General features: G+C 69.0%; 54 protein-coding genes, 2 pseudogenes and 1 riboswitch (1 of these 57 cut by a window edge). Of the genes and pseudogenes, 31 read left to right on the plus strand and 25 right to left on the minus strand.

The genetic code is table 11. The features are described from left to right. Positions 1-54: 54 nt before the first annotated feature. Genes QC385_RS41125 through QC385_RS41135 form a run of 3 tightly spaced genes read left to right on the plus strand, consistent with a single transcriptional unit; the run spans position 55 to position 2,662 of the window. Entirely contained in the window at positions 55-1,338 is a 1,284-nt protein-coding gene (locus QC385_RS41125) for a hypothetical protein (RefSeq protein ID WP_279546527.1), read from the plus strand. Then, on the plus strand, positions 1,338-1,934 hold the full coding sequence (locus QC385_RS41130) for a hypothetical protein (protein WP_279546572.1): 597 nt from the start codon (positions 1,338-1,340) through the stop codon (positions 1,932-1,934). The genes QC385_RS41125 and QC385_RS41130 overlap by 1 nt, the downstream gene beginning before the upstream one ends. Then, positions 1,931-2,662 (plus strand): ATP-binding cassette domain-containing protein, encoded by a 732-nt coding sequence (locus QC385_RS41135; RefSeq protein ID WP_279546528.1) that lies wholly within the window; start codon positions 1,931-1,933, stop codon positions 2,660-2,662. Before QC385_RS41130 ends, QC385_RS41135 begins: the two co-directional genes overlap by 4 nt. Positions 2,663-2,681: 19 nt before the next feature. On the opposite strand, the gene bcp is transcribed toward QC385_RS41135, so the two are convergent. Next, positions 2,682-3,158, minus strand: coding sequence for a thioredoxin-dependent thiol peroxidase (gene bcp / locus QC385_RS41140; RefSeq protein ID WP_279546529.1), 477 nt, complete (start codon positions 3,156-3,158; stop codon positions 2,682-2,684). A 95-nt stretch (positions 3,159-3,253) separates the two neighbouring features. Between bcp and QC385_RS41145 the strand changes: the two genes are divergently transcribed. The 3 genes from QC385_RS41145 (at position 3,254) to QC385_RS41155 (ending at position 4,459) form a co-directional block, all read left to right on the plus strand. Beyond that, a complete protein-coding gene (locus tag QC385_RS41145; RefSeq protein WP_279546530.1) occupies positions 3,254-3,583 on the plus strand; it encodes a DUF3618 domain-containing protein in 330 nt (109 codons plus the stop codon). Positions 3,584-3,627: 44 nt separating this feature from the next. Beyond that, complete coding sequence (locus QC385_RS41150; protein WP_010040015.1) at positions 3,628-3,984, plus strand: GroES family chaperonin; 357 nt, start codon at positions 3,628-3,630, stop codon at positions 3,982-3,984. A gap of 54 nt (positions 3,985-4,038) precedes the next feature. Next, a riboswitch (guanidine-III (ykkC-III) riboswitch) is annotated at positions 4,039-4,106 on the plus strand. A 32-nt stretch (positions 4,107-4,138) separates the two neighbouring features. Continuing rightward, positions 4,139-4,459 (plus strand): DMT family transporter, encoded by a 321-nt coding sequence (locus tag QC385_RS41155; RefSeq protein ID WP_279546531.1) that lies wholly within the window; start codon positions 4,139-4,141, stop codon positions 4,457-4,459. A gap of 6 nt (positions 4,460-4,465) precedes the next feature. Here QC385_RS41155 and QC385_RS41160 read toward each other — a convergent pair whose 3' ends face one another. Then, positions 4,466-6,877 carry a transglycosylase domain-containing protein gene (locus tag QC385_RS41160; RefSeq protein ID WP_279546532.1) on the minus strand — a complete coding sequence of 804 codons (2,412 nt, stop codon included), beginning with the start codon at positions 6,875-6,877 and terminating at the stop codon, positions 4,466-4,468. Positions 6,878-7,376: 499 nt separating this feature from the next. Here QC385_RS41160 and QC385_RS41165 point away from each other — a divergent pair, with 499 nt between their 5' ends. The 4 genes and pseudogenes from QC385_RS41165 to QC385_RS41180 form a co-directional block, all read left to right on the plus strand. Continuing rightward, entirely contained in the window at positions 7,377-8,177 is an 801-nt protein-coding gene (locus tag QC385_RS41165; protein WP_279546573.1) for an ABC transporter permease, read from the plus strand. Continuing rightward, the gene (locus QC385_RS41170; RefSeq protein ID WP_279546533.1) at positions 8,170-8,991 is read left to right on the plus strand and encodes an ABC transporter permease; all 822 of its coding nucleotides are present in this window, start codon (positions 8,170-8,172) and stop codon (positions 8,989-8,991) included. The genes QC385_RS41165 and QC385_RS41170 overlap by 8 nt, the downstream gene beginning before the upstream one ends. Before the next feature lie 10 nt (positions 8,992-9,001). Next, positions 9,002-10,012: an ABC transporter ATP-binding protein gene (locus tag QC385_RS41175; RefSeq protein WP_279546574.1), complete on the plus strand. Its 1,011-nt coding sequence runs from the start codon at positions 9,002-9,004 to the stop codon at positions 10,010-10,012. A gap of 33 nt (positions 10,013-10,045) precedes the next feature. Beyond that, positions 10,046-10,732 (plus strand): annotated as a pseudogene (locus tag QC385_RS41180) (DUF1707 SHOCT-like domain-containing protein); the annotation flags it as partial. Positions 10,733-10,878: 146 nt separating this feature from the next. On the opposite strand, the gene QC385_RS41185 reads toward QC385_RS41180, so the two are convergent. Further along, positions 10,879-12,213: an SGNH/GDSL hydrolase family protein gene (locus QC385_RS41185; RefSeq protein WP_279546535.1), complete on the minus strand. Its 1,335-nt coding sequence runs from the start codon at positions 12,211-12,213 to the stop codon at positions 10,879-10,881. 196 nt (positions 12,214-12,409) lie between these two features. Here QC385_RS41185 and QC385_RS41190 point away from each other — a divergent pair, with 196 nt between their 5' ends. Both QC385_RS41190 and QC385_RS41195 read left to right on the plus strand, forming a co-directional pair. Continuing rightward, the gene (locus tag QC385_RS41190; protein WP_443033112.1) at positions 12,410-13,750 is read left to right on the plus strand and encodes a DUF445 domain-containing protein; all 1,341 of its coding nucleotides are present in this window, start codon (positions 12,410-12,412) and stop codon (positions 13,748-13,750) included. Between the two features lie 97 nt (positions 13,751-13,847). Next, positions 13,848-15,365: an MFS transporter gene (locus QC385_RS41195; protein ID WP_279546537.1), complete on the plus strand. Its 1,518-nt coding sequence runs from the start codon at positions 13,848-13,850 to the stop codon at positions 15,363-15,365. A 169-nt stretch (positions 15,366-15,534) separates the two neighbouring features. On the opposite strand, the gene QC385_RS41200 is transcribed toward QC385_RS41195, so the two are convergent. Both QC385_RS41200 and QC385_RS41205 read right to left on the minus strand, forming a co-directional pair. Further along, positions 15,535-16,983: an alginate lyase family protein gene (locus QC385_RS41200; protein ID WP_279546575.1), complete on the minus strand. Its 1,449-nt coding sequence runs from the start codon at positions 16,981-16,983 to the stop codon at positions 15,535-15,537. Positions 16,984-17,328: 345 nt separating this feature from the next. Beyond that, positions 17,329-17,631: a hypothetical protein gene (locus QC385_RS41205; protein ID WP_279546538.1), complete on the minus strand. Its 303-nt coding sequence runs from the start codon at positions 17,629-17,631 to the stop codon at positions 17,329-17,331. 207 nt (positions 17,632-17,838) lie between these two features. On the opposite strand from QC385_RS41205, the gene QC385_RS41210 reads away from it, so the two are divergent. The 5 genes from QC385_RS41210 (at position 17,839) to QC385_RS41230 (ending at position 20,850) form a co-directional block, all read left to right on the plus strand. Then, positions 17,839-18,261 carry an Hsp20/alpha crystallin family protein gene (locus QC385_RS41210; RefSeq protein ID WP_279546539.1) on the plus strand — a complete coding sequence of 141 codons (423 nt, stop codon included), beginning with the start codon at positions 17,839-17,841 and terminating at the stop codon, positions 18,259-18,261. Positions 18,262-18,424: 163 nt separating this feature from the next. Continuing rightward, complete coding sequence (locus QC385_RS41215) at positions 18,425-18,922, plus strand: DUF2267 domain-containing protein (RefSeq protein ID WP_279546540.1); 498 nt, start codon at positions 18,425-18,427, stop codon at positions 18,920-18,922. Between the two features lie 103 nt (positions 18,923-19,025). Next, the gene (locus QC385_RS41220; RefSeq protein ID WP_279546541.1) at positions 19,026-19,823 is read left to right on the plus strand and encodes an alpha/beta fold hydrolase; all 798 of its coding nucleotides are present in this window, start codon (positions 19,026-19,028) and stop codon (positions 19,821-19,823) included. A 67-nt stretch (positions 19,824-19,890) separates the two neighbouring features. Then, positions 19,891-20,376 (plus strand): MarR family transcriptional regulator, encoded by a 486-nt coding sequence (locus QC385_RS41225; RefSeq protein WP_279546542.1) that lies wholly within the window; start codon positions 19,891-19,893, stop codon positions 20,374-20,376. A gap of 75 nt (positions 20,377-20,451) precedes the next feature. Next, entirely contained in the window at positions 20,452-20,850 is a 399-nt protein-coding gene (locus QC385_RS41230) for a VOC family protein (protein WP_279546543.1), read from the plus strand. A 48-nt stretch (positions 20,851-20,898) separates the two neighbouring features. Here the strand turns inward: QC385_RS41230 and QC385_RS41235 are convergent, their stop codons facing one another. Continuing rightward, positions 20,899-21,432 (minus strand): GNAT family N-acetyltransferase, encoded by a 534-nt coding sequence (locus QC385_RS41235; RefSeq protein WP_336621353.1) that lies wholly within the window; start codon positions 21,430-21,432, stop codon positions 20,899-20,901. A gap of 177 nt (positions 21,433-21,609) precedes the next feature. Here QC385_RS41235 and QC385_RS41240 point away from each other — a divergent pair, with 177 nt between their 5' ends. Next, entirely contained in the window at positions 21,610-22,116 is a 507-nt protein-coding gene (locus QC385_RS41240; RefSeq protein ID WP_279546544.1) for a DUF6624 domain-containing protein, read from the plus strand. A 305-nt stretch (positions 22,117-22,421) separates the two neighbouring features. Next, a complete protein-coding gene (locus QC385_RS41245; protein ID WP_279546577.1) occupies positions 22,422-23,507 on the plus strand; it encodes a hypothetical protein in 1,086 nt (361 codons plus the stop codon). 57 nt (positions 23,508-23,564) lie between these two features. Here the strand turns inward: QC385_RS41245 and QC385_RS41250 are convergent. From QC385_RS41250 to QC385_RS41265, 4 genes and pseudogenes are all read right to left on the minus strand, one after another. Then, a pseudogene (locus tag QC385_RS41250) lies at positions 23,565-23,665 on the minus strand (IS5/IS1182 family transposase); the annotation flags it as partial. Positions 23,666-23,814: 149 nt separating this feature from the next. Continuing rightward, positions 23,815-24,258, minus strand: coding sequence for a hypothetical protein (locus QC385_RS41255; RefSeq protein WP_279546545.1), 444 nt, complete (start codon positions 24,256-24,258; stop codon positions 23,815-23,817). A gap of 199 nt (positions 24,259-24,457) precedes the next feature. After that, the gene (locus QC385_RS41260) at positions 24,458-24,724 is read right to left on the minus strand and encodes a DUF397 domain-containing protein (protein WP_336621354.1); all 267 of its coding nucleotides are present in this window, start codon (positions 24,722-24,724) and stop codon (positions 24,458-24,460) included. Beyond that, on the minus strand, positions 24,725-25,570 hold the full coding sequence (locus QC385_RS41265) for a helix-turn-helix domain-containing protein (protein ID WP_279546546.1): 846 nt from the start codon (positions 25,568-25,570) through the stop codon (positions 24,725-24,727). Between the two features lie 219 nt (positions 25,571-25,789). Between QC385_RS41265 and QC385_RS41270 the strand changes: the two genes are divergently transcribed. Further along, a complete protein-coding gene (locus QC385_RS41270; protein ID WP_279546547.1) occupies positions 25,790-26,422 on the plus strand; it encodes an ATP-binding protein in 633 nt (210 codons plus the stop codon). Here QC385_RS41270 and QC385_RS41275 read toward each other — a convergent pair. Next, complete coding sequence (locus QC385_RS41275) at positions 26,419-27,168, minus strand: HNH endonuclease (RefSeq protein WP_279546548.1); 750 nt, start codon at positions 27,166-27,168, stop codon at positions 26,419-26,421. The genes QC385_RS41270 and QC385_RS41275 overlap by 4 nt on opposite strands. Positions 27,169-27,329: 161 nt before the next feature. Between QC385_RS41275 and QC385_RS41280 the strand changes: the two genes are divergently transcribed. Then, positions 27,330-28,556: a DNA cytosine methyltransferase gene (locus QC385_RS41280; RefSeq protein WP_279546549.1), complete on the plus strand. Its 1,227-nt coding sequence runs from the start codon at positions 27,330-27,332 to the stop codon at positions 28,554-28,556. 7 nt (positions 28,557-28,563) lie between these two features. Here the strand turns inward: QC385_RS41280 and QC385_RS41285 are convergent, their stop codons facing one another. From QC385_RS41285 to QC385_RS41315, 7 genes are all read right to left on the minus strand, one after another. Next, positions 28,564-29,058 (minus strand): very short patch repair endonuclease, encoded by a 495-nt coding sequence (locus QC385_RS41285; RefSeq protein WP_279546550.1) that lies wholly within the window; start codon positions 29,056-29,058, stop codon positions 28,564-28,566. A gap of 11 nt (positions 29,059-29,069) precedes the next feature. Continuing rightward, positions 29,070-29,828 (minus strand): NgoMIV family type II restriction endonuclease, encoded by a 759-nt coding sequence (locus tag QC385_RS41290; protein WP_279546551.1) that lies wholly within the window; start codon positions 29,826-29,828, stop codon positions 29,070-29,072. 12 nt (positions 29,829-29,840) lie between these two features. Beyond that, positions 29,841-30,803 (minus strand): NaeI family type II restriction endonuclease, encoded by a 963-nt coding sequence (locus tag QC385_RS41295; protein WP_279546552.1) that lies wholly within the window; start codon positions 30,801-30,803, stop codon positions 29,841-29,843. Positions 30,804-30,814: 11 nt separating this feature from the next. Beyond that, positions 30,815-33,811 (minus strand): Z1 domain-containing protein, encoded by a 2,997-nt coding sequence (locus QC385_RS41300; RefSeq protein WP_279546553.1) that lies wholly within the window; start codon positions 33,809-33,811, stop codon positions 30,815-30,817. A gap of 54 nt (positions 33,812-33,865) precedes the next feature. Continuing rightward, positions 33,866-35,419 (minus strand): ATP-binding protein, encoded by a 1,554-nt coding sequence (locus QC385_RS41305; RefSeq protein ID WP_279546554.1) that lies wholly within the window; start codon positions 35,417-35,419, stop codon positions 33,866-33,868. Between the two features lie 605 nt (positions 35,420-36,024). After that, entirely contained in the window at positions 36,025-37,041 is a 1,017-nt protein-coding gene (locus QC385_RS41310; protein ID WP_279546555.1) for an SEC-C domain-containing protein, read from the minus strand. A 141-nt stretch (positions 37,042-37,182) separates the two neighbouring features. Next, positions 37,183-38,658 (minus strand): beta-1,6-galactanase, encoded by a 1,476-nt coding sequence (locus tag QC385_RS41315; RefSeq protein ID WP_279546556.1) that lies wholly within the window; start codon positions 38,656-38,658, stop codon positions 37,183-37,185. A 240-nt stretch (positions 38,659-38,898) separates the two neighbouring features. Here QC385_RS41315 and QC385_RS41320 point away from each other — a divergent pair, with 240 nt between their 5' ends. The 3 genes from QC385_RS41320 (at position 38,899) to QC385_RS41330 (ending at position 41,014) form a co-directional block, all read left to right on the plus strand. Further along, positions 38,899-39,210, plus strand: coding sequence for a DUF6412 domain-containing protein (locus QC385_RS41320; protein WP_279546557.1), 312 nt, complete (start codon positions 38,899-38,901; stop codon positions 39,208-39,210). 94 nt (positions 39,211-39,304) lie between these two features. Beyond that, on the plus strand, positions 39,305-40,012 hold the full coding sequence (locus QC385_RS41325) for a YidC/Oxa1 family membrane protein insertase (RefSeq protein ID WP_279546558.1): 708 nt from the start codon (positions 39,305-39,307) through the stop codon (positions 40,010-40,012). Positions 40,013-40,156: 144 nt separating this feature from the next. After that, complete coding sequence (locus QC385_RS41330) at positions 40,157-41,014, plus strand: fumarylacetoacetate hydrolase family protein (RefSeq protein WP_279546559.1); 858 nt, start codon at positions 40,157-40,159, stop codon at positions 41,012-41,014. Positions 41,015-41,091: 77 nt separating this feature from the next. On the opposite strand, the gene QC385_RS41335 is transcribed toward QC385_RS41330, so the two are convergent. From QC385_RS41335 to QC385_RS41345, 3 genes are all read right to left on the minus strand, one after another. After that, positions 41,092-41,961, minus strand: a complete 870-nt coding sequence (locus QC385_RS41335; RefSeq protein ID WP_279546560.1) for an LLM class F420-dependent oxidoreductase — start codon at positions 41,959-41,961, stop codon at positions 41,092-41,094. A gap of 137 nt (positions 41,962-42,098) precedes the next feature. Continuing rightward, the gene (locus tag QC385_RS41340; RefSeq protein WP_086854455.1) at positions 42,099-42,626 is read right to left on the minus strand and encodes a heme-degrading domain-containing protein; all 528 of its coding nucleotides are present in this window, start codon (positions 42,624-42,626) and stop codon (positions 42,099-42,101) included. After that, the gene (locus tag QC385_RS41345; RefSeq protein ID WP_279546561.1) at positions 42,623-43,720 is read right to left on the minus strand and encodes a Gfo/Idh/MocA family protein; all 1,098 of its coding nucleotides are present in this window, start codon (positions 43,718-43,720) and stop codon (positions 42,623-42,625) included. The genes QC385_RS41340 and QC385_RS41345 overlap by 4 nt, the downstream gene beginning before the upstream one ends. Before the next feature lie 113 nt (positions 43,721-43,833). On the opposite strand from QC385_RS41345, the gene QC385_RS41350 reads away from it, so the two are divergent. Next, a complete protein-coding gene (locus QC385_RS41350; protein WP_279546562.1) occupies positions 43,834-45,150 on the plus strand; it encodes an ROK family transcriptional regulator in 1,317 nt (438 codons plus the stop codon). Here QC385_RS41350 and QC385_RS41355 read toward each other — a convergent pair. Further along, the gene (locus QC385_RS41355) at positions 45,108-45,977 is read right to left on the minus strand and encodes a TetR/AcrR family transcriptional regulator (protein ID WP_279546563.1); all 870 of its coding nucleotides are present in this window, start codon (positions 45,975-45,977) and stop codon (positions 45,108-45,110) included. The two genes, QC385_RS41350 and QC385_RS41355, sit on opposite strands and share 43 nt — an antisense overlap. 131 nt (positions 45,978-46,108) lie before the next feature. Between QC385_RS41355 and QC385_RS41360 the strand changes: the two genes are divergently transcribed. The 6 genes from QC385_RS41360 (at position 46,109) to QC385_RS41385 (ending at position 51,134) form a co-directional block, all read left to right on the plus strand. Continuing rightward, on the plus strand, positions 46,109-46,327 hold the full coding sequence (locus QC385_RS41360; RefSeq protein WP_279546564.1) for a hypothetical protein: 219 nt from the start codon (positions 46,109-46,111) through the stop codon (positions 46,325-46,327). 116 nt (positions 46,328-46,443) lie between these two features. Continuing rightward, on the plus strand, positions 46,444-47,247 hold the full coding sequence (locus QC385_RS41365; RefSeq protein WP_279546565.1) for an LPXTG cell wall anchor domain-containing protein: 804 nt from the start codon (positions 46,444-46,446) through the stop codon (positions 47,245-47,247). A gap of 128 nt (positions 47,248-47,375) precedes the next feature. Next, positions 47,376-48,155, plus strand: a complete 780-nt coding sequence (locus QC385_RS41370) for an HAD-IIA family hydrolase (protein WP_193505829.1) — start codon at positions 47,376-47,378, stop codon at positions 48,153-48,155. 126 nt (positions 48,156-48,281) lie between these two features. After that, the gene (locus QC385_RS41375) at positions 48,282-49,088 is read left to right on the plus strand and encodes a hypothetical protein (protein ID WP_279546566.1); all 807 of its coding nucleotides are present in this window, start codon (positions 48,282-48,284) and stop codon (positions 49,086-49,088) included. A gap of 2 nt (positions 49,089-49,090) precedes the next feature. Then, complete coding sequence (locus tag QC385_RS41380) at positions 49,091-49,768, plus strand: class F sortase (protein ID WP_279546567.1); 678 nt, start codon at positions 49,091-49,093, stop codon at positions 49,766-49,768. A 373-nt stretch (positions 49,769-50,141) separates the two neighbouring features. After that, positions 50,142-51,134 (plus strand): glycoside hydrolase family 6 protein, encoded by a 993-nt coding sequence (locus QC385_RS41385; RefSeq protein ID WP_279546568.1) that lies wholly within the window; start codon positions 50,142-50,144, stop codon positions 51,132-51,134. Positions 51,135-51,248: 114 nt separating this feature from the next. On the opposite strand, the gene QC385_RS41390 is transcribed toward QC385_RS41385, so the two are convergent. The 3 genes from QC385_RS41390 to QC385_RS41400 all read right to left on the minus strand — a co-directional run. Continuing rightward, complete coding sequence (locus tag QC385_RS41390; RefSeq protein ID WP_279546569.1) at positions 51,249-53,189, minus strand: kelch motif-containing protein; 1,941 nt, start codon at positions 53,187-53,189, stop codon at positions 51,249-51,251. Then, a complete protein-coding gene (locus QC385_RS41395; protein WP_279546570.1) occupies positions 53,186-55,189 on the minus strand; it encodes a glycosyltransferase family 2 protein in 2,004 nt (667 codons plus the stop codon). Before QC385_RS41395 ends, QC385_RS41390 begins: the two co-directional genes overlap by 4 nt. A 324-nt stretch (positions 55,190-55,513) precedes the next feature. Continuing rightward, positions 55,514-56,044, minus strand: the 3' portion of a protein-coding gene (locus tag QC385_RS41400) for a FadR/GntR family transcriptional regulator (protein WP_279546571.1). The gene runs 183 nt beyond the window's last position; the window shows 531 of its 714 coding nt (coding positions 184-714); the start codon falls outside the window, past its right edge; the stop codon is at positions 55,514-55,516.

Consider the following 56,044-nt stretch of genomic DNA (forward strand, 5'->3'; position numbering starts at 1 on the left):
CGCTGACGGCGAGGCACCACGCCCCCTTTTCGGACCGCTCCAGGAAGCCAAGAAGTGAAACCCCTCACACTCATCAGGTCCAGCAGCGCGCTGCGGGTCGCGCCTGTCGCCCTGCTTCTCGTGTTCGCCTACTACGCCACCGATCTCGGTGACGACCTCCGTATCGATCCGCTGGGCTACTCCGCCACCGTGGTCGACGCGGTGCTGCGCAACCTGCTGCCCGTGGCCTTCGCGGTCGCCTCGGGTCTCGCCGCCTGGGAGGCGCGCAAGCTGGGAGCCTCCGGAATCTGGGGGCTGGGCGCGGTGCGATCCCGCTACACCGTCGCCGCACAGCACCTGGCTCCCGTCGTCGTACTGGCCTGGCTGCTCCTCGTCCTCCCCACGCTGTGCGCCCTTGCTCAGGAGCAGGTCGCACCCGACCTGCCCGGCCTCACGCTGCTGGCGTTCGCGCTGGTGCTCTGCGTCGCCCACGGCATCGTCGGATTCGCCGTCGGAGCCACCGTCCGGCACATCGCCGTGGTGCCCATCATCGCGGTCACCGACTTCCTGGCCGTCGGCTGGTCCACGGGACTGGAGACACCGTGGCCCCGGCACCTCACCGGCCTCTTCGCCGGAAAGATGATGTTCGGTGAACTGCCCACCCCCGCCGCCCTCGCGGCTCCCCTCCTGCTCGCCGTCGGCTCCGCCTGCGCCATGGCCCTGCTGTGGGCGCCCGTTTCCCGCTGGTTCCGAGGAGCCGTCGCGGCAGCACTCGTCTTCGTCTGCGCGTTCGGCTCGTTCTCCTTGGTCGGCAACTGGAGCTACATAGGCCCGCGGAGCACCGGTCACGGCACGGTCGCCTGCGCCGGGCAGTCCCCCCGCATCTGTCTGCCCGAGGCGCGCGCCCAGCACATCTCCTTTCTCACCGAGGAAGCGGAGGCCACGCTGGAAACCCTGAGACGAGCCGGTCTGCCCGCCGAGCCGGCTTCCATCGCGGACACTTCCCTCAGCCTCCGGTATCCCGAACCGTCCACCGAGGACGACTGGACCGTCCCGCTCGGGGTGGGCGAGGCCACCGGCACCGTCCGCTACCAGATCGCCCGCGAAGTGGTGCGTTTCGAATGCGCCCCTCCCGCCACCGGTCCCGCCCGCCAGGTCTACTTCTGGGTGTCCTCCAAGGTCGGGCAGGCGGACACCTACTTGAGACGGCTCAGCTCCGAGCCCGATTTCACCCCTCAGGAACGCAGCCGGATCCAGGACGGAGTGGGGAAGGTCCTGCGGTTGAGCAAGGACCGGCAACTGGACTGGTACGAGAAGACCGTGGCGGAGGCCTGCGAGGAAGACGGGAAGACAACGTGATGTGGTGGCTGCGTGCCCGCCGCGCCCACACTCGGCTGCCCCTGGGCTTCCTGATGTTCGCGCTGCTGGCGGCGATCGTTCAGGACACCCCCCTCTTCCTGCCGTCCATCTGGTCCGGCGGCTCCGAGATCGTGCAGGCCGCCACACTGGTCCCGCTCGTGCTGACCTCGGTCCTCTTCGACTGTCTGCACACCCGGCTGGACGCCGCCGAGAACACCGGAATCCGGCCCGTCAGATCCTTCGACGTCCTGCTCTCGCTCGGTGTGGTGGCCCTCGCATGCGCTGTGGGTGAGGTGATCGCCATGGTCACCGGGGCAGCGTCGGCCGAGACACTGGGCCGCAACACGGCCTTCCTCGCCGGCCTCACGCTGTTGTGCGGGGCTCTCTTCGGGAGATCCGCGGTCCTCGTTCCCGCACTGTGGCCGCTGCTCGGCGTGCTGTTCGGCATGAGAGCGCCCGGTGACGCCTATCCGTGGACCGTCCTCCTCGAACCGCCCGGCACCTGGTACGCCACGACGGGAGCCGTCTTGATGCTCACCGTCGGCGTGGGTGCCCACCTCCTTTCACCGACCCGCTTCGCACGGAGAGCCGCATGACGCTTGTTCTCGATTCCTGCACTTTCGCCTACGGCCGACGGCGGGCTGCCGTGCTGAAGGACTTCAGCTACCGCCTTCCGGACGGACTGACCATCCTTCTCGGACCGAACGGGGCCGGAAAGTCCACCATGTTGCAGCTGGCCGCTGCCGTCACCGCTCCGCAGCGGGGAACCGTGACGTGGGACGGACTCGACGCGAAGAGCAAGGACTACCGGCGGACGGTGGCCTGGATGCCGCAGAACATCACCCCCCTGCCCTCGCTCACGGCACGCGAGTACGTCGCCTATGTGGGCTGGCTGAAGGGAATGAGCAGGGGCGATGCCTGGGCCAACGCTCCTCGGGCGCTGTCCCGTGTCGAGATGTCGGAGCGCGCCGACACGCGCACCAGCCGGCTCTCGGGCGGCCAGCTGAGGCGGGTGGGGGTGGCCTGTGCCCTGGTCCACGAGGCAAGGGTGCTCCTCCTGGACGAACCCACGGCCGGTATGGACCCACGTCAGCGACGGGTTTTCCGCGATCTCCTGGGCTCGGTCAAGGACGAGGTCCGCATCCTGCTGTCCACGCATGACGTGACCGATCTCGCCGAAGAGGCCGATCATGTGTCTGTACTGGTGGGCGGGCGTCTCGTGCAGAACGGTTCGACCGGCGAGTTCCTCGCCCACACTCCGCCCGGTACGGCGCAGGGCCGGGCCGCCGAAGGGGCTTATACGACCCTGCTCGAGTCGGCCTGACCCGCTCAGGCGAGCCGGGTCACGTGTCCTGGATCCCCAGATCCTTGATGATCTTCGCCACGTGCCCCGTCGCCCGGACGTTGTACAGCGCGCGCTCGACCCTGCCCTCCTCGTCCACGACGATCGTGGAGCGGATGACGCCCATGTAGGTCTTGCCGTAGTTCTTCTTCTCGCCGAAGGCGCCGTACGACTCCAGGACCTGCTTGTCCGGGTCGGCCAGCAACGTGACCTTCAGGGACTCCTTGTCGCGGAACTTGGCCAGCTTCTCGGGCTTGTCGGGGGAGATGCCGATCACCTCGTAGCCCGCGCCGGTCAGCAGCTCCAGGTTGTCCGTGAAGTCGCAGGCCTGCTTGGTGCAGCCGGGGGTGAGGGCGGCCGGGTAGAAGTACACGATGACCTTGCGGCCCTTGTGGTCCGACAGGGACACCTCGGTGCCGTCGGCGTCTGGCAGGGTGAAGGCGGGGGCCACGTCCCCCGGCTGGAGTCGCTCGCTCATCGGGCCAGCGTAACCGGGGGTCCTGACAGTGGGACGAGCCGCGGAGCTGACAGACTGTCCCGCACAGGCTTCACACCGACTTCGGAGGCGACACGGTGGCGGACACGGCGGACACCAGGACCCCGGCGCAGATCGAGGCGGACATCAGGCGCCGCCGCGAGACCCTGGCCGAGACCCTGGACGAGATCGGGGTGCGGGTGCACCCGAAGACGATCGTCGGGGACGCGAAGGCCAAGGTCGCGTCCAACATCGATCACACCCTCGGGCGGGCCTATGTGGAGGTCAACCGGGCCGTCACCGAGGTGCGGTCGCGGTTCGTGGACGAGGACGGGGCGCCGCGCCTGGAGCGGGTCGTGCCCGTCGCGCTCGTCGTCGTCGGAGTGGTCGGACTGCTCGCCGTCAGCACGCGGCGGCGCAAGGGCTGACCCGACCGCTTACGTTCACGGGGAAGACAGGTAGGTTTCAGGGCGTGAGCGCCAAGAGAAACGAGCACAGCACCCATCCCGACAAGCTGCCCATCCGGATGCTGCACGACCGCGTACTCGTGCGGCAGGACACCAGCGAGGGCGAGCGGCGTTCCGGCGGCGGCATCCTGATCCCCGCCACGGCGGCGGTCGGCCGGCGGCTGGCCTGGGCCGAGGTCGTCGCGGTGGGGCAGAACGTACGGACCGTCGAGCCGGGCGACCGGGTTCTGTTCGACCCGGAGGACCGTGCCGAGGTCGAGGTGCGCGGTATCGCGTACGTGCTCATGCGCGAGCGTGATCTGCACGCCGTGGCAGCGGACCGGTTCGAGGGCTCCGAGGACTCGACGGGCCTGTATCTGTAGTCCGCACAGCAGCGCGAAGGGGCCGGTGACGGGAGTCACCGGCCCCTTCGCCTTGCTTTGCTACGTTGGAGTAACCCCCGACGAGACGCGCCGTACCGGGTCGAAGGCAAAGACGACGCACCGCACCGTCAGCCCGTTTCCCGGAGGTGCCGTCATGGCCTGGGTTCTGCTCGTCGTCGCCGGTCTGCTCGAAGTCGGGTGGTCCGTCGGTATGAAGTACACCGACGGTTTCACGCGCCCGCTCCCCAGCGTTCTCACCGGTGCCGGCATCGTCGCCAGCATGCTGCTGCTGTCCCACGCGGCCAAGACCCTGCCCATCGGTACCGCCTACGGCGTGTGGGTGGGCATCGGGGCGGCCGGGGCGGCGGTGTTCGGCATGGCCGTGCTGGGGGAGCCGGCCACCGCCGCCCGGATCTTCTTCGTGTGCCTGTTGCTGGTCGCCGTGGTGGGGCTGAAGGCGACCTCGGGTCACTGAGCTGACTTATTCGCCGCGACGCGAGCCCTGCGGGACCACGCCCCAGCCGGGGCCCGTGGGGCCGCCCGTCGCGCCGTCGTCGGTCTCGTCGCCGCCGCCCTCCGTCGTGCCGCCGTCGCCCGTGCCGCCGTCGGTGGCGGTGCCGCCGTCGCCGGTCCCGCCGTCCGCGGTGCCGCCGCCGGTCGGGGACTCGTCGCCCGTGCCGCCGTCGGTGGTGCCGCCGTCGGTCTGGCCCTGATTCTGCCCCTCGGGGGCGCTCGGGCTCTGGCCGGGCGTTTCGGTGCCGTCGTCCTGGCCGCCGGTGGACGTGCCGCCGCCGTCGGTGGTGCCGCCCGTGGTCGGGTCGGCCGGGGCCTCGGTGCCGGGGGCCTGCGGGACGTCGGAGCCCGGGGCGAGCCTGAGGTCGAAGTCGGTGACCGGCTCGTCCTTCAGGGCGTCCCGGGTGAACTGGGCCCAGATCTCGGCCGGTGCCCCGCCGCCGTTGATGCGGTCCTGGCCCATCGCGCCGTACAGCGACTTGTGGGCGGCGGTGACCGGGTCCTGGCCCATGACGGAGACGACCGTGGCGAGGTCGGGGGTGTAGCCCGCGAACCAGGCCGCCGTGTCCTCCTCGGCGGTGCCGGTCTTGCCCGCGGCGGGGCGGCCCGCGGCCTGCGCGGCGGAGGCCGTGCCGTTCTGGACGACGCTGCGCAGGACCGAGGTGGTGGTGTCGGCGGCCTCGCGGCTCACGGCCTGCCGGGTGCGCCGCTCGGGCAGCTGGACCGGCGTGCCTTCCTTGGTGACCTTCTCGACCATCGTGTACGTGCCGTGCCGGCCGTGGTTGGCGAGCGTGGCGTACGCCTCCGCCATGTCGAGGACGCTGGCGGTGGCGGTGCCGAGCGCGATGGCGGGGCCGTCGGCGAGGTCGGGGGTGGCCTCGGGGACGCCGAGGTCGATCGCGGTCTGCTTGACCTTCTGGGGGCCGACGTCGGCGGCCATCTGCGCGTACACCGAGTTCACGGACTTGTCGGTGGCCTCGGTGACGGTGATGTCGCCGTAGGAGACCTGGTCCTCGTTCTCCGGGGCGTACGGGTCGCCGGTCCAGCCCTGGACGGAGCGCTTGTTGGTGCCGTCGTAGATCGTGTACGGGGTGATCGGGCGGCCGTCCTGGGTCTGCGAGTCGTTCTCGACGGCCGAGGTGAACACGAACGGCTTGAAGGTGGAGCCGACCTGGAAGTCCCTGCGGGTGGCGTTCGGGGTGTACTGCTTGACGTAGTCGACGCCGTTGTACATCGCCACGACCTTGCCGGTCTTGGGGTCGACGGCGGCGCCGCCCGCGCGGACGTAGGTGTCGACCTTGTTGTTCTTCTTGTCCAGCTTGTCCATCAGCTTGTCGTTGACGGCCTTCACGAAGGCGTCCTGCCGGGGCTTCTGGAGCGTCGTGGTGATGCGGTAGCCGCCGGCGTCGAGCTGATTCTCGTCGATGATCTTGTTCTGGGTGAGGTAGTCCTTGACGGTCCGGACGATGTAGCCGCGCTGCCCGGACATGCCGGTGGAGAGGGTGGACTCCTTCGGCATCGGGAACTTCATGCCGGCCCGCTTCGACTCGCTGAGCCAGCCCTTCTTGACCATGCCGTCCAGGACGTAGTTCCAGCGGGACTCGGCGGCCTTGCGGTTCTCGGGGTGGGCGACGACGTCGTACTGGCTGGGGGCGTTGACGAGCGCGGCGAGGTAGGCGCCGCGGGCCGGGTCGAGGTCCCTGGCGTCCATGCCGTAGTAGGCCTGGGCGGCGGCCTGGATGCCGTAGGCGTTGCGGCCGAAGTAGCTGGTGTTGAGGTAGCCCTCGAGGATGTGGTTCTTGCTCTGCTCGCGGTCCAGCTTGATCGCGATGAAGAACTCCTTGGCCTTGCGTGTGACGGTCTGCTCCTGGCGCAGGTAGTAGTTCTTCACGTACTGCTGGGTGATCGTGGAGCCGGACTGCTTGCCCTTGCCGAGGGCCGTGTTCCAGGCGGCGCGGACCATGGCCTTGGGGTCGACGGCGGACTCGGTGTAGAAGTCGCGGTCCTCCGCGGCCAGGATCGCGTGCTGGGCGTCCTTGGAGATCTGCGGGAGCGAGACGTTCTCCCGGTTGATCTCGCCGTCGCGGGCGATCACGGAACCGTCCGCGTAGAGGTAGACGTTGGCCTGCTTCGTGGCGAGCGCGTTGGCCGGCGGGATCTTCACCAGCGAGTAGCCGAGGAAGAAGCCGCCGACCAGCAGCAGGGCGACGATGATGAAGGCGCCGAGCGTCATACGCCAGGTCGGGATGATCCGGCGCCAGCCGGTCCGCTTCGGTTTCCCGGCAGGCCGGGCCTCCGGCGCGTTCGGGTCGCCGTCCGCCTGCGGCTGGCTCGGTGCCCAGCCCGGTGTCGGCTGCTGCGGCTGAGGCTCGTCACTCATGTCGTGCACGGACTCCTGTTTCGCGTCGTACGTCGTTCCCGTACGTCTCTGCTCGCTCTTGCGCCCCTGTGATGAAGACTGTCCCATCCGGCGATCAGTTCCCTGACCGAGGGCCGTGTCGTGAGCCGTGGGGCGGGACGGGCCGTGTGCGGTCGGGCGCGCGGGCGGGCGCAGGGTGAACCGCGCTGTTCCGCACGCCTGCCCGAATCGCGATCTCGCCTGCGCGACAGCCGCCCGGACCTGCGCGACATTCGCCCGAAGGGGGACACGACCGTGGGTGCGACGGCTCGTACGCTCCGTCCCGGCCGGCACCGCCGCCGTGCTGTTCGCCCCGGCCACGGGCGCCTCGGCCCACGCGGACGCAACGGATCGTACCGTCTGGGCCGGTGCGCACTCGTCCCCGACGCATGCGCCGCTCCTCGAAATTGCCTGGCACGCGTGATCGCCGGTCCACTAGGCTCCTGCGCTTCGGTGCCGTGCGGCGAGGAGGGCTGGGGTGGTGGGCTCGGCGCGGTTGTACGCGGCCGTCGCGGCGGGGGGCTTCCGGCGGTACGCGACGTATCGGGCGGCCACGGTGGCCGGGGTGTTCACCAACACGGTCTTCGGCCTCATCCTCGTCTACACCTACCTGGCGCTCTGGGAGGAACGGCCGCATCTCGGGGGGTACGACCAGGCGCAGGCCGTGACCTATGTGTGGCTGGGGCAGTGCCTCTACGCGACGCTGGCCATCCAGGGCGGCGGAGCCGAGAAGGACCTGATGGAGCGCATCCGCACCGGCGAGATCGCCGTCGACCTGTACCGGCCGGCCGATCTCCAGCTGTGGTGGCTGGCGGGCGACGTGGGGCGGGCGCTGTTCCAGATGCTGGGGCGGGGCGTCATCCCGTTCGTGTTCGGCGCGGTCTTCTTCCCCATGGCGCTGCCGACGTCGGTCACGCCCTGGGCGGCCTTCGCGGTCACGCTCCTGCTGGCGACGGTCGTCAGCTTCGCGATCCGCTACCTGGCGGCTCTGAGCGTGTTCTGGCTCATGGACGGCATGGGCGTCAACCAGGTGCTGATGATCACGGGGGTCTTCTTCTCGGGCATGGTGCTGCCGCTGAACGCCTTCCCTGGCGTGTTCGGCGACATCGTGCGGGTGCTGCCGTGGGCGGCGCAGATCCAGATGCCGGCGGACGTGCTGATGGGGGAGACCGACCCGCTCGGGGCGTTCGCCTTCCAGGCGGCGTGGGCGGTGGCGCTGCTGGCGGCGGGGCGGCTGTTGCAGTCGGCCGCGACGCGGCGGGTGGTGGTGCAGGGTGGCTGAGCGGAGCGTCCTGCTGGAGGGGCTGCGGGCCTACCGGCTGATCGCCGGGATGTGGGTGCGGTCCAGCATGACCTACCGCACCTCCTTCGTCGTCACGGTGTTCGGCAACCTGATGGTGACCGGCCTGGACTTCGTGGGGATCCTGCTGATGTTCTCGCAGGTCGACTCGCTGGGCGGCTGGTCCCTGCCCGAGATCGCGTTCCTGTACGGGCTGTCGGTGACGGCGTTCGGGATCGCCGACCTGGTGCTGGGCTCGATGGACGTCCTGGGCGCCCGGATGCGTGACGGCTCGTTCGACATCCTGCTCGTGCGTCCTGCGCCGGTGCTCGCCCAGGTCGGCGCCGACCGCTTCGCGCTGCGCCGCCTGGGCCGGATCACCCAGGGCGCGGTGGTACTGGGCTGGGCGCTGGCCTCGGTCGACGTCGACTGGAGTGCGCCGAAGGCGCTGCTGGTGCCGGTGATGATGGTCAGCGGTGCGGCGATCTTCTCGGCGGTGTTCGTGGCGGGCGCGGCCTTCCAGATCTTCGCCCAGGACGCCGCGGAGGTGCAGAACGCGTTCACGTACGGCGGGACGACGCTGCTCCAGTATCCGCCGACCGTGTTCGGGAAGGACCTGGTGCGCGGCGTGACCTTCATGCTGCCGCTCGCCTTCGTCAACTGGGTCCCCGCCGCCCATGTGCTGGGCCGGCCGTACCCGGTCGAGCTGCCGCAGTGGACGGCCTTCGCGTCGCCGCTGGTGGCGGTGGCCTGCTGCGCGCTGGCGGGGATGGCGTGGCGGGTGGGGCTTCGTTCCTACCGGAGTACGGGGAGTTGAGGTGACCGGGGTGGACAGCGGGCCGGCCGGAGTGGACGACGGGTCGACCGGAACGGACAGCGGATTCATCGAACTCGACGGCGTCGAGAAGGTCTTCGACGTGCGCAAGAAGACCGGCTTCATGAAGCGGGAGCGGCGGCAGGTGAGGGCCGTCGACTCGATCTCCTTCCGCGTGGAACGCGGCGAGATGGTCGGCTACATCGGCCCGAACGGCGCCGGCAAGTCGACCACGATCAAGATGCTGACCGGCATCCTCACACCGAGCGCCGGCCGGCTCCGGGTCGCCGGCATCGACCCCTCCCGCGACCGCATGCGGCTCGCGCACCGCATCGGTGTGGTGTTCGGGCAGCGTACGACGCTGTGGTGGGACCTCCCGCTGGTCGACTCGTACCGGCTGATGCACCGCATGTACCGGATCCCGCACGCCCGTTACCGCGAGAACCTCGACCGTCTGGTCGAACTCCTCGACCTGGGCGACCTCTTGGACGTGCCGGTACGGCAGCTCTCGCTCGGGCAGCGCATGCGCGGCGACATCGCGGCGGCACTGCTGCACGACCCGGAGGTGCTGTACCTCGACGAGCCGACCATCGGCCTCGACGTCGTGTCGAAGTCCAAGGTGCGGGAGTTCCTGCGGGAGTTGAACGCCGAGCGCGGCACGACGGTGCTGCTGACCACGCACGACCTCCAGGACATCGAGCAGTTGTGCAAGCGGGTGATGGTCATCGACCACGGGCGCCTGATGTACGACGGCCCGCTCGCCGGGCTGCACGAGGCGGGGGAGAGCGAGCGGATCCTGGTGGTGGACCTGGAGCGGGAACTGCCGCCGATCGACGCCCCGGCACCCGCCCGGGTCGTCCGGGTGGACGGCCCGCGGCAGTGGCTGGCGTTCCCGGCGGCGCAGTCGGCGGCGCCGCTCGTCGCGCGGATCGCGGCGCAGTACCCGCTGGTGGACCTGTCGGTGCGGGAGCCGGACATCGAGGCGGTGATCGCGAAGATGTACGCGGAGCGCGCGACCGCATAGTGCCCGGGACGGGTAACTCGTAGGCTGCTGTGTATGACCGACGACTCAGTCCCGGACCTCCGCGCCTCCGACGCCGACCGTGAACGGGTCGCCGAGATCCTGCGGGACGCCCTCGCGGAGGGCCGTCTCGACATGGCGGAGTTCGAGGAGCGGCTGGACGCGACGTACCAGGCGCGGACGTACGGGGAACTGGCGCCGATCACCCGGGACCTGCCGGCCCCAGGTCTCACCGCGCCCTCCGTGTCCCTGACCAAGGAGCCGGCGGCCGGCTCGGACCTGTCCGGGCGGATCGTCGGTGGTGAGGGAAGCTCGACGTGGGCCGTCGCCGTGATGTCGGGCTTCCAGCGCAAGGGGCACTGGACGATGCCCCGGCGGTTCACCTGCTTCGCCTTCTGGGGCGGTGGGGAGATCGACCTGCGCGAGGCGCGCTTCGCGGACCGCGAGGTGGAGATCAACGCCATCGCGATCATGGGCGGGATCGACGTCATCGTCCCGCCCGGCGTCGAGGTCGTCGTCCGCGGCATCGGCGTCATGGGCGGCTTCGACCACCAGGAGGAGGGCGTCCCGGGTGCCCCCGGAGCGCCGCGCGTCATCATCACCGGCTTCGCCTTCTGGGGCGGCGTCGGAGTCCAGCGAAAGCTGACCCGGGCGGAGAAACAGCGGCTCCGCGAGGAACGCCGCCAGGAGAAGCTGGACGGCCGGGCGGGGCGGCGCCAGCTGGACTGAGCCGGGGCGTTGCGCGGCCCGGCGCCGCGGGGTGCCACCTGCGCCCACCCGTGCCGCCTGGGGGCACCTCCCAGGCCCTTGAGGCACTGGGGGAGGCACGACTGCCCGCAGGCGGCGGCAGTGCGCGACAGCAGGCAGCCCTACAGCTCCGCCGGCGCCGACCCCTTCAGGCTCTCCAGATCAAACGCCTCCGCCATCCGCGAGTACCCCTTGTCACTGGGATGCAGATGATCCCCGGAGTCGTAGTCGGCCCGCAGTCGCCGCGGGTCGTAAGGATCACGCAGCGCCTTGTCGAAGTCGACCACCGCGTCGAAGACCCGCCCCGCGCGGATCTCCGCGTTGATCTGCTGCCGCACGGCTTCCCGCCCGTCCGAGTACCCCCGGTGCCCGCCGAACGGCATCAGCGTCGCCCCCACGACCTTCAGCCCCCGCGCGTGCGCCTGCCCGACCATCGTGCGCAGGCCCCCGAGAATCGCGTTCGGATCGGCGAGCCGCGGATTGCGCAGGATGTCGTTGACCCCGAGGTCGATGACGACGACCTTGGCGTTCGTCCGCTCCAGCACGTCCCGCGCGAAGCGGTTCAGCCCGCTGGGGTTGTCCGCCGGCCGGCCCAGCCCGTCCGTGAGGACCCGGTTCCCGCTGATGCCCTGGTTGACGACGCTGTAGCGCGGCAGGTCCCGCCCGGCGGCGATCTCCGCGCGTAGCCTGTCGGACAGGACGTCGGTCCACCTGTTGTTCGCGCCGAGGGTGGAGGTGATGCCGTCGGTGAGCGAGTCGCCGAGGACGACGACCGTCCCGTCGGCCTCGTTGCTCAGCACGTCCAGCGCGGTCAGGTAACGCCAGTACAGGCTCTGCTCGGTGTACGGCGCTCCCGTCGCGTCAGCCGTGTGGTCGCCCTGGGCGACGTAGGAGACCTGCCTGGCGCGGGGGTGGTACGTCACCGGGCCGGAGCTGGTCGGCGTGTACGTGGTGATCAGGACGTCCGCGTCGGGCGGGATGACGATGCGCACGGCGTCGCTCATCACCTGGCGGCCGGGCGGGATGACCACCGTCGGCCCGCCGTTGAAGGTCAGCTGCCGCATCGTGTCCGAGAGCGCCGCGGGCGTACCGCTGCCGGCGGCGACCGCGATCGAGGCCTGCGTGATGCTCAGCGGCGACTGGCCGTAGAGATTGGACAGCGTCACGCGGGCACTCGTACCGCCGACGCTGGTGTGGACGACGTTGCGCACCGAACGGTCCGCCATGCCGGTCGTCTCCGTGCCGGGCTCGGCCGCGGCCGGGGAGGTGGACCAGGTGCCGACCCAGGTGCCGGTGGAGGCGGGGGCGGCGGAGTTGTTCGGAAGGCGGCTGCCGGTGACGGCGTTCCGGCTGTGCGTGCCGTCGTCGGACGCCACTCCGACGTATATGGCGGTGGAAAGGGCCACGATGGCTGCGACCAGCCCGGCCAGAAGGGCGTAACCACGACCCCGGGTCATGCTGTGTAGTTCTCCTCGGGCGATGGGAGCCCCAGGCTCCGATCTGATGTGCCCATGATGCGTCATGGGCAGGGGGAAGCTCACAGGACCCCCCGTGGCATTACCCCCTCCCGACAGACGCCGGGAACTCCTGATCCGTTCCAGGAGTCGGTCAGGAAGGGACAATGTGTGCGGGATCACCAAGCGGGTGGAGCGGATGGAACGTACGAAAGTGGAAGAAAAGGGCGGTGTCCGGGGGCAGCATGCCCGCCCGGGCGCCGTCACGAACCGCGCGATGACGACCTTCAGTCCGGCGGACGAGGAGAAACAGCGCGGCGTTCGCCGCATGAAACTCACCGCCACCGGGCTCCTGCTGTTCGTGGCCGTGGTCTACATCCTCGCCAAGTGGGCCCAGAACTCCGGCGCCGGACCCTGGGCGGCCTATGTCGCGGCGGCCGCCGAGGCGGGCATGGTCGGCGCGCTCGCCGACTGGTTCGCCGTCACCGCCCTCTTCCGCCACCCCCTCGGCATCCCCATCCCGCACACCGCGATCATCCCCACCAAGAAGGACCAGCTCGGCGTCTCCCTCGGTGAGTTCGTCGGGGAGAACTTCCTCTCCGAGGACGTCGTACGGCAGCGGCTGCGCGCCGTCGGCATCGGCAGCCGCCTCGGCGCCTGGCTCGCCGTCCCCGAGCACGCCGACCGCGTCACGGCGGAGCTGTCCACCGCCCTGCGCGGCGCCCTGACCGTCCTGCGCGACTCCGACGTCCAGGCCGTGGTCGGCGAGGCGATCACCCGCCGTGCCAACGCCCAGGAGATCGGACCCGGCATCGGAAAGATGCTGGAGAAGGTCGTCGCCGACGGCGGCCACAAGCGGGTCGTCGACCTGGTCGTCACCCGCGCGCACGACTGGCTGGTGCTGCACCGCGACGAGGTGATGGACGCCGTGGAGGGCGGCGCCCCCGGCTGGACGCCCAGGTTCGTCGACCGCAAGGTCGGCGAGCGCGTCTACAAGGAACTCCTGCGCTTCGCCACCGAGATGCGCGACATGCCCGCCCACCCCGCGCGCGGCGCCCTCGACCGCTTCCTCACCGACTTCGCCTCCGACCTCCAGTCCGACACCGACACCCGCGCCCGCATCGAGCGGCTCAAGGGCGAGGTGCTGGGCCGCGGCGAGGTCCAGGACCTCATCGCCAGCGCCTGGACGGCCGTACGATCCATGATCGTCGCGGCGGCGGAGGACGAGCGCAGCGAGCTGCGGCTGCGCGTACGGGCCTCCCTGCTGTCGCTTGGCTCCCGGATGGCGGCCGAGCGCAAGGTGCAGGACAAGGTCGACAAGTGGGTGGAGGACGCGGCCGTGTACGTCGTCACCACCTACCGCAAGGAGATCACCTCCCTGATCACGGACACGGTGGCGAGCTGGGACGCCGAGCACACCACGAGGAAGATCGAGGCGAACATCGGCCGCGACCTCCAGTTCATCCGGATCAACGGCACGGTGGTCGGCTCGCTCGCCGGCCTGCTGATCTACACGGTGTCGCACGCGCTGGGGGCGTGAGCGTGGGATGTGACACGCCGGTGGCGCGAGGTGCCAGGGCGTAAGCGATTCCGCTCAGGGCACTCGAACCGGGTTCTTCTCGACGGGGAGGGAGCCCATGACCACCGCACAGGCCGGGACCGGCCGAACCCTGACCACCGACATCCCAGCCCGCCTCGACCGCCTCCCGTGGTCGCGCTGGCACTGGACGATCGTCATCGGACTCGGCACCGTGTGGATCCTCGACGGCCTCGAAGTCACCGTCGTAGGCAACATCGCCAGCCGCCTGTCGGAGCCCGGCAGCGGCCTGCCCATCACCTCCGGCGAGGTCACCGGCCTCGCGGCCGCCCTCTATGTGGCGGGAGCCTGCTCCGGCGCGCTCTTCTGGGGCCGGCTGACCGACAAGTGGGGCCGTAAAAAACTCTTCATGATCACCCTGGCGGTCTACCTCGGCGCCACAGCCCTGACCGCGGTCGCCTTCGACACCTGGTGGTTCTTCCTCTTCCGCTTCCTCACCGGCTTCGGCATCGGCGGCGAGTACGCGGCCATCAACTCCGCGATCGACGAGCTGATCCCCAAGGAGTACCGCGGCCGCGTCGACCTGATGATCAACGGCAGCTTCTGGCTGGGCGCTGTCGGCGGCTCCCTGCTCTCGATCGTCGCCCTGGACACGGACATCTTCGCGGCCAACGTCGGCTGGCGCCTCACCTTTGCACTCGGCGCGGTCCTGGCCCTGGTGATCCTCCTGGTCCGCCGGCACGTCCCGGAGAGCCCCCGCTGGCTCCTGATCCACGGCCGCGACGACGAAGCGGAACGCATCGTCTCCTCGATCGAACGGAAGGTCGAGGAGGAGAACGGCGAACCGCTGCCGCGCCCGGAGGGCGAGATCACCATTCACCAGCGCCGCAGCGTCACCTTCCTGGAGATCGGCCGCACGGTCTTCTCCGACTACCGCCGCCGCGCCATCCTCGGCTTCTCCCTCTTCATCGGCCAGGCGTTCCTCTACAACGCCATCACCTTCGGCTTCGGCGCGATCCTGACGACGTTCTTCGACGTCCCGAGCGGCAGCACCGGCTACTACTTCGCGGTCATCGCACTCGGCAACTTCTGCGGCCCGCTGCTGCTGGGCAAGCTCTTCGACACGGTGGGCCGCCGGGTGATGATCTCCGGCACCTACCTGCTGTCCGGCCTGCTCCTCTTCGGCACGGCCTGGCTGTTCGACCAGGGCTCCCTCAGCGCGACCACGCTGACCGCATGCTGGTGCGCGGTGCTGTTCTTCGCCTCGGCGGGCGCGTCCAGCGCCTACCTGACGGTCTCCGAGGTCTTCCCGATGGAGACCCGCGCCATGTCCATCGCCTTCTTCTACGCCATCGGCACGGCGGCCGGCGGCATCAGCGGCCCGCTCCTCTTCGCCGACCTCACCGGCACGGGCAAGGTCGGCGACACGGTCCTCGCCTTCCAGATCGGCGCGACCCTGATGTGCCTGGCCGGCCTGACAGCGGCGATCCTCGCGGTGCGCGCGGAACGCCGTTCCCTGGAGGACATCGCCACGCCTCTGACGGCGGCGGTGGGCAAGGCAGACAGCGACTCCACGTCTGCCTCCGGCTCGACCGAGTCCAGGACGGCGACGGTGTAGTGCTCGCCTGACTGCGAGCCGCCGTGACTGCCCGCAGCCGACTTGGCTGCGGGCAGTCGTGCCGCTTGGGGCGGCACCCGTCCCACAGAGAGCGGCACCCCGCCAGCGCGGGCGAGCGCCCCGACCCGTGCCCGGGCCACAACGCCAGCGCCCCGCAACGTGCCGGACGCTACTCGGCCCCACCCCGCCGCACCTGATCCCGCCGTCGCAGCAGAAGCAACCCACCCGCAACGGCGGTGACACCTGCGGCGGCGGCCCACCCGACGACCTCATCGGAACCGGTGGCGGCGAGGTCCCGCCCCGAGGCGGGCGAGGCAGCGACCGACGGAGTGGCACCCGTCTGAGGCCGGGCACCGGACGTCGCAGCAGACGAAGCAGGGGCCGACGGCGCCGCCGGATCCGTCGCCTTGTCCCGCGTGAAGGCCAACGTGCCGAAGCCCAACTGGTCGTAACCCCCACTGTTGGGCCCGTAATCCCCGCCCCCACCCTCCGGCGCGGCCTTGGCCGCCGCACGCGTCACATACGACGCCGACAACCCCCGCCGCTTGGTGTAGTGGTTCGCGATCATCGCCCAGATCGGACGGGTCATGGCCGGATCCACCCCCGCGGCCCCGGCAGCGGTCTCACTGCCCGACCACCCCCCGATCGCCCCCTTCTTCCGCGTGTTGGCCGTGTACGGCACATCCCCGCCCAGGCTCCACTTCGCCACGTACTGCGCCCCCTTGAGGAAGCGGTTGTCGTCGTAGCCGTAGAGATCGATGCCCTGGTTCCACGCCATCTCGCAGACCGTGCCCATCAGCCCGACACCGAGCAGCGCGTGCCCCTGGTCCCGCCCGGCCTCGACCCACTCGGCGAGCCCGTCGTCGTGCACGACGGGAACGGCGTGCCTGACCGACCCCATGCCGTCCCCGTGCTTGAAGTACTCGACGGCCCGGTCGACCACGGCACGGTCGTCACAGAAGATGCCGGTGGCGAGCACACAGGCGATGGCCGTCAGGTCCCAGTTGGGCCAGTAGTTGGTGATGACGGCGCCGTTGTGATCGCGCAGGAAACTGTCGCTGAGCGGATGGAAGACGTTCCGCATCACGTCCTGCGCCCGCCCGAGCGCGAAGTCACCGTGGTCCCTTACGAGTTCGGCGGCGTTGGCGAACTGGTAGCCGTACAGCCCCGCGGCCAGGAACCGGTCGGCCGAGCCCTGGACCGACGTCAGCTTCCCCGACCAGGCGTTGAGGATCGCCACCGCGGTGTCGGCATGCGCGGTCTCGCCGCTGACGTGGTACCGCAGGGCGTTCTGGTAGGCGGCGTGGATGTCGTTGTAGAGGACCGCGTAGTTCTGGGGCGAACCCTCCCCCCGGTACACCGTGGCCTGCGGATTGGCCCGCCAGCCGCTCTGCGCGTGCCGGTTGGCGGTGAGCTTGGCGAACCCGGCCGCATAGGGTCTGGCGCCCGCCTTCACCTTGGCCGCCATACGGTCCAGGTCGGTACGGGTGTGCAGCAGCCCGGGGTGAGCGAAGGCGGAGCCGGCGGCGAAGGCCGGGCTCGCGAGCGCGGTCGTACCGACACCGGCGCCGACACCGATGCCGGCGGCTCCGGCTGCCGCGCCCGCGGCCTTCAGCATGCTCCGGCGGCTGATCTGTCGTGTCACGTTGTCGTACCTCAACGTCGTAAGTCGCGTTCCTGCGGGGGACGGTGAGGAGACGGCCGGACGGCGAAGGCGATAACGAAAACTGCGCTATAGTTGATCTGCATCCGGTCGCCGGACTCCGGCAGGCGGACGATGCGTTGGTGGTCCAAGGAAAGACGCCCCACTTCCTGTGGGGAGATGCAGGTGCAAGGCCTGCCCGGCGCTCCAGACAAGAACCCCGGCCCTGAGTTTCAGGGCCGGGGTTCTTCGCTGTGCGCGCGGCCTTGGCTGTGCGCGCGGCACGCCCCGGACACCGAATGCCCGGAGCGCCGGCCCGCCTCACCCGCGCCGGTCGGCGACGACCCAGGACGTCAGGCCCACGGCCCCCGCCACCCCGAACACGGCAGGCCAGGCACCCACCTTCTTGGCCAGCGGATGGGACCCGGCGAAGGCGGCGACATACGCGGCCGACAACGCCCCCGCGGCCACTCCGCCGGCCTGCTGCCGCCACTGCCGCGCGGCCGTGACCCCGGCGACGGCGAGCACGACCCCGCCGAGCGGCCGCTGCCTGGTCCAGCGGGCCACGCCGTACCCGCCCACGAGCCCGCTCGCTGCGATCACCGCACTCGGAACCTTCGCCATTCCTGCCTCCTGCTCCTGCCCCGTTAGCGATCTCTGAGGCTAACTCCCCAGGTCGAGGGCACAAGCACCGGGGCGCAGGAAGGCGCGTTACCCAAAGCCGCCCGAACCTGAGTCGAGGCTTGTCAAGTTTCCGGCTCCGAGCTATATAAGAAGGCGAAGAACGTAGGGCATCGCACCGACAGCGCCTGAGGAGAGGAGTGACCAGTGATGCTCATGCGCACGGACCCCTTCCGTGAACTCGACCGGCTCACCCAGCAGGTCTTCGGCCCCGCCACCCGCCCGTCGGCGATGGCGATGGACGCCTACCGCTCCGGGGACGATTTCTTCGTCCACTTCGACCTCCCCGGCATCGACCCCGAGACGATCGAGCTGGACGTCGAACGCAACGTCCTGAACGTCCGAGCCGAGCGCAGGTCTCCCGCCCCCGAGGACGCGGAGCTGCTCGTCGCCGAGCGTCCCACCGGCGGCTTCACCCGCCAGCTCTTCCTCGGCGAGACGCTGGACACGGAGCGCATCGACGCCTCGTACGAGGCCGGCGTGCTGACCCTGCGCATCCCGGTGGCCGAGCAGGCCAAGCCGCGCCGCATCCAGATCACGGGCGGCGACAGGCCCAAGCAGCTCAGCGGCTGACGGCACGGCACGCCCGTACCCACGCACCCACGCACAACCCACGAGGGCTGTCCCGAGGACGTCCCACCCACGGGACAGCCCCCGCCCCCCACACCCACCCCGCGCCCCGGCCCCCCCCGCCCGGCGCCGCGACGCAGGACCGGATCCGGAGGAAGACCCGCACATGAGCGTGACGACGGTGCCCAGTGTGACGACTGCTCTCACGGCCCCGAAGACCCTGAGCCCCGCCCCGCCGCGCAACCACGACACCCGAGGCGACGACAGCGCCTGGACCCGGCTGATCGAAGCGGTGCGGGAATCGGGCCAGTACCCCACCAGGCCGGAGGCGGAGCGGGTCACCCGCATCGTCCTGTCCGCCCTCGGCGGTCATGTGATCGGCGACGAACGGGTCGACCTCGCCCGTGCCCTGCCCGAGGAGGCCGCCAGGGTGGTCGCCTCCCAGATCCCGGCCACGCGCCGGCTGACCGCCGCCGAGTTCGTCGACTCCGTCGCGGCCCGTATCGAGGGAGCGACTCCCGCCACGGCCCGCTGGGACGTCAGCTCGGTCCTGAGCGTGCTGCCGCCCCTGGTCGGCGACGACCTGGTGACCCGCATCCTGGCCCAGCTCCCCGTCGGCTACGCCCTCCTGTTCGGCCGGGCTGACCTGAGCCCGGCGTCGTAGGGATCGGCGCCGTAGGCTCCTGATCCGCGTACGACGGCCACCTCCCGGACGAACGGGAGGTGGCCGTCGGGCAGATGACCAAGCGACCGACAGGAGCCGGCACTTGACCCGTACGAGGTCCGCGACCCTCACCACCCCCGACGGCACGCACCTCGCCCACAGGGACCACCACCCCCCTGGGGAACCCGCAGCCACGTTCCTCCTCCTGCACGGCCTGGCAGGCCATCAGGGCGAGTGGGACACGCTCGCCGCGCGGTTGTCGGCCGACGGCCACCGCGTGGTGACGTACGACGCCCGAGGCCACGGCGCCAGCACCCGCACTCCGGCGACCACGACCCGCGCGGCCCATGTCCAGGACGCCGTAGCCCTGATCGGGCAACTGGGCCTGGCCCCCGTCACCCTGCTGGGCCAGTCCCTGGGCGGCCACACGGCCCTGCTGCTGGCCGCGTCCCACCCCCACCTGGTGAAGTCCCTGATTCTGGTCGAAGCGGGCCCGGCCGGTCCGGCCCCGGACCTCCCCGCACAGATCGCGACCTGGCTGGACAGCTGGCCGATCCCCTTCAAGTCCCTCGACGAGGCGGAGGCCTTCCTGGGCCACGAGGCCTGGGCGAGGGGCCTGGAGAAACGGGAAGACGGCTGGTATCCGCGGTGGGACCGCACCACGATCATCGACACGGTCGCCGAACTGGCCACCACGGCCTACTGGACCGAGTGGTCCCGCATCACCTGCCCCATCCTCCTCGTCCACGGCGAACACGGCACCATGCGCCCCGACGAACCGGCCACGATGCTCACCCACCGCCCGCAGACCCGGCTCAGCCGCATCCCCGACGCGGCCCACGACGTCCACCTGGACCAGCCGGACCGCCTCTACGAGGCGATCAGGGCCTTCAGCACCTGACCCTTGACCTCAACCAAACTCGAGGTCCTACGTTGATCGCGTCCAGGCAACCACAGGAGGGGAACGCATGAGCGCGCACACGAAGGACCTCAAGGAGTACACCCACGACGAGCTGGCCGCCCAGCCGATCGGCGCATGGACGGGCCAGGCCTACCGCCTGGTGGTGGGAGCCATCCGTGCCCAACTGGCGGTGGAGGGTCTCACCCAGCCCCACTGGTGGACGCTCAACCACGCGTCCGGCGCCCCCGGCTCATGGACCCGCGCCACCTTGACCGACCGCCTGACTCCCTACGACGACCTGAACACCGACTTCGACGAGGTCTACGACGACCTGATCGCCCGAGGCTGGCTCACGGAGGACGCGACGGGCGGCATGGCCCTGACCGAGGAGGGCGAGGCCGGCCGCCTCCGCGCCCGGGAACGCAACCTCCGCGTCCACGAGCAGACCCACGAGGGCATCGAGTCCGCCGACTTCGTGGTGACGATCAACGTCCTGCGCAGGATCGTCGCCAACCTGGGCGGCAACGGAAACCTCCCCGACGACGGGAAATAGTTCGACAGGGCCCCGTCTCCCCGCCCATCCTTCGGTGGCGCATCAGCGCCCCAACCCGCCCGAGGGAGACGACCGTTGAACCCCGCCATCCGTCACATCACCTTCGACTGCACGGGAGAGCCCTACGAACTGGCCCGCTTCTGGTCCGAGTTGCTCGGTCACCCGATCTCCGACGAGGACAAGCCCGGCGACCCCGAGGTACTGATCGAGTTCCCGAACGGCGCCCCGGGCCTGCTCTTCGTAAGCGTCGAGGAAGGCAAGGCAACGAAGAACCGCATCCACTTCGACCTCCAGCCCACAGGCCGCACCCGCTCCGAGGAGGTCGAACGCGCGGTGGCCCTCGGCGCCCGCATCCTGACGGACCGCACCCTCCCGAACGGCCGAGGCTGGGTCGTCCTGGCCGACCCCGAGGGCAACGAGTTCTGTATCGAACGGGGAGAACTGGATCCGGTGGAGGAACGGGTGGAGGACTGACGCGTCCCGGAGTACGACAACGGCGGCGGCCGGGCGAGACGAGGACGCTCAGTCCAGACCGAGCACCATCACGTCATGAGCATCCGCACCCTCCCACGGCCGCGTCTCGCCCACCTTGCGATATCCCCACGCCCGGTAAGCGGCCTGCGCCGCCCCGCTCTCGGGATGCACGTTCAGCACGACCCGCTCGACCCCGACACCATCGAGCAGCACCTCATGCAGCCGCCGCGCGACACCGAGCCCACGCCACCGCCCCCGTACGGCAAGCTCCATCAGCAGAAAACTGCGCCGCCCGTCCTCCCGGCACACATCCCCGCTCATCCCGCCCCACCACGCACTGCCGGCCTCCAGCAGGCACCCATAGGCCATGCCCACCGGCTCACCACCCGCGTCACGCCCCAGCGCGGCCCGGAAGCCGGCCCTGCCCGCCTGGGACGGAAACCGCCGGAACGCGGCGGTGGCCTCGTCCTCGGTCACGTAGTACGGCGCCCCCGCGAACGCCTCGGCGTACACCCCCCGAAGCGCCTCCTGCACCGCCACGGCGCCGGCCCCGCCCATCCGCTCCACGGTCAGGCCTTCCACGCGCTCCCCACCCCTCCGAAAACCCGGCGGACGGTCAATGCCAGGGGTTCTAGATCCATTATCGCGGTCCACGTAGGCACCTGTCGCCGTTCTCAAGAATGATCCTTTCACCCGATATGCGCCCCTAAGGTTTCCTCGGGATGGACACAACGCACCTAGGTGGAAGGGAAGTTGAGAGTGACGCACGACGTTGCCGCGCTGAGGGAAGAACTCACGGCCATGGCCGTGGCCGATCACCAGTCCTCGGTCCAGGCGAACAGCGACGACCCCGCCGAACAGCTGGCGTGGCGCCGGCTGACCGCACGGCACGGTGACCGGCTCAGCGAGATCATGGACGAGTACGGCTGGCCGACGGCGGAACTGGTCGGCGAGGAGGCCGCCCGCGCGGCATGGCTGATCGCCCAGCACGCCGACCGACAGCTCGACGTCCAGCGCCGTGCCCTTCACCTCATGCAGCAGGCGGTGTCGACAGGCTCGGCCGGCCTCCGCGAACTGGCCTTCCTCCGCGACCGCACGCTCGTCAACGAGGGCCGCAAACAGCTCTACGGCACACAGATCGCCGGCGTGAAGAACGGGGCACCGGTCCGGTGGCCCTGCGAGGAACCCGACCGCGTGGACGAACTCCGCGCGGAGGTCGGCATCGAGCCCTTCGAGGAGTACGTCGCCAAGTTCTCGACGACCTGACGCCGGTCACGGTCACCCGACGGACGCCTCGCCCTTCTCCACGCGTGAGGTGCCGCCGATAGGTGCTCTAGGGAAGGCCGGCATCGAAAACATCCAGCAGCCTGCCCAAGGGCACCTCGCACGTCATCAATTGGGTCGGAGCAGCATCAGGTCCTCGCCGGAACCGGCCCGGGGACCATGTGGGCCGTGCGGTCGCAGGCCAGGCCTTAGAAGCCCCGAACTGGGCGGGCCGCTCCGCGTGCCTTCAGCCACACCAACACCTCACGCGGCAAGGGCGCATGCCGCTAAGGTCTCGTGCGGTGAACATGGATGAATCCGGACTGACCAAGGCGGTTGCTGATGCGCTGGGCGCTCAGCGCACCGCTGCCCTCACGGAACTCACCGACCGTGTCACCGCGCTGCGCCGCATGAGCGAGGATGCGGGAACCACCGAAGTGCTGCTGACCCCCCTGACAGGCCGCGCTGCGGAAAAGTGGGAGCGACTCGCCCGGCGGGAGGCTGAGGACTGGGTCTATGTCCGTTCCGACGATGGCGCAACCGTCCTTGCTGTGGACCAGGCATCCGAAGCCGGAGCCCGCGATCCGGCGGCAGCTGTCATCTACCCTGAGCTGCACACACGACTGGTCAGCTGGTGGCTCGTCCACGCCTGGCGCAGCGCCGACCTCCTCTCTGACACCCTGGACAACCTGGCCCGGTGGCGTATCACCTCCGGCGCGGTCACGGCCCGGGCTCTCATCGAAGAAGCAGGAGCACTGGTAGACGAGCAGAAAGCCATCGCCGAGGCATGGCGGACCGGCAAGGCCGCCGCCAAAGACTCCTTGAAACGTCCCGCCCTCGTCCGCGAGGAGCTCGCTCCCGTCCTGCTGAAGGCTGGGTTCGGCTCAAGGATGAACGGCAGCAACGAAAAGCTCCAGGCCACCAACGTCCTGACCCTCGTGAAGAAGGTGACCAAGGCGACGGGCGAAGGCAGATTCCCGAAGTGGTATGATCTGCTCTCCGACGCCGCGCACCCCGCCTTCGGAGCCAGAATCGCCTTCGCCACACCGCCGCTCGTACACACTTCAAGCGCTGTCACGGTGCGCAGTTACGCCCGATCTCCCATGTCGCTCGCTGACGGAGAATCTGTCCAAGTTCTGGAACCGACCGTCGCCTTCGCAGTTGCCGACTCCCTGATCTCGGCCGGCACGCACATGTTGAACGTTCTCGAAGACGGCCTGGCCATCGTGGACGACTTCGGCCTGACGACATCAGCGGCAACGCTCACCCGCCGTACGTACTGGCGCGCCTTCCACCCCACGCGCGGCAGCCGCGCCTGCCCCTGCGGCCGCGGTAAGTGGTCCACCTGCGGTCACTACTGGGGAAGCCAGATCCCCACGCCCCGCAGCCGTTGATCACGAGAGCGGCACGGGAACGCCAGAACACCGGCCGGTAAGCCTGCCCTACTGCAGCGGAAGCTTGCACCGCCGGTCGCCCTCACGGGGGCGATAGGCATGGTGACCCACTCGACCGGGGCGTGCGGGAGGTCGAGTGTGGCGGGATAGGGAACCAACGAGGCAGTGCCAGTGGGTTGAGACTTCGAACGCCTCGCTCAACGGCACGGGAGCTTTGTGCGTTGTAGCCGCTGCCCCGACCTCTCCGGCGTCCCCCGATCGATGGCCAGCCTGAAATGGCTCAGTGAGTGATCCGCCGAGACAGCGCCTAGTCCAATCGGACGATCCGCCACTCGCCGTTCCGCTCGGTCACCAGGAACTGCGTGAAGTCAAAGGGATTTGCGGGCAGGTTGACGGGGATCAGCGGGTCCTTCTTCCGAGGCGTGACGTGCTCGCCGGTCAGCTCTGCCGCGGCTATGGAGTCGCGCTGCTCAGCGTTGAGGGAGCGGGACAGGGAGGTGACGGCCGCAGGGCAGTTGGCCGCGCCCTGGCGGGTGGCGAGGGATGTGGCGGCTGGTTTGCTCAGCAGACCGCATGCCGTCGGGCCGTCCCCTCGTCCCAGCGCGTGCATCAGGTCGGTGGCGGTCCGGGCGACCGCGTCCTGCTTGGCTCGGTCCTGCCGACCGGCCGGGACGAGCACGAAGGCATAGGTGAGCCCGAGGATGATTGTCACTGCGGCCAGGGGCAGGTAGGTCGTCGAGCGGATTCTCATGGTCAGGAGAGTACGGCGGCCTCTCCGCCAGATCGGCGCCAGTGCATCACTGTGTCCGTGAGCAGACGCACGTGCAGGGTCTGGCCGACGCGGCCACGAACCTCGCCCACCGGCTGTACCCCGTAGATCAACAGGTGACTGGTGGACACCAAGAGCACCATGCGCGGGGACCTTAGCTGTGGGAGCCGGGAGGTGACTGTCAGCGAGGATCCATAGTTGGCCTGCGACCATTGCAAAGCTCTTTAGCGGCACCAGCTTGATCCTTGGCGCTACTCAATGCACTTACAAAGTGACCCCAGGCCTCGCTGCCCACGGAAACGATGGGCCCCCGCCAGTGGTACTTGGAGTCGCGTATGAGCGCGCCGTGAGCGACGTAAGCACACTCCAAGCACTCGGTGGTGTTGCCGCCGCTGTACGACGACTTGAACCACCGTGGCTCGGAGGCGGTCAGGGGGCTAGCGGGCATTCAGAGCTCCTTGCGGGCGCGATGGATCAGGGCGGAGGAAGCCTCCATGTCCAACGCTTGTGCGCGCAGGTACTCGAACGCAAGTCTGTATCGCTCCAGTTCCTCTTCCTTCTCCAAGAAGAGCGAGCCCGTGTGGAAGTCGACGTACACGACATCGAGGGCCGGTTCAGGACCGCCGATGATCACGAAGCTGCCCAGGGCAGCGGCGTGGGCTCCCTTGGAAAACGGCAGCACCTGGAGAGTGATGTGTGGGGACTCGTTGGCTTCGAGGAGCCGGTCGAGCTGCTCCCTCATGACCGCTGGCGAGCCGACCACACGCCGGATCACCGATTCATCGAGGATCGCCCACAGGTGCAACGGCTTCGGGCGGGTCAGGATCTCCTGCCGCTTCATGCGGATGTCGACGAGCCGCTCGACCTCTGCCGACTCCAAGGGCACTTCGTTCGCCTTCTGGAGCGCCGTGCTGTAGTCGCGTGTCTGTAGGAGTCCTGGGACGTAGACGCAGCAGAAGTGGTTCTCACGGACCGCCTCGTCCTCAAGGGTGAGCAGCAGGTTCATGCTCTCCGGGATGGAGTCGGCGAAAGAACTCCACCAGCCCTGCTCCTTGGCGCTCTTGGCGAGGTTGACCACTGCTCGCCGCTCAGCGTCCGTTGCTCCGTACTCACGGCAGAGTGCGTCGACGACGATCCACTTGACCGGTCCGGCCGTGGTCTCGTACCGGCTGACGGTCGCTTTCGATACGCCGACCAGGCGCCCGGCTTCCTCAAGCGTCAACCCCGTGCGGGAGCGCAACTTTCGCATAGTGGCGCCCAGTTGGCGGCGTCGTGTCGTGCTCCGTACGGGCATGAGGCTCCTTCGCCATGTGCCGGGCCTCAGCCCGGAGGACGCCCATCAGGCTAGGCAGCGGTGAAGCGGGGTCACCACCAGGTTCACCCGATAGATTCTCATGAGAAGTTACACAGTGAGATTTCTCTGTGCCATGCTCGTTCCCGGGCGCTACGCAGTGCAGCCGTCCGGATACGGCGTGATTAAGCGTGTTGCGTGGCTAGGGAGGGAGGACAGGTCATGCATGGCTACGAGGTCACGGAGTCGCGACTGCGCTGCGTACTGCCCTTCGAAGCAGCGCCGGCGGAGGTGCGCCTGCTGAGGAGAGCAGCCGTGCAGCAACTCAGCCGGTGGGGGATGCCGGTCGCGGCTGACGACGCAGAACTCCTTGTTGCGGAGCTGGCCACCAATGTCGTCAAGCACGTTGGTGAAGGGACGTCGGCGGCCCTGATCTTGGAGAAGAAGGCGGAGTGCGTACGCCTCGAAGTTCACGACAAGAGTCCGGTCATGCCCATCGTCAGGGAGGCGGCATGCGGTGATGAGTGCGGCCGTGGCCTGCATTTGCTCGCGGCGATGGCAGTGGACTGGGGCACCCTTTTGACCGCGGCAGGCAAGGCCGTCTGGTGCGAGCTCCCCCTGAATAGCGGGCGTAGCTGTCACCGTATCGAGCGAGCTGTGGAGGCGCTCGAGAACTACGAGGGTGCTGCGCGCGGGCTAGGTCAGCACGGCCGGGGCCGAGAGGTGAGCCTTGTCGAGTCGGCGGTCGAGCTGATCGCTGATCTGCTCCACTGGACCAGCGCCCGAGGCCATGATCCAGATGACATTCTCGACCGCGCTCAGATGCACTACGAGGCTGAAGCGGACGCGGCCTAGTGGGCGGGTGTCTGAATGGACTTGCGTATCTGCTCCCGGAGAACGGTCGGCGTGCGCCAGGATTCCCCGGGACGGCTCCGGTGGCACATGCGGTGGCAGTTGGCGCACAGACATGCGAGGTCGTCAAGACTGGTCTCTCGTGCTCCGGAGACATACAGGGGAGTGACGTGGTGCACTTCGATGTAGCCCTCGCCCAGAGCTCCATAAATGCGGGCGAAGTTGAAGTCGCAGACCTCGCACTGCAGCGCGCTGCCACGTCGCCGTACTTGCTCGATCTTCAGCGACCGGAGCTTAGGGTCTCGCTCCCGGGCGAGTGCGCGGCGGACGAGCAGGCGCCCCTCGATGGCTGTGTGGCCCGCCTCATCGACTTCGTCGGGTTGCGGCGGGATGGCGTGCAGGTCGCCCGAACCGACGCCTTCCTCAATTGCCCTCGCAGCTTGGAGCATCTCAGCTTCACGCGTCGTGACGGCATCAATCATGAGAAGCGTGAGCTTCCCGCACCGTGTCGCCTTGCCAGAGTGCGAGCTGTGATTCGTCATGAAGTCTGCGGTTTTGCGGCTGACGCTGTCTGGAGACCGGAAGCTGGGCAGCGCCCGAGCCTCGGGTCTGTGGATCGGCAGCGACCGCAGCAACTCCGAGAGTTCGTGTACCGCACGGTCTGTGGTTCGCAGCTCGCGCCAACCGTTCCTCACGACCAGAGCACCGGCCAACACGAGCTCGTCCTCGGTCCACGTAGGTATGCGCACGGGCAATATCGTATGAGTGTTCGGTGTGACGGAGGGTGCGTTCAGCGCGCCGCGGGGAGTGCGGCACACTTGGGGAAGTCTCGTTGTCAGTGGGGTCTGTCACCCTCAGTGATGGTGGATCGCAAGCTGTGTCTGCCGCTGTACGGCTAGAAGGAGGGGGCATGACCCGCACGAACGAACCGAAGCGCTCCGAGGGCAAGGCCGAGGAGCCCGAGTTCACCTCGATCGAGATCTGTGCTGGAGCGGGTGGGCAGGCCCTAGGCCTCCACCAGGCTGGATTCGGCCATCTCGCCCTCGTTGAGATTGACCAGTATGCCGCGAAGACACTGCAGACGAACGTCGAGTCTCACCCGAAGTGGGCCTGGGAGAGAGAGAACTGTGACGTTCTGCCGCCAACAGACGTCAATGAGTTCAAGCGAGAGAAACACCTGCAGAAGAGCGTGGAGCTGCTTGAGCGGCGCGAGCTGGACCTCCTGGCTGGCGGTGTTCCCTGCCCTCCGTTCTCACATGCCGGCAAGCAACTCGGCAAGGCAGACGAGCGCGACCTGTTCCCGGCGATGCTGCGCCTCATCGACAAGCTGAATCCCCGGGCTGTCATGATCGAGAATGTGCGCGGGATCATGGACCCGAAGTTCGAAGACTACCGGGACTGGATCAAGGCACGGCTCCAGAGCGGTTGGTACCGCGGAGACGATGGGCAGATGGCCTGGGAAGACGGACTGGGCTACAAGGTGTGTGAATGGGACATCCTGGAGGCCAGTGACTTTGGGGTCCCGCAACTCCGCCCCCGTGCCATCCTCGTTGCTTTCCGTAGCGATGTCCTGAAGGACGTCAAATACGAGTGGCCTGCAGTGACCCACGATGACCACGTCAGCGTTGCGAAAGCGCTAGAGAAGTCGATGTACGCCCGGTACGAGCCGTATTTCGAGGGCGCTCGTGCTGAGCAGGCTCGCGCAGCATACGAGCGCTGGCTCGACACTGCGCACAAGCGACACCAGGAGCTCTTGGCAAAGGGTGCCAGTGGTATCGCCCCAACGCTGGTTGGCGGATCGAAGAAGCACGGGGGGGCCGACCTTGGTCCTAGCCGGGCAAAGGCAGCTTGGAAGCTGCTCGGCGTCGATGCCCTCGGGGTAGCTAACGATCCCGAGACTTGTAGGCAGAAGGGCACGGAGGATCGTGACCTTTTCGGTCCGAACGGACCGATGCTCACCGTGCAGCAGGCTGCGATCATCCAGGGTTTCCCTCCCGAATGGCAGTTCGCGGGTGGTAAGACTGCGCAGTACCGGCAGGTGGGCAATGCCTTCCCGCCGCCGGTCGCCAAGGCCGTTGGTGAGTCGATCGCCGATGTCTTGAGAGCTGCGCGGGAGCGGGACAGCGGCAAGGCTTAGCGCACCGCTACTGCTTGCGCGTCTGGCGCGCTTGAGGTCGGCGCTTTGCGACCTCCGCAGCGATCCGCGTCGCACACGCGGCGGCCGGTTCGTGCTCCCAGAACCGGAGCACCGTCCAGCCGGCCTCCGATAGACGCTGGTCGGTGTCTCGATCGCGTGCAACGTTCCGGGCTACCTTGTCTGACCAGTACCCCGGATTCGTCCTCGGGGGCACGTAGTGCTCCGGACAGCCGTGCCAATAGCAGCCGTCGATGAAGACCGCGACCTTTGCCGGGCCGAAGACCAGGTCGGCGGTCCGGCGAAGGCCCGGAAGCGGCTTGGCGGCGACCCGGTAACGCAGACCTCTGGCATGCACAAGCCGGCGGACGAGCCACTCCGGCTTGGTGTCCCGGTTCCGGATAGCCTGCATGTTCCGGCGACGAGCCGCGGAGGAGGCCCACGAGCCCTCCGGAGGGAACCATTCACCCTCCGGCTGAGCCGGGGGGTCCGAACTCTTACTCATAGTGCTCTGACTTACCAGGTGGTCAACGTGTATGCGAGTTCTTCGTAGGGCCGGAGACGTCCTTGACGGATGCTCTCTGACAGGTCGCGCTTCTGCTGGTCGCTTCCGACATCTCGCACAGCATCCTGCAACGCATCGAGGGCGATGTGGTAAACAGCGTCGACCTCGCCGGTTCCTCTGGCGATGGCAGCGATCCTGCTAGGCATTGGCTCGGCAGTCACAGTAACAAGATGCGGAAGCCGACCGCGTCTGTGCCTGATCATCTGCAGGAACTCGTGCCGGACGTTCTGTACCCGGTCGGACCGAATTGTCCACTTGCGCGAGATGGTGGCGTGCAGAAAGGGGCGGGCGCCTACGGGAGGCGGGTCCTGCGCGATGCCGACAGTGACGTCAGGCTTGATCAGATAGTCAAGTCCGAGGTCGGCGCTCAGGACGGGATTCTTGACAACGACCTTCTTGAGGTTCCCGAGGTGGGCGTACTGCAAAAAGTCTGAAATGACCTTCTTGCGGTCTGCGTGCCAGGTGCGGGAAGAATCGATTATCGGCAGTGATTTTTCTAGATCTTCATGCACCAGTTGTTCCAATGCGGGCCCAAGGCTCTGGGGTGTTCCCGGCAGGATTATCTCTGATGTGACGCCCAAGTACTCAAGAATTTTCCCTGCCAGCGCCTTGGATGTCTTGCTGCTGCTGTCAGCGCTATTCGGTACAGGTTTCCCTGATGCCTTTAGTTTTTTCCAGCCGAGAAGTTGGGTCGCGAAAGGAGCACTCATCTCTGTGTGCTCCTACTTGGCGTGGGAGGGGAGCAGCGGGGCTATCTCTGGTGCGTCATCGGGAGTGGCAATCACCCAGGGCTCCCCGCCCAGAATCACGTGGGGTGCTTCCCTGTGGTGTGGCTGTTGCCTTGCAACACGCACGCTGACGAACTCTCCCTCATGCGGTGGCAGGAGGCCGAGCTGCTCCGCTACGGCACGATGACTGTCGTAGTCCCCCATGATGAGGATGCCGTCGGTCCTGAGCGCCGAACGAGAGCCCCCATTGCCACGGACGCGCTTCATGTAGTCCTTCTGCTGGGCGACTGTCCGCACCACATTGCGGCCTATGCGCCGTTTCTGTACGCGCCGGAACAGTTCGTTGAGGCGTTGCTGGCCGGAGTTCGGTGCGAAGACCGCCTGGCGCTCGGAGGGGTCCATATGGAGAAGCACGTTCTCCGGAAGCTCTGAGTCGCGCCACAACCAGTGGATCTTGTCCCGATGTATTGCCTTCACGGTGAGCTTCGCATCGCGGTTGCCTCCTCTGTTCAGCCACTCCTCTCGCACTCGGAAAAGGCCGGCGCTCCAGCGGCTTTCGTAGTCGTTGGCCCATACGAGCAGGCAGAGATGTCCCCTGGCCTCTGGCGGGATCATCCAGCCACCGAAGTTCTGCGAGTACTTGCAGTCCACCTCAATACCGGCGATCCGGTAGTCCATTGCGTGGCCGTCTGCGAATCTGAACTCGCGCTGGAGATTGATTTCGACGAGGGTTCCCGCGTGGGTCCGCTCAGTCTTGTACAGAGTCGCCCAGTCGTAACGTCCTGTAACCTCGCCATTCAGTAGCTGATCGATTGTGTCCCGCAGTACCGATGCGAAGCGTTCCTCTGCAGCATCGATGCTCATCAGCTCCCTGCTCACTGCTTGAAGTTCTGCGTCGCGCTTCACCTCCTCGGACAGGACGATGTTCTGTGCAGCGCTTATATCGATGGGCAGCAAGCGATTCCCCCTCATGACGAACTAACTGGGATAGTAGCGTCATCTGTGTGGCGAGAATTCCTGGCACGGAACCGCACCAGGCGCCGGTCGGCGCTCGCCGCTGAGGTAGGCGGGATCAAGGTGAACGCCATCACGATCTTCGACGGGTCGGCCGAGCCGTTCCGCACGGCCGCGTGTACGTTGCTGTGGCTGTCCCCCTCGACGACCGGGTACAGAAGTGCCACCCCTGTCGTAGAGCCGATGACGGCGCTCTCAGCAGGGTGTGCCTCAGCCGACGAGCGCGCCGCATCGATCAGGCGCTGTGCCGCAGTGCGGTGTTCGACGCTGGCGATGCGGCCGAAGGAGGTCTTGCCGGCCTGCCGAGTTCGGCGGACGAGGGACAACGGCAGCGAACCAAGCACGTGGGCTTCTATGCGCTTGCTCGCGGCCAGACGGGGGGATATGAGCAGCCAGTCGTCCACCTTGGCAAGCGTGCCGTCGAGCTGGCTGAGATAGGTCAGATGAGGGTCGAAGTGCCCTGGACGTTCCCATTCGAGCTGAGACAGCACACTGACAAGGTCGCTGTGGGAGACGGTCCCGGTAAGCGCCTCGAAGGTTCGCGTGAGCGAGCTGGAGTCGTCTGGTGGATTGGTGAATGTAGTCGGGGCTGGGGTGAGCGAGTCCAACAAGGGGCGCCAGCGCTCGGCGTTCCGCTTGAGTGCCGCGTTGTTCAGCGGGTACGACGCAGGCTCAATGGGGCGGCCAGGTGACCGGATCTCCACCAGCTCCGCGTTGAACATCTTGTTGCGGGCCGAAGGCCTGATCCAGGGCAGGTGCTGTGCCACAAGGGGAGGCACCTGCATGGGTGTTATTTGTGGCTGACCATCGACCACGACGGCGTACTGGGCCAACTGTTCCCGGAATGTCTCCTCGTCACGGCAGATCGCTTCGTAAGCCTCGTACAGGTCGGCGTACCTGTTGCGGCCGAAAGGCTCCTCCCGTCCGATGTAGAGCCGGACCAAGTCCCGGTAGCCGGGCCGGAAGCCGAACCAGCGTCCCATCTGCATCAGGGTGTCCGCCTGCTGGGTGGTGCGCCGGTAATAGGTGATGGTCAAGCCTTCCACGGTGAAACCGCGAGAGAGCTTCGTTCCCCCCACCAAGATCTTCCAGACGTGTGGTGTCCGGTCGAAGTCGAGGTTCAGCTGGTCGAAGTAGCGGTCGGAATCTCCGTTCACGACGATGACTGGCTGACCGCCTGAGCCGATGCGCTGGCGTGCGGCATTGACGTAGGGGCGTAGTTCCTCATAGGAGGCAGGAGCTGGGAGGTCTGACGCGCGAGCGTCACTGACTGCGGCGAAGTCGGAAGCCCACAGTGCAGCAAGGCGCTCATGGCCGGCCGCCGAGCTGTAACCCGCCTGATGCCACATGGAATTAACACGCAACGCGAGATCCGCGTGATCGTCCTTCCGCACCGACTGATGAGCGAGCATCGTGTGGTGCCGGAATGGGCCGTCATCCACACCGTGGTCGGCCCGGTACAGCTTCAGCGCACCGGACAGGAGGAATGCGTCGATGGCCTCCTGGAGGCGGTCGCCCGTGGACTCGCAGATGTCCCGGATGTGCGCCTTCTCCTGGGAGTTGGCGTAAGTGCGCTCATGCCGAGGTATCGCCGAGTCCAGATCGTGGAAGTCCTGGGCGCCCATGTATCCAGAGGGGCGGGGCAGCGAGATCACGAAATCGCTGGGGAAGATGTCGTCGTCGTCACCGGGGTCAACGAAGACGTTGGCGAAGGGGGTAGCCGTGTAGCCAACGTACTGCGCGCGCGGAAGCAGCTTCAGGAGCTGGGAGAGCAGCCCGTTGATGGCCGTGCGTTCAGTGCTGCCTTGCTCCCACTTCTTGGGGTCCAGGGTGTTCACGGACGCCTGGTCGGACTCGTCATCGACGATCAGGGCAGGGAGCTCACCGAGCAGTCCGCGAATCTGTTTGAGGTCTTTGACAAGCTTGGTCAGAACAGACTTGTTCTTCTTCACCACCAGAATGCGGGCCGCCGCGTGGTGGAGGTTCGCTGGATCATGCAGAGGGCGGGTCGGTTCGCGCTTCTCGAACTCAAGAGCCCGGATGCCTTGCGCCAGGCTCTTGTAGTCGTTGTCGCGAGTCGTCAGACGCTCGATGTCGAACGCGCCGAGCACAGACGGGCGTGCACCGTGCTGGACGAACTCGCCCCAGTCCGCGTCGTCGTCGCCTACGTAGTCCACGCCCACGAGGGAGTCGAGATCTGTGATGTCCGCGCCTCGCAGGATGTTCTCCTGCCCGATCAACTCCATGTCGAGGCGGCGCTGGGTCTGAGCGCGCAGCAGGTTGAGCGTGCCTCCCAGGACGATGACGAGGCGGTAGCCGGCGTCGATCGCCTTGGCCGTGACGCCAGTGAAGTTGGCTGTCTTTCCTGACTGCACGTATCCGACGACCAGACCCTTCGCCTGCCGAGCCGTCGGCTGCTCTGGATCGGTGAGGCGTTCAACAACTGCCCGGCTTGCCTCATCGAGGCTGGCGATCGCGGCATCGGACCAGCCTTTGGCGCGGAGCTTCTGCTCGTACGACGTCCAATAGAAGGAACGGGCGGCTGCTCGCTCAGGGGTATACCAAGGGGTGAAATCACGCGTGATCACTGTGGGACCCGAGATCTTCGCCACGGGTACGGCGGCATCCAGCGCCTTCCGCAGGTCACTTCCAAACCGCAGCCTGTCATACACGGCTGTACGCCGTTCATCGGTGCGAGCTGGGATGCCCAGCGCCCACTGAGGATCTTCGGCGAAGTCCCAGGCGGCGAGGTGACGGCTCCACAGGGCTCTGAGTGCCTCGTCACCGTCGACGAGGCAGGTGCGGAACAGTTCCTCGCTCAGGTCGGCGTCCGGATAGTCCTCGTCGGCTGCAACGGCGGCCCAACGCGCGAAGTGACGGGGGACGTTCAGCATGCCGGCCAGTGCGTGGGTGTGGATCTCGACGAGCACGTTGGCTGGGGTGTTGCTCATGTGAAGAAGTCCTCGATCGCATCAAGGGGAAACGGGAATGACTGCGCGCTGGTATCAGGAGAGTTGTTGCGCACGTCGCGTACGCTGTGCGTCCACCGAAGCCAGGAGGATGGTGTTCCAGTAGTCCAGGCGGTCTTGGCGACTACGCTCCCAGCGGCCCAGCCCGAAGCAGTCCTCGAGAAGCAAGAACAGCAAGGTCTTCGTGACCGGGGCGTCATTGGCACCGCCGCGCCTGCCGTCGTTGAAGTCCTCTCGGTAGGCCTTGTTGAGGATGACCGTATTGTGCTCGCGGTCAAGGTCGAGGAACTGGTTGGCCGGAAGCGCACCCCAGGTGAAGGTGATCGGTTCCTCGCCCGGTTTCTCAGGCAGTTCTTCCTTGATGACTCGCTTGACCTTGGGATCCAGGCCCTTGCCCGGAGGAGTGACAGGCTTGCGGACGATCTCGTTCCGCCTCGAACCGTCCCTGTAGGCAGTCTCAGCGTCCAACAGGTAACTCCGGAACATGTGCCCCTTGGAGTCCACCGCCTTATCGAGGCCGTCAGTGAAGGCTGGAGTGACGGTGACGCTCTCCTTCTTGACGTCGAGGCTCAGGACGCTGTTCTCGCGAGACGGAAGGTCGACAGCGACCCGGGCGAGAACATGGTGCCCCTCAGGGTTCCGCCAGCCGTTCCATCCTCCCGCCTGCACGAGGCGGTCGTTCCGGTAAAAGTAGAAGCCTTGTCGTTCTGTGAGTGAACCGATTTGGCGGAAGCCGGCCTGCTTGGACTTGGCAGGCCAGATGTGGGCGGTCAGGCACAGGTCTCCCAGACCTTCCACCGGGGCTATGAACTCCCGGGGGTAGCCCGGCTTGCCCGGCACCTTGTAGCCGAACGGATCCAGGGCTTCTACGGCGATGTGGTCCACTTCCTCGCCGAGGCCGCGCTCCCCGCTACTCACGTCCCATACTGCTATGTCGAGCTTCAGACCGCGCTGCAGGTACCGGTGCAGATAGAGGCCGAGATGGGTCTCAAGGCGGGAAATTGCCTTGGACAGGAACTGGTCGCTCTGGCCGCGCGCGACCGTCTCAAAGGTCCGCACACCGTCCCAGCGCACGATCGTTCCCTGCCACTCGATAACCCCGTCGTAACGGTCCACGAGATCCTGCGCGTACCGCGGGTCGACGGTGTCGCAGCGGAAGCTGTCTTCGATGCCCTCTGCGGTGAGGCGCCGCCCCGCAGCTCGGCTCCGCCGAGTGCGGCTGACCACGGTGAGCGAGGAAGCATGGGAGAGCGAAGCGGCCTTCAAGCCTGTGCCGTACATGCCGAGGGCGCCCTCGCCGTAGTCACGGCGCCGCCCCACCGTCATCGCGGCATCTAGCCCGGCCTCGTCCATGCCCTTGCCGTTGTCGATGATCAGCAGCGTGAGGATCCGATCGGCATCACGCAGGAAGTGCACGACGATCTTGTTGGCGCCAGCGTCGATGGAGTTGTCGATGAGGTCAGCCACGGCGACCTCGAAACCGTAGCCCTGGTTGGTCAGGGCCTTGCCGTAGCCCGCGTCTGGTGGCAAGTGCGTGCTGCCGCTCGTGGGGACGTCGTACTGCCAGTCGGTGCCAGACTCGTAGGGCATGCTTCCTCAAAATGCACAGGTCAGGACCTGCTTCACGAAGTAGCAGCCCCTTACATACAACGGAGAGTGTGACGGTACTGCAAAGGTTGGACATAGGAGGAGGTGGACGCTGAACAGGGGCGATAAGTCCGTTATTTTTCAATAGCTTTGGCCAGGGATGTTTTATCCATATCCCGCTTTGTCCGCATCCACTATCTGTGTCTGGCTGCGTGGAGTCCGAAGACCGGGCTGATTGCAGGAAGTTGGCAGTGGTGCCGGGTCCAAGTGCAGATTGGAGCCGCCCGCTTCTTGGCCAGTGTCGTGCCTCCGCGCCCCGCCTCAAGGGCGCTTCACTCCGCTGCGCTGCGTTCCGCGTCGGCTGGCGCCGATGGCCCTGCGGCCGTCGGCTGGCGCCGATGGCCCTGCGGGCCACCCTTGACCCGGGCCGCTCCAGCACGGGAGAGAAGCGAGCGGGCGGCCCGGGGAAGCGGGGGTCCAGGGGCGTGGCGCAGCAGTGAATTGTTCAGTTGCCCGGCGGTGACGGATGTGCGTCAGCGCTTCCGGGCACGCCGGGGCGGCTCGGCGGCGGTCTGCCGGTGGTCGTTGTGCCCCGTCGTCGGACGGGATCAGACGGTGCTGCCGTGGCACTCGCCGTACGTCTGTCCCGACCCGCACCAGCAAGCCGCCCCCTGCTGCGGTGGCCAAGCCACCGCCCGTCCCCGGGCCGCCAGGGTCGTCGCGTACTGGGGGAGCAGCGTCGCGTCGCCCGGGGAGGAGCCCTCCGACGCTGCGAAGGCCTCGTAGGAGGGGACCGTGCCGGTGACGATGCCGAGGTTCGGGGTGCCGGAGGAGGAGAGTTCTCGTAGGGCGGACTCTATGGTCGCGAGGTGGGTGTCGTGGGAGGGGTACTCCGAGGCCAGGGTCGGGTACGCCTCGAGGAGTTCCGAGAGTTCCGTGGCCGGCCAGTGGAGGATCGCGACCGGGAAGGGGCGGGAGAGGGCCTCGCGGTAGGCGCCCAGTTCCGCTCGGAGGCGGGTGATCTCCGCTTCCAGTTCCGCCGGGTTCTCCGAGCCCAGGGACCAGACGCGCTTGGGGTCGTGGAGTTCGTCCAGGGTGATCGGCAGGGAGTGGACCGTGTCCGCCAGCGCGTCCCACTCGTCGTGGGACTTGCCCAGCATGCGGCGGACCCTGTGACGGCCGAAGAGGAGGGGGTGGGTCGGCTGCGGGGGTTGCGGGACGTCGGTCAGGAGGAGGCGTACGGCATCCGTGAACGTGTCGTGCGCCGCTTCCAGCTCGTCGTGGGACTCCAGGGCCTCGGCGACGATCACCCAGGGGGCCGGGTCCCGCGGGGACGCCACCCGGACGCCCTCGATGATCGCCCTGGCCTCGGCCTCGTGGCCGTACTCCCAGAGGTTCGACGCCTTGAGCGCCCGTACCAGGTGGGGGTTCTCCAGGCCGTCCGTGGAGGACAGCAGACGGTCGTAGAGGGCCGTGGCCGTGGGGCGGTCGCCGGCGAGTTCCAGGTGGGCCGCGGCGCGCAGCAGCAGGGCCTCGGAGTCCTCGGGATACAGGCCGGCGGTCCGCTCCAGGCGTGCCGCCTCGGCGGTGTGGTCGACGGTTTCGGCAGGCGTGTCGGGGCGCATGGGGGACACCGTACTGCCGGGAGGTGACGAGCGTGAGAGATGCGCGGGCCATACCTCTGGCCTGCGCGGGTTCCCCATGCTCGCCATCCCGGCTCTACGAATCGTCCCGAATCGCCGCCATGCCGTCGGCGTGCCGTCGGCCTACAGGGTCACTCCGTCTATCTGGAGTGTTTGGACCGACTTCGCCGCGAAGGGGACGCTGACCGATTTTCCGTTGAGGCGGATGTCGGAGCGGGGGGTGTAGAGGTCGCCGCCGCCCGTCGTCACCGTGTTCCAGCGCGGCACCGCGCCGTTCGTACCGCCCGTCACCGTCGAGAAGCGGGAGAGGTCGAAGGTGAGAGTCTGGGCGGAGGTGGAGGTGTTCACCGCTACCAGCACCAGGCGGCGGGCCGACGCCGAGTACGCCGCGACCGCGTAGCTCACCCCCGTGTCCAGGATCGTCATGCCCGGGCGGATGTGGCGGCTGAACTGGGCCAGTACGTAGTGCTTCGTCTGGACCGTGGTCGGCTGGAGGGTGTTCGCGTCGTAGGCGATCAGCGCCCAGCCCGTCGACGGGTCCATGACCTGCCAGTAGCACCATGCCGTGGGGTGCAGCCAGCGGAAGTCGTAGCAGAGGTTCGACGCCATGGTCAGGCCCGTGCCGTCGCTGTCGCCCGTCTCGGAGTTCCACAGCTTCTTGCGGGATGTCGTCACCACGTCCGTGTAGAGGAGGTCGCGGCGGCCGCCGGAGCCCTGGTAGCCGTGCACGTTGACCTGGGAGACCAGGGCCTTGGTCGACGAGTTGAACGACGCCCACGTCGAGCGGGCCGTGTCGTAGTTCGTCTCGTCCGAGGCCGCGATGCGGATGCCCGTGAGGCCTCGTTTGTCCAGCTCACTGCGCATGTACGGGAGTACGGCCGCCTGGACCGCGGGGTCCATGTGGCAGCCCTCCTGGGTGCCGGTCGCGGTCCACCAGGTGGAGGCCGGCTCGTTGAAGGGGTCGACCGTCGCGAAGTTCACGCCCCAGTTGTTACGCGCGTACAGGGCCGTCGCCGCCAGGTGGGAGGCGTGCTGGCGGTAGTTCCAGGTCTGGAGGTTGTTGCCGCCGCCCGCCGCCCCGGAGGGGTTGTGGTTGCCGCACATCCACCACATGGGGGAGTTGGCGAAGAGCTCCGTGATCGCGCCGCGCTGCGTCGCCTTCACGAGCATCGCGCGCTGGTTGGCGTCCGCCGACCACTTCCATGCCGAGGAGGCGGGGTCCTCGTTGTTCCAGTCCTGCCAGAAGCCCTCGATCTGCTTGAAGGCGGGGATGTTCGGCGATTCGACCATCGTCTCGCCGCCGACGCTGTTCCAGCTGCACGCGCCGAGGTTGTAGCGGGCGATGTTCAGGCCCAGGCCGGGGAGCGATCTGCCGTTGTACGTCACCGACTTGGTGGTGAAGAAGAGGTCCGCGAAGTCGTCCCGGGCGCCGAAGACGTTGGCCCACCAGGCGAGGGAGGTGCCCCAGCCCTCCCAGGTGCCGTACGTCGTCGAGGGGTTGACGGCGATGGTGGCGTCCGCGTGCGCGGTGCCTGTCGCCAGGGCACTGCCGAGGAACGTACCGCCTGCTGCGGTCAGCAGGGTTCTGCGTCGTATCACGGCTCCTCCGTAGGGGAATCGGGGCAGGCGCCGGTCCCCCCGGCCCGGCGTCGCGGGGTGGCCTGTTCATGGCAACGAGAAGCATCGGGTGCGGCGGGTGGGTTGTCGAGGGTTGCGACGAACCTTTCTAAAACCCGTGTACGAAGTCTCGGACGCGACTGTCGGAGCGATCCTGTATAACCGAACAGAGCGAAGAGAACGGGTAGTCGAGCGAGCGTGCGTACGGGAGGAGGGGAGCCGATGGTCCGCGGTTGGACGAGTCTGCGTCCCGCTCTCGTGCTGCTCGTCCTGATCCTGGAAGTGGCGCTGCTGGACACCGGCAGCCTCTCCGCCACCGTCGCGCTCGCCGCGACCGCCGCCGCTTCCGCCGCGCTCGCGGTCTGCGCCCTGATCGCCTCGCGCTGCGCGCCCGCCGTGCCGCGCACCCGGGTGCGTACGGCCATCCGCGACCGTGACCTCCGTACGGCCTTCCTGCCCCAACGCGATCCCGACGCCCGGGGGCGCACCCGGCCCCGGGCACCCGGACACGCCCTCCGGGCGACCTTCGCGTAGGGCCACAGCCAGCACGTTCCTTTAGCCGGCCCCGCGCGGGTCGTCATGCCGCCATGTCATTCCCGGCACGACGAGACCCCCGGAGGGCTCACCCATGTCCGTCTTCGCCAACCTGGTCGAGCGACTCGCCGACCTCCTCCAGCCGCTGTTCGGCGCCTCCGCGGCCGCCGCCGCGATCGTCCTGTTCACCGCACTCGTACGACTCCTCGTCCACCCCCTGTCCCGGGCCGCCGCGCGCGGCCAGAAGGCCCGGACCGCGCTCCAGCCGAAGATCGCCGAGCTGCGGAGGAAGCACGGGAAGAACCCCGAGAAGCTCCAGCGGGCCGTGCTGGAGCTGCACGCCGAGGAGAAGGTGTCGCCGCTGGCCGGCTGCCTGCCCGGGCTGCTCCAGGTGCCCGCGTTCTTCCTGCTCTACCACCTGTTCTCCAGCGACACGATCGGCGGGCGGGCCAATGAACTGCTCGACCACCAGCTGTTCGCCGCGCCGCTGGGGGAGCGGTGGGTGGACGCGCTCCAGGGCGGTCCCCTCGACGGGGCGGGGCTCGTCTACGCCGGGCTGTTCGTGGTCGTCGCCGGGGTCGCCGCGTTCAGCTACCGCCTCAGCAAGCGCATGATGGCCGCGAACCCGGCGCTCCCGGCCGGTGGTGAGCAGGTGGCAGGGCTCGGGGCGGTGACCAAGGTGATGCCGTTCATGTCCTTCTTCACGCTCGTCACCGTGGCCGTGGTGCCGCTGGCCGCCGCGCTGTACGTCGTGACCAGTACGACGTGGAGTGTCGTCGAGCGGGCTGTGCTGTACCGGTGACGCGGCGGGCGGGGTCCAGTACGTGAACTGGGTATTGCGGAGTGCACTCCCAGCTTGGAGGATCGACCAGTCCTCCGATGGCTGGCCCGCCGCATCCGGGTCGCAGGCCTCGGGCGGGCGCCCGCGATCGAGGGAGACATGATCATGAAGCTGCTGCGAGTCGGTACGGCCGGGGCCGAGCGGCCCGCACTGCTCGACGCCGACGGGACCCTGCGGGACCTGTCGGGCGTCGTGCCGGACATCGACGGGGCGCTGCTCGCGGACGACGCGGCGCTCGGTCGGGTCCGTGCCGCCGCCGACGCCGGTGAGCTGCCCGCACTGGACGCCACCGGGCTGCGGATCGGGCCGCCGCTGGGGCGGATCGGCAAGATCGTCTGTATCGGGCTGAACTACCACGACCACGCGCGCGAGACGGGTGCAGAGCCGCCCGCCGAGCCGGTCCTCTTCATGAAGGCGCCGGACACGGTGGTCGGGCCGAACGACACGGTGCTCGTGCCGCGCGCGTCCCGCAAGACCGACTGGGAGGTCGAGCTGGCCGTCGTCATCGGGCGTACGGCCAGGTACCTGGGGTCCGTGGAGGAGGGGCTCGCGCATGTCGCCGGGTACGCGGTGGCGCACGACGTGTCCGAGCGGGAGTTCCAGATCGAGCGGGGCGGGACCTGGGACAAGGGGAAGAACTGCGAGACGTTCAACCCGCTGGGGCCGTGGCTGGTGACGGCGGACGAGGTGCCGGATCCGCAGCGGCTGTCGCTGCGGCTGTGGGTCAACGGCGAGTTGAAGCAGGACGGCACGACGGCCGAGCAGATCTTCCCGGTGGGGGAGGTCGTGCGGTACCTCAGCCAGTTCATGACGCTGTACCCCGGTGATGTGATCAACACGGGGACGCCGGCGGGGGTGGCGCTGGGCGCGCCTGAGCCCAAGCCGTTCCTGCGGGCAGGGGATGTCGTGGAGCTGGAGATCGAGGGGCTCGGGCGGCAGCGGCAGGAGTTCAAAGAGGCGTAAGGGGCGGGGAGCCGCGGAGCGTTCGCGACTGCGGATTCGTCGTGGTTGTTCGCGCAGTTCCCCGCGCCCCTGAGGGGTCAGCCCAGCAGCACGGCTGCCAGGTCGCGCCACGCCTTCCTGGGCAGGGCGTCGCGGTGTTCGCCGTCCAGGACCTGGAGGGCGAGGTGGTCCGCTCCCGCCTTGAAGAACGCGTCGATCTTGGCGCGGATGGCCGTCTCGTCGCCCCAGGCGAACAGGGCGTCGACGAGGCGGTCGCTGCCGCCGTCCGACAGGTCGTCCTCGGTGAAGCCGTGCCGGAGGAAGTTGTTGGTGTAGTTCGGCAGCGGGAGGTAGATCCCGAGGAACTCGCGGGCCAGGGCGCGGGCCCGGGACGGGTCCGTCTCCGGGATGACGCCCAGCTCGGGGGCCAGCAGCGGGGCCTCGCCCAGGATCTCGCGGGCGTGCGCGGTGTGCTCCGGGGTGACCAGGTACGGGATCGAGCCCGCCGCCCGGTCGCGGGCCAGCCGGAGCGACTTCGGGCCCAGGGCGGCCAGGAGGCGGCGGTCCGCCGGCACTCCCGCGGCGTCCAGGCCGTCGAGGTGGGCGACGAGGGCCGAGTAGGGGCGGGCGTACTGCTCCACCCGCTTGGCGTGGCTCACTCCGAGGCCCAGCAGGAAGCGACCGGGGTGGGCCGACTCCAGGTCCGCGAAGGCCGGGCCGGCGGCGTCCGGCTCGTGCTGCCAGATGCTCTGGATGCTGGTGCCGACGGTGAGCTTCGAGGTCGCCTCGATCAGCGGGGCGGCGTTGGCGGCGGAGCTGTTGCCGCCCAGCCAGACGGCGCCGTAGCCGAGCTCCTCCAGTTCGGCGGCGGCCTCGGCCAGTTCGCCGCGCCGGTCCGGGTCCTCCGAGCGCAGGCCTACGCTCCAGATGCCGTACCGGCCGACGGTTTCCTTCAGAGCGGTGGTCATCGGTTGGGATCCCTCCGGTTGGGCGCCGTGCGTGATCATGCGTACAGCAGGTGCCAACCGGAGGGGCCTGGCCGTAATTCCGAGCCGGCGTCGGTGATTTCGGCGCGCCGGCGGTCGCTAGCGGTCGATAGCCGTCGCTAGCGGTCCTTGCCGAGGAACTCCTCCAGCGCCTCCACCACGAACCGGTGGTCCTGGAGCTGCGGCAGCCCGGACACCGTCACCGCGCCGATCACGCCGACGCCCTCGACGGTGATCGGGAAGGAACCGCCGTGTGCCGCGTACGTGTCGGGGTCCAGGCGCGAGGACTCCTCGAACGTCGTGCCCTTGGCGCGGAAACGGGCGCCCACCAGGTAGGAGGCGGAGCCGTAGCGCTCGACCACCCGGCGCTTGCGCTCGATCCAGGCGTCGTTGTCGGGCGCGGAGCCGGGCAGCGCCGCGTGGAAGAGCTGCTGGCCGGCGCGGTGGATGTCGATCGCGACCGGGGCCTGCCGCTCCCGGGCCATGCCGACGAGGAGCGAGCCGAGCGCCCAGGCGTCGTCGTGGGTGAACTGGCGGAACACCAGGCGGCGTTCCTGCTGTTCCAGCTCCTCCAGGCTCGGGGTCAGCTCCGGGTGGAACTTCGGGGTCAGCTCCTGGCTGTGCGAAGGGTTGCTCTTGTGGGTCACAGGGTCACCGTCACCTTCTCGTGGGCCGAACGACGGGCGGCTTCCAGTACGTCCAGGGCGGCGGCCGCCTCCAGGGCGGTCACCGGGTTCGGGGCCCCCTCCAGCAGGGCCTTCGCCACGGCGGCATAGTAAGCGGGGTAGTCGCCCGGGAGGGTCGGTTCGGGGCGGCCGCCTCCCGTGACCGGGGACTCGCCGGCGCCCACGCGGCCCCACAGCGACTCGGGCTCCACGCCCCAGCCGGGCCCGGGGCGGTGGCCTTCGCGCAGGGCCGCCTCCTGGGGGTCGAGGCCGTACTTGACGTAGCCCGCGGCCGAGCCCAGGACGCGGAAGCGGGGTCCGAGCTGGGCGGTCGTCGCGGAGACGTAGAGGTGGGAGCGGACGCCGCCGGCGTGCGTGATGGCGATGAACGTGTCGTCGTCCGTCTCGGCGCCCGGGCGGCGGATGTCCGACTCCGCGTACACCGCGGCCGCCGGGCCGAAGAGGACCAGTGCCTGGTCGACGACGTGGCTGCCGAGGTCGTAGAGCAGACCTCCGATCTCTGCCGGGTCGCCGGACTCCCGCCAGCCGCCCTTCGGCTTCGGACGCCAGCGCTCGAAGCGTGATTCAAAGCGCCAGACGTCGCCCAACTCGCCCTCGGCCAGCAGCTTGCGCAGGGTGAGGAAGTCGTTGTCCCAGCGGCGGTTCTGGAAGACGGAGAGGAGCAGGCCGCGCTCTTCGGCGAGGGCGGCCAGCTCGCGGGCCTCGGCCGCCGTGCCCGCGACGGGCTTGTCGACCACGACCGGCAGACCGGCGTGGAGCGCGGCGGTCGCGAGCGGCACGTGCGTCTTGTTCGGGGACGCCACGACGATCAGGTCCAGCTCCCCGGCCCGGTCGAACAGCTCGTCCGGGCCGGCGGCGAGGCGCACGTCCGGGAACTCGGCGCGGGCCTGCTGCTGCCGCTCGGGGTTCGAGGTGACCACCGTGTCGAGGGCGAGGCCCTCGGTGGCGGCGATCAGCGGGGCGTGGAAGACGGAGCCGGCGAGGCCGTAGCCGACGAGGCCGACGCGGAGGGGCGAGCCGGGGGTGCCGGATGTGCCGAGGGGTGTGCCAGTCATGCCACCACTTTGGCAACGCTGTTGCCAAAGTGCAAGCGCCGGGGACAATGGGTGGCGTGAACAGGGTGAGCGACCGTACGGGCGGAGTGGGTGGAGTGGGCGGGGCGGGCGGCATGAGTGGTGCAGGGGCTGGAGCGAACCTGCTCGCCCTGCGCAGCCACAACGCCGCGCTGGTGCTCGACCTGCTGCGGACGGCCGGGTCTGACGGCATCAGCCGGCTCGAACTCGCCGAGCGGACCGGCCTCACCCCACAGGCGGTCAGCAAGATCACGGCCCGGCTGCGGGAGGACGGTCTCGCGGCGGAGGCGGGGCGCCGCGCGTCGACCGGGGGCAAGCCGCGCACGGTGCTGCGGCTGGTGCCCGAGGCGGGGCACGCGGTGGGCGTCCACCTGGACCGGGACGAGGTCCGGGCCGTGCTCGTGGATCTGCGCGGGACGGTGGTGGGGGAGCGGCGGGCCGCGCTGGACCTGGGGGCGGGTGCGGGGGCGGTGCTGACGGCGGTGACGGAGGCCGTGCGGGCGACGGTGGCGGATGAGGTGCGGATGCCGGTGGGGGATGCGGTGCCTGCGACGGTGGCGGATGCGGTACGCGCGACGGCGACGGATGCCGTGCGAGCCACGGGGGCGGATGCCGTACGGGCGACGGCGACGGAAGCCGTGCGCGCCACGGCGACGGAGGCGCTGCCCGCCGGACCACTGCCCGCCGGACCACTGCCCGCCGGACCACTGCCCGCCGGACCACTGCCCGCCGGACCGCTGCCCGCCCATGCCGGTTCCCTGCTCGGAGTGGGAGTGGCGCTGCCCGGGCCGCTCGACCACGTCCGGGGTGTGCTGCACCGGGTGACCGGATTCCCGGAGTGGGACGGCTTTCCGCTGCGGGAGGCGCTGGCGGAGCGGCTGGGGGTGCCGGTCGTGGTCGACAAGGACACCAACGCGGCGGCGCTGGGTCTGGCGGCCGGGGGCGAGGGCGGCTCCTTCGCGTACCTGCACCTCGGTACGGGGCTGGGGGCCGGTCTGGTGATCGGCGGGAGCGTGCACCGGGGAGCCCGGACCGGGGCCGGGGAGTTCGGCCACCAGGTGATCCAGCTGGACGGCCCGCCGTGCACCTGCGGCGACCGCGGCTGCGTGGAGGCGCTGTGCCTCGGTGCGGTGGCGCGCGGCGATGTCGAGGAGGCGGCGCGGGTGCTGGGAGCGGGCGCGGCGAACCTGGTCGGGCTGCTCGACATCGACGTCGTCCTGCTGGGCGGCCGGACCGTGGCCGCGACGCCGGAGGCGTTCGTGCGGGGGGTCGGGGCGGTGCTGGGGGCACGGGCCCGGCGGACGGGGGAGGACGCCGTACCGGTGCGTGTCGCGCCGGGTGGAGGGCGAGTCGTGGCGGTGGGGGCGGCTCAGCTGGTGCTGGGGCCGGTGTTCGGGCGGGCGGACGGCTGAGGGACGGGAGCCGGACTCGTGGTGGGGATGGGGGTCCCACGCGGGTTGGGGGCCGGATTCGGCCGGGGTGTGCGGACGGCGTCCGGGAAGATCCGCCCCAGGTGGTAGTCCAGCACCGTCCGCACGTCCGCGAGTGAGCGGCGGCCGTGCAGGACGTCCAGGCCCAGCCCGACCGCTCCCGACACCAGCAGGTCCGCCTCGTGCACCCGGTCGATGCCCGGCGCGGTGTTCCCTGTCGCCTCGCCCATCCCGATGATGTCCGCCACGAGCCGCTCCAGCGGCTGCTCGGCGGCCAGGAAGACCTCCGCGAGCACGGGGTCGGTCAGGCTCCGCGCGTAGTACGCCGTGAACACGCGCAGTGCGAAGACGCGTTGCTCGTCCAGCGGCAGGAACTCGTCCAGCACCGCCCGCAGCAGCGCGCACGGCTCCGTCATGTCGTACGGGATACGTCCCTGGGCCAGCCGTTCGTTCTCCTCGTGCAGCAGCCGCAGCGCGTCGACCATCAGGGCGTGCTTGGAGTCGAAGTGGTACTGCACGACCCGCAGCGACACCCTGGCCTCGGCCGCGATCCTGCGCATGCTCGCCGCGTCCAGCCCCTGCTCGGCCGCGATGCGCCACACCGCCTCGGCGATCCGGCGCCGCTGCCGTGCCCGGACGTCCGTCGGCCGGGGCGCGGGCGGGCTGCCCGGGGCGGGCAGCGGCTGCCGGCGCCGGCGGTAGGCCCGGGCCTGGCAGCTCCGGGAGCAGTACACGGGCGGGCGGCCTCGGCCCGGACGGGCCGTGGGCTTGCCGCACACCGGGCACGTCCGCTTCTTTTCGTCACGCACACCTTCACGATAGCGCGCCGAGAAAGTGTGACGTAAAGCGAAAGTTGAGCTGTTGCAAGGCTGATCACGCGCCTGCCGATTGATACGTTCGTAACGTCAACGTCAACACCTCTCCCACGGAAGGGAAGGCCATGAAGTACGACGTCCTGCGGGTCCTCGGCATGGTGATGATGGTCGTGTGTGCCCAGGCGCTCGTCCGGCTCCTCGTCGACAACGGCGACCGGGGGCTGCTGGACGGGCTCCCCGGCGGCTTCCTCCCCACGCTGCTGACCTACGCCGTCCTCACCGCCGCCGGTGTCCTCCTGACCGGCTGGGCCCACTCGCGCGCGAAGGCGCTCGGGCGCCGCTGAGGACTCCTCCCGGCCCCTCTGGGTGTCCGCCGACCGGGCGGATTCGCGCCGCCGTTCGGGGGCGTTCCCGGCGGTGTCGGCTCGCGACCGGCTTCTTCCGGCAATGTCACATCTCCATGCGACCCTGCACGCCCACTCACCTCTGCCTGGCTGCGGCAGCCGCCGTCCTGCTCACTGGAGCCCATCCGGCGTACGCGGACGACCCGGCGCCCGCCTGTGCCGCGCCCGACGACCACACCTTCCCGCTCACCACCCGCGTCCACGGCGGGCCCGCCACCTACACGGCCGGGGGCGGGTTCGGGACCTGGTATCTCGATCTGACCAACACGACCGACCGGCCGTGCACCGGTATCCACCCCGTCGTCGTGCTCGTCGACGACAAACGGGCGCTGGAGCCCTCCCAGCCCCGGCTTGAGTTCTTCGAGGGGGCGCGGGCGCACCCCGTGCGGTTCGAGAAGACCGAGGAGGACGAGCTCGTCGGGGCGTTCGCCGACGAGGAGGACCGCTTCGCCGGGTTCACCGTCGGACCGGGGAAGACCGTCACCGTGAAGGTGCGGCTCGCGGTCACCTCGGACGCCGTGCCGAACGACGTCACCGCCAACGCCGCCGTGGTGCAGCGGCACGAGGACGACGGCGACTGGGTCGGGCAGTCGAACGACTACCGGTTCGGGATCGACGGCGACGGCCCGGTCGACGGCGGCGAGCCGGAGGCCGACGGCGGCACCGACTCCCCGCCGGAGCCCGACGGCGGCACCGACTCCCTGCCGGAGCCCGACGGGTCCGTCCCGCCCCGCGAGGACCGCTTCCCGTTCGCCGAGGAACTCGCCCGTACGGGATCCGGCGGCCAGGTCGCCGCTGCCGCCGCGGCGGTGCTGCTCGCCGGCGGCGGGGCGCTGCTCCTCGCGCGCCGGCGCCGCTGAGGCGCGTGGACCTGTCCCGCCTGTCGGGACGTCGTACGCAGGCCATTCCCCAAGATCCGGCCACTGTTTAGGCTTGGCTCCTGGCCCCAAGGCGCACGTCGGCCCGCGTACGGCAGGAGATCCCGCACATGGCAGACCGCAAGCCCATCGAGTCGTGGCTCACCGACATGGACGGTGTGCTCATCCACGAGGGCGTACCGATCCCCGGCGCCGACGCCTTCCTCAAGAAGCTGCGCGAGTCCGGCAAGCCCTTCCTGGTCCTCACCAACAACTCGATGTACACCCCGCGCGACCTGCACGCCCGGCTGCGCCGCATGGGCCTGGAGGTGCCGATCGAGAGCATCTGGACCTCGGCCCTGGCCACCGCCCAGTTCCTGGACGACCAGCGGCCGGGCGGCTCGGCGTACGTCATCGGCGAGGCGGGCCTGACCACCGCGCTGCACGACATCGGCTACATCCTGACCGACCACGAGCCGGACTACGTCGTCCTCGGCGAGACCCGTACGTACTCCTTCGAGGCCATGACGAAGGCGGTACGGCTCATCCTCGACGGCGCCCGTTTCATCTGCACCAACCCCGACGAGACGGGCCCGTCCACCGAGGGCCCGCTGCCCGCGACCGGTGCCGTGGCCGCGCTGATCACCCAGGCGACCGGCAAGAAGCCGTACTTCGCGGGCAAGCCGAACCCGCTGATGATGCGGACCGGGCTGAACGCCATCGGGGCGCACTCCGAGAGCAGCGCGATGATCGGCGACCGCATGGACACGGACGTGTTGGCGGGCATGGAGGCCGGGATGCAGACGTTCCTGGTGCTCACCGGCCTGACCCGGCCCGACCAGGTCGAGGGCTTCCCGTACCGGCCGTCGCAGGTCGTGGACTCGATCGCGGACCTCGTCGACCGGGTCTGAGCCCGAGCCCGGGAGGCAGCGGACCGGAGCTCAAACCCGTCGCCACCCGTATGGAGTAGCCACCGCGTCCCTGAGGATGCGGTGGCCGACCGTGCGGGGGAGGCTCCAGGCGTCTGGAGGTTCACGATGGGTTCCCTGAGAGTCACTGTCTGTACGAGCGTCCTGGTCGCGGCCGCCCTCACCCCGGCGGCGTACGCGGCGGACGCAGGGGGCGTCGTCTCGATGACCCCGGCGACCCCCGCGCCCGGCAGTGACGTCACGCTCCGCGTGACCGACTGTCCGGAGAGGACGGCCGTCGCCCGCTCGGCGGCGTTCGTGGCGGACGCGCGGCTCACCGTCACCGACGGTGAACTCGTCGGCGAGAGCCGCGTCCGCTCCACGCTCGACGCGGGGACGCACGCCGTGAAGGTCACCTGCGGCGAGACCGAACGGACCGGCACGTTCACCGTCCGGGACGGTGAGAGGCGGCGCTCCGCGTCCGGGGCGGGGAGCGAGCATGCGGCCGTGTCCGGGACCGGGACCAGTGGACAGCCACCCGCGCCCTGGACCGGTGACCGGCCGCCCGCGTCCGTGTCCGGGACCGGCGGACAACCGCCCGCACCCGGCGCGACCGGCCAGCCACCCGCCCCCGGGACCGTCGGCCAGCCGCCCATGCCCGAGGGCGGTGGACAGCCGTCCGCTTCCGGTGACGACGGGCAGCGGCCCGCGCCCGGGGGTGATGAGCGGCGGCCCGCCTCCCGGCGGCCGAGCGCGTACCCCTCACCCGTCGCCCCCGTCCAGGCGGGCGGCGGTGGCGCGGCGGACCTCGTCGCCGCCGAGGACCGCGGGACCGGCCCCGGTACGGCGCAGGGGGTGACCGGCCTGATTCTCGCGGGAGTGGCCGCGGTGGTCGTCGCGCTGGGCGGTGTCCGCCGGAGCCGCGGAACGGACTGACCATGTCCGACCAGGAACGAATCAAGGGACATTCCTCGGGCACCGGCCGCCTGCTGGCCGGTGTCGCCTGGGTGGCGCTGCTGCTCGGGCTGTGGCTGTGGGGCCGCGAGGTGACCGACGTGCGGCACGGCATTTCCGCGCCCACGACGGGCGACATGGCGGCGGCCGGACGGCCCCCGGACGTGAAACTGCCGCCCGCGCACCGCCCGTTGGTCGACGCGCTGCCGCAGCGCGTCGACATCCCCGGGCTCGGGGTGCAGGCGCCCGTGGTGGCGCGGGGTCTGGACGCGCGCGGCGCGCTCGATCCGCCGCCGTACGACCAGCCGGGCGCGGTCGGCTGGTACGCGGGCGGCGTGGCCCCCGGGGCGCCGGGGACCGCGCTGATGGTCGGTCACGTCGACACCGACACCCGGCCGGCCGTCTTCTACAGGGTCAGTGCCATGCGGCCGGGCCAGACGATCCGGGTGATCCGGGCCGACGCCAAGGTCGCGGAGTTCACCGTCGAGTCCGTCCAGGTCCTCACCCGCGACCACTTCGACGCCCACCAGGCCTACGGGCCCCGCGAGTCGGGGCGGGCCGAGCTGCGGCTGGTCACCTGCGGCGGCAGCTTCGACCGTACGACCCGCAGCTACACGGCGAACGTCGTGGTGTCGGCGTACCTGACGGGAACGGGCCTCTGACGGCCGAGGGCGCCCCCCCAGCCCGGTCGACGACCCGCTCCCCCTGAAGCCGCCGACCGGGCTGGTCCTCGACCGCGCACGCACGGGCTGCGGGAGTAACCCGGCGAGCTGCGCGGGAGGTCGCGGGAGCCACGGTGGGTGAAACTCTGGCCGGAGGCCGGGCCCTGCTGAGAAGACTCTAGAACCAAAGGACCACCCGGGCCTAGAGGTTGTATGACGCCAAGTCCCGATACGGTGGCTCTGCGTCATCCGTGCAGGTGGCTTCCGCCTCGTGGGGATCGCGGGACGTATGTCAGGATTGAGACTTGGAACGGTGCACCCAAGGGGGAGTTGGATGGGCAGCAGGGGGGTAAGGGCGTCCGCCGCGAGTCGGATGTCCGCAGTGGTGCTGGGGGCGGCACTGCTGGTCACGGGGTGTTCGTCCGACGGGGGAGACGGATCGGACCCAGGCGATGACTCGGGCGCGGGGATCACTCAGCAGCCCAAGGAGACCGCCCCGTTCTGGGTCAATCCGGACGGCACCGCGGCACAGCAGGTCGCAGCCCTGGAGAAGGCCGGCAAGAAGCAGGACGCCGAGCAGATCCGCAAGATCGCCGAGCAGCCGGTCGCCGAGTGGATCGGCCCGGACAACCCGCGGGAGCAGACCCAGGGCTTCACCGAGGCCGCCGACAAGGCAGGCCGTACGGCACTGCTCGTCCTCTACAACATCCCGCACCGCGACTGCGGCCAGTACTCGCAGGGCGGCGCCGCCGACGGCAACGCCTACCGCAAGTGGCTCGACGGCGTGGCGGCGGGCATCGGCGACCGCTCCGCCGCGGTCATCCTCGAACCGGACGCGCTGCTGCACCTGGTGGACGGCTGCACGCCGGAGCAGTTCCACGAGGAGCGCTACGACCTCCTCAAGGGTGCCGTCACCAAGCTGAAGTCGCTGAAGAACACGCAGGTGTACCTGGACGCGGGCAACGCCGGCTGGCAGGACCCCGACCAGATCTTCGAGCCGCTGAAGTGGGCCGGCATCGAAAAGGCCGACGGCTTCTCCGTCAACGTCTCCAACTTCTACTCCACCGAAGACTCCATCGCCTACGGCAAGCAGCTCTCCGCCAAGGTCGGCGGCAAGCACTTCGTCATCGACACCAGCCGCAACGGCAAGGGCCCCTACACCCAGGGCAACCCCGACGAACGCTGGTGCAACCCGCCGGGCCGCGCCCTGGGCGAGACGCCGACGACGAAGACGGCGGACCCGCTGGTCGACGCGTACCTGTGGGTCAAGCGGCCGGGGGAGTCGGACGGCGAGTGCAAGGGCGGGCCCAAGGCCGGTCAATGGTGGGCGGACTACGCGCTGAAGCTGGCGAAGGCCAGTTCCTAGAAGCCCGGCCGGGCCTCCGGGAGCGGACGGGACGCGGGTCAGCGTGTTTCCCGTCGGGCCCGGGCACGCGAAGGGGCGCCCTCCGTACCGGAGAGCGCCCCGATCAGCCGATCGCTACGGCACCTTGACCCACTGAGCCTTGCTCGGCGTGCCCCGGTCGTCCGTCACGAACAGCATGTACCAGCCCGCCTGGACCAGGTTCCGGTTCTTCGGCACGGTCACCGTCAGCTTGTTGCCGGACGCCTCGAAGTCCAGCGCGATCGAGCGCTGGTCGACGTCCGTGACGTGCGTGGCGGCGCTCGGGCGCATCAGCCGGACCTTCTCGACCTTGGTCGCGTCCGACGAGGTGAACGTCCCCGTCCCGCCGCGCTCGATGGTCTGCGGCCCGCCGGACAGCGAGGGCTGGTCCCCGCTGCCGTAGAGGTACGGCGGCGTGTAGATCTCGATGCGCTGCTCGAACTTGCCCGGCTTGGTGTTGGCCTTGTCGCCGTAGAGGGAGTCCGAGCCGAAGAACATCACGCGGCCGTCGGGCAGCAGGATCGACCCGGAGTGGTAGTTGCGGCCCACCAGCGGGTCGGCGACCCGCCTGAGGTCGTTCTTCTCCGTGTCGTAGATGCGCGCCTCGAAGATGTTGGAGTCGCTGCGGCCCCGGTAGTCCTCCGAGCCGCCGGAGATCAGCACGCTGTCGTCGGGCAGGATCGAGGCGTTCGGGTAGCGGGTGCCCTTGTCCAGGGACGGGCCGTCCACGAAGCTCGGGTTCGGCTTCTTCAGGTCGACGATCCTGGTCTTCTCACTGGACTGCTGGGACTCGCCGACGCCGCCGCCGCCGATCACCATGTACTTCTCGTCCTGCGCCGGCGGCAGCAGCACCGTGCCGGACGTCTCCATCAGCTTGGGGTCGCTCAGGCCGGGGATCTTCGTGAACTTGTTGGTGTCCACGTCCCACACGCCCGGGTCACGGCCCACGTTGTCCGGCCCGTAGCCCGCGTTGGAACCCGAGTAGAAGACCTTGCCGTTCTGCATGAGGAACAGCGCCGGGTAGGTCGGGAACTGCCGGACCTTGTCCGTGTAGGTCCACTTCTTGGTCTTCGGGTCGAAGACCTCGTTCTTGCCCGGGACCAGCTGGCCGATGTCGTCGAGGCCGGAGACGCTGAGGATCTTCCCGTCGCTCAGGGTGGTGAGCGTCGGGTACCAGCGGGCCTCCTTCATCGGGTCGACCTTGATGTACTTCTCGGCGACCGGGTCGAACTCGAAGGCATCCCGGATGCCCTGGAAGTCCTTCTTGTCCAGGGCGAGCTTCTGCGCGATGCCGTAGGTGTTCTTGGCGTCGGCGCCCTTCAGGCCGTGCACGCGGTAGTTGTCCTGCGTGCCGGTCTCGAACTTCTTGCCCCGCTTCTGCGCCTCGACGTAGATCCGGCCGAGACCGGGGTCGTTGCGCAGGAACCTGCCGGTCGCCTTGTCGAAGACCTTCTTGGCGCGCGGCACGAGCACCGGGTCCTTCGAGACGAAGGTCTTGCCGTTCTCCTTGCCCGTGAACTTGGTGCCCGCGGGCAGCGTGATCGGCTTGTCCGGGTTCTCGTTGTGGACGATCATCAGGCCGCCGGCCTTGGTGACGTCACCCTTGAGCTTCTCGTACCGCTTGGTGCCGCCCGCGATCAGCAGGTTGCCGTTGGCGAGCTGGGTGTGGCCGGTGCAGAACAGGTCGCTGGGCGTGGGGACCTTCTTGATGGTGCCCTTGACCGGGTCCCAGATCCGGGTGTCGAACTTCTTCGCGTCGAAGTTGTCCTGGTTGTTGCCCGACCCCGCGACGAGCAGCACCTTGCCGGTGCGCAGCAGCGCCGCGTGGATGGTGTTCTGCCGGTACTCCTCGGGAAACTCGATGATCTCCCACTTGCCGTTCGCGGCCTTGTACTCCGGCTTGTTGATTTTGTACTGGTGGTATTTCTCGGTCCCGAAGCGGTAGAGCCACGGACCGTTCATCCCGGCCAGCGCGAGTACCACCGCCGTGCCGATCGCGAGTCGACGGGCCCGGCGGCGGCCTGCACGGTCGTTCATTCCTTACGTCCCCCAAGTCCACCAAGGGCGATCTGCATGGTCTGGTCGGTCCCCCCGACCTCCCCGTTTCCGCCAGGGGTGGCGGCCCAACTGGGCTTGTGCTGCGGGGCGTGGGCCGCGGGCTGCTGCGGGATGGGCAGCGGCTGCGTCCGGTTCGGCCCCGCAGGGTCCTGCGGCTGCTCCGCGGGGGGTGCGGCGGGCTTCTTCGCGTCCTGCCGCAGCTGCCAGCGCCAGGCGAAGACCGGCGAGGCCGTGATCAGCAGCGCGAACGTCGCCCAGATGATCATCGCCGGGTGCGAGTGGCCGAAGACGAAGCCGGCCGCGATCGACGCGCCGAAGATGGCGACGAAGTACCAGTGGTAGCGGAACGTGCCGAACCAGCGGTCCGGGCTCGCCGAGTCGCCCTTGGGCGTGACCACGAACTTGCTCTTGCGCCGCAGCATCGAGTCGATCAGCGCCTTCGCGTACAGCGGCGCCGACAGCGCGGACATCACCATGCCGGCCACACCGCCCGAGCCCTCCGGCTCGTGCGGCGAGACGTTGTGCCGGCGGTTCCAGACGTACAGACCGATCTGGAGCGCGGAGGCGTTGCCGTAGAGCATCAGCCAGACCGCCGGGTCGATGTTGACACCCGAGGCGCCCAGGCCCAGGAACAGGCAGCAGCTCAGCGCCGCCAGGATCCAGTTCAGGGCCGACATCGGGTAGAAGATGATCATCATCGTGTAGTTGAAGAGCTTGCTCGGCGGCAGCGAGTACCAGCCCTTCCAGTACTGCTTGAGGATCGTCTCGTACGTCCCTCGCGACCAGCGCATCTGCTGGGTGAAGAAGTCCGTCCAGGCGCTCGGGCCCTCACCGACCGCGAGCACGTCCGGGGTGTAGACCGAGCGCCACTTGCGGCCCGTCGCCGGGTTCTTGTGGCGGTGCATCTCGAAGCCGGTCGCCATGTCCTCGGTGATCGAGTCGTACAGACCGCCGATCTGCTTCAGCGCCTTGATGCGCACGGCGTTGGAGGTGCCGACGAACATGGGGGAGCCGTAGCGGTTGCCCGCGCGCTGGATCAGCGCGTGGAAGAGGAACTGCTGCGACTCGGCGGCCTTGGTGATCGGGTTGTCGTAGTTGCCGTAGACCTGCGGGCCGATGACGAAGCCGACGTCCGGGTCACGGAAGAAGCCGAGCATCCGCTCCAGGTAGTTGGGCAGCGGCACGTGGTCGGTGTCGACCGAGGCGAAGAAGTCGTAGTCGTCGCCGTGCGCCTCCAGCCAGGCGTTGTAGTTGCCGTGCTTGGTCTTGGCGCGGTGCGGGCCCTTGGCCTGGTTCCACTTCGCGACGCCCTTGCGCGAGAAGTGGTGCACGCCGAGGCGCTCGCAGACCGCCTTCACCTCGGGGTCGTCGCCCTCGTCGAGCAGCCAGACGTGCATGAGGCCCCGGTGGCGGATCTTCACCGCGGCCTCCAGCGTCTTCGTCACCATCTCCAGCGGCTCCTTGCCGGGCACGAAGGAGGTGAGGAAGGCCACTCTGGTGCCGGTCTCGGGCACCACCGGGATCGGGTCGCGGGCGACCAGCGTGGCGTGCGCGTTCGACACCACGTTCATGCAGCGGAAGAACTCGATCAGTCCGATCGAGACCAGCATCACCACGTCCAGTGCGGGCAGCCAGTCGAAGGCCGGGTAGTCGCGCTCGGTCCAGTGCTCGGGCTGGAGCAGCCACACCAGCAGCACCACGGACAGCACCGGCGCCGCGGCCAGCATCAGCGCGACTCTTATGCGGTGCGGTTCCTGCGAGATCAGCGACCGGTACTGCACCTTGTAGGGCTTGGTCGGATCGGGCTGGGTGAGGGGACCCGCGAGCCGGCTGTAGTGCTCGTAGTCGTATCTCGGCAGCGTCTTCTTGATCCGCCGGAATGTCCCCGTGGTGCTCATCCGATGCGTCGGCACCCTGAGCTGGGTGGTCTGGGACGGGTCGTGGTCCTGTTGCCGGGCGCCCGTCGGCCTCGACGTCATGAGTCATCCCCCCACACGCGGACACCGCGTGTTTCGTAGCTTCCTACCGCCTGCCGCAGGTCCCCCTCGACCTTCACAGACGTATCAGTGGCGGGTCGCTGCCACCACGTCATCCACACCTTATAGACACGGCAACGCGACCTTCCGGTTGCATGATGCCCCCCACGGCATCGCTTCATGAACGGGGCCCCTACTCCCGTCCGGCCCGCAACCGGTTCTTTTGCCCCCCAACTGCCGCGTAAGCGCAGCATCTTGAAAAACCAGAAAACCAGGGTTCTACGGTGTTCATCATGATCGCAAGATGCGAAACGCGGTGTTTACCGGTCATACGCGTTCATTGTGGCGGGTGTGGGGGCCCTGTGGAGCCGTTGTGGACAGGCGGGCGCGGATGTTCCCGAAGTGCTCTCTTATGGCCTCCTCCGCCCGCATCGAGTCGCCGGACCGGACCGCGTCGAGGATCTCCCGGTGCTGCCGGCAGGTCACCTTAGGGTCCTGCGGCACGCCCCCGAGGTCGGTGCGGACCCGGTGGAAGGCGTCCCAGAACGCCTCCAGGACCTCGCTCAGCAGCACGTTGTCCAGCCCCCGGTAGAGGGTGGCGTGGAAGGAACGGTCGGTCTCGGCGAGACCGGCTCCGCGCGCGGCCTGCTCTTCCATACGGTCGACGAGCCCGTCCAGTTCAATGAGGTCCGCTTCCGGTATCCGCCCCGCGAGCCGGGAGACCAGCCCGGTCTCCACCGCCTCCCGCAGCTCCAGCAACTGGAGCAGGGAGTCCTCGCCCCGGTAGTGCCCGGCGACCGTGCGGAAGGCGAGTCCCTCGATCATCGGGGCCAGGGACATCGGGCCGACGTAGGTGCC

Source organism: Streptomyces sp. DH10, assembly GCF_029813805.1.
Taxonomy (GTDB): Bacteria; Actinomycetota; Actinomycetes; order Streptomycetales; family Streptomycetaceae; genus Streptomyces; species Streptomyces coeruleofuscus.

Bases quoted from the DNA above. Each gene is read 5' to 3' on its own strand.
- QC385_RS41130 (WP_279546572.1), top strand. From the start codon at position 1,338: ATGTGGTGGCTGCGTGCCCGCCGCGCCCACACTCGGCTGCCCCTGGGC.
- QC385_RS41135 (WP_279546528.1), top strand. From the start codon at position 1,931: ATGACGCTTGTTCTCGATTCCTGCACTTTCGCCTACGGCCGACGGCGG.
- bcp (WP_279546529.1), bottom strand. From the start codon at position 3,158: ATGAGCGAGCGACTCCAGCCGGGGGACGTGGCCCCCGCCTTCACCCTG.
- QC385_RS41155 (WP_279546531.1), top strand. From the start codon at position 4,139: ATGGCCTGGGTTCTGCTCGTCGTCGCCGGTCTGCTCGAAGTCGGGTGG.
- QC385_RS41160 (WP_279546532.1), bottom strand. From the start codon at position 6,877: ATGAGTGACGAGCCTCAGCCGCAGCAGCCGACACCGGGCTGGGCACCG.
- QC385_RS41185 (WP_279546535.1), bottom strand. From the start codon at position 12,213: ATGACCCGGGGTCGTGGTTACGCCCTTCTGGCCGGGCTGGTCGCAGCC.
- QC385_RS41190 (WP_443033112.1), top strand. From the start codon at position 12,410: ATGGAACGTACGAAAGTGGAAGAAAAGGGCGGTGTCCGGGGGCAGCAT.
- QC385_RS41195 (WP_279546537.1), top strand. From the start codon at position 13,848: ATGACCACCGCACAGGCCGGGACCGGCCGAACCCTGACCACCGACATC.
- QC385_RS41200 (WP_279546575.1), bottom strand. From the start codon at position 16,983: ATGCTGAAGGCCGCGGGCGCGGCAGCCGGAGCCGCCGGCATCGGTGTC.
- QC385_RS41205 (WP_279546538.1), bottom strand. From the start codon at position 17,631: ATGGCGAAGGTTCCGAGTGCGGTGATCGCAGCGAGCGGGCTCGTGGGC.
- QC385_RS41210 (WP_279546539.1), top strand. From the start codon at position 17,839: ATGCTCATGCGCACGGACCCCTTCCGTGAACTCGACCGGCTCACCCAG.
- QC385_RS41215 (WP_279546540.1), top strand. From the start codon at position 18,425: ATGAGCGTGACGACGGTGCCCAGTGTGACGACTGCTCTCACGGCCCCG.
- QC385_RS41225 (WP_279546542.1), top strand. From the start codon at position 19,891: ATGAGCGCGCACACGAAGGACCTCAAGGAGTACACCCACGACGAGCTG.
- QC385_RS41245 (WP_279546577.1), top strand. From the start codon at position 22,422: ATGGATGAATCCGGACTGACCAAGGCGGTTGCTGATGCGCTGGGCGCT.
- QC385_RS41255 (WP_279546545.1), bottom strand. From the start codon at position 24,258: ATGAGAATCCGCTCGACGACCTACCTGCCCCTGGCCGCAGTGACAATC.
- QC385_RS41260 (WP_336621354.1), bottom strand. From the start codon at position 24,724: ATGCCCGCTAGCCCCCTGACCGCCTCCGAGCCACGGTGGTTCAAGTCG.
- QC385_RS41265 (WP_279546546.1), bottom strand. From the start codon at position 25,570: ATGCCCGTACGGAGCACGACACGACGCCGCCAACTGGGCGCCACTATG.
- QC385_RS41270 (WP_279546547.1), top strand. From the start codon at position 25,790: ATGCATGGCTACGAGGTCACGGAGTCGCGACTGCGCTGCGTACTGCCC.
- QC385_RS41280 (WP_279546549.1), top strand. From the start codon at position 27,330: ATGACCCGCACGAACGAACCGAAGCGCTCCGAGGGCAAGGCCGAGGAG.
- QC385_RS41285 (WP_279546550.1), bottom strand. From the start codon at position 29,058: ATGAGTAAGAGTTCGGACCCCCCGGCTCAGCCGGAGGGTGAATGGTTC.
- QC385_RS41290 (WP_279546551.1), bottom strand. From the start codon at position 29,828: ATGAGTGCTCCTTTCGCGACCCAACTTCTCGGCTGGAAAAAACTAAAG.
- QC385_RS41300 (WP_279546553.1), bottom strand. From the start codon at position 33,811: ATGAGCAACACCCCAGCCAACGTGCTCGTCGAGATCCACACCCACGCA.
- QC385_RS41305 (WP_279546554.1), bottom strand. From the start codon at position 35,419: ATGCCCTACGAGTCTGGCACCGACTGGCAGTACGACGTCCCCACGAGC.
- QC385_RS41310 (WP_279546555.1), bottom strand. From the start codon at position 37,041: ATGCGCCCCGACACGCCTGCCGAAACCGTCGACCACACCGCCGAGGCG.
- QC385_RS41320 (WP_279546557.1), top strand. From the start codon at position 38,899: ATGGTCCGCGGTTGGACGAGTCTGCGTCCCGCTCTCGTGCTGCTCGTC.
- QC385_RS41325 (WP_279546558.1), top strand. From the start codon at position 39,305: ATGTCCGTCTTCGCCAACCTGGTCGAGCGACTCGCCGACCTCCTCCAG.
- QC385_RS41330 (WP_279546559.1), top strand. From the start codon at position 40,157: ATGAAGCTGCTGCGAGTCGGTACGGCCGGGGCCGAGCGGCCCGCACTG.
- QC385_RS41335 (WP_279546560.1), bottom strand. From the start codon at position 41,961: ATGACCACCGCTCTGAAGGAAACCGTCGGCCGGTACGGCATCTGGAGC.
- QC385_RS41345 (WP_279546561.1), bottom strand. From the start codon at position 43,720: ATGACTGGCACACCCCTCGGCACATCCGGCACCCCCGGCTCGCCCCTC.
- QC385_RS41350 (WP_279546562.1), top strand. From the start codon at position 43,834: ATGAGTGGTGCAGGGGCTGGAGCGAACCTGCTCGCCCTGCGCAGCCAC.
- QC385_RS41360 (WP_279546564.1), top strand. From the start codon at position 46,109: ATGAAGTACGACGTCCTGCGGGTCCTCGGCATGGTGATGATGGTCGTG.
- QC385_RS41365 (WP_279546565.1), top strand. From the start codon at position 46,444: ATGCGACCCTGCACGCCCACTCACCTCTGCCTGGCTGCGGCAGCCGCC.
- QC385_RS41370 (WP_193505829.1), top strand. From the start codon at position 47,376: ATGGCAGACCGCAAGCCCATCGAGTCGTGGCTCACCGACATGGACGGT.
- QC385_RS41375 (WP_279546566.1), top strand. From the start codon at position 48,282: ATGGGTTCCCTGAGAGTCACTGTCTGTACGAGCGTCCTGGTCGCGGCC.
- QC385_RS41380 (WP_279546567.1), top strand. From the start codon at position 49,091: ATGTCCGACCAGGAACGAATCAAGGGACATTCCTCGGGCACCGGCCGC.
- QC385_RS41385 (WP_279546568.1), top strand. From the start codon at position 50,142: ATGTCCGCAGTGGTGCTGGGGGCGGCACTGCTGGTCACGGGGTGTTCG.
- QC385_RS41390 (WP_279546569.1), bottom strand. From the start codon at position 53,189: ATGAACGACCGTGCAGGCCGCCGCCGGGCCCGTCGACTCGCGATCGGC.
- QC385_RS41395 (WP_279546570.1), bottom strand. From the start codon at position 55,189: ATGACGTCGAGGCCGACGGGCGCCCGGCAACAGGACCACGACCCGTCC.